Origin of the sequence: Limosilactobacillus secaliphilus (assembly GCF_001437055.1) — a bacterium.
GTDB classification, from domain to species: Bacteria; Bacillota; Bacilli; order Lactobacillales; family Lactobacillaceae; genus Limosilactobacillus; species Limosilactobacillus secaliphilus.
On record NZ_JQBW01000004.1, the window covers coordinates 173,015 to 230,685 of the forward strand.

The 57,671-nt window shown below is 49.3% G+C and carries 49 protein-coding genes, 1 other RNA gene and 1 other annotated feature (2 of these 51 running past the window's edge); of the genes, 11 read left to right on the top strand and 39 right to left on the bottom strand.

Features of this window, described 5'->3' with window-relative positions; all coding sequences use genetic code 11:
• From uvrB to IV45_RS00955, 13 genes are all read right to left on the bottom strand, one after another.
• Window positions 1-1,616, bottom strand: the 5' portion of a protein-coding gene (uvrB, locus tag IV45_RS00895) for an excinuclease ABC subunit UvrB (protein WP_057739722.1). It extends 439 nt beyond the left edge of the window; the window shows 1,616 of its 2,055 coding nt (coding positions 1-1,616); it begins with the start codon at window positions 1,614-1,616; the stop codon falls past the left edge of the window.
• 196 nt (window positions 1,617-1,812) lie between these two features.
• Window positions 1,813-3,531, bottom strand: a complete 1,719-nt coding sequence (locus IV45_RS00900; RefSeq protein ID WP_057739938.1) for a phospho-sugar mutase — start codon at window positions 3,529-3,531, stop codon at window positions 1,813-1,815.
• A 248-nt stretch (window positions 3,532-3,779) separates the two neighbouring features.
• Window positions 3,780-4,721 carry a thioredoxin-disulfide reductase gene (trxB, locus tag IV45_RS00905; RefSeq protein ID WP_057739724.1) on the bottom strand — a complete coding sequence of 314 codons (942 nt, stop codon included), beginning with the start codon at window positions 4,719-4,721 and terminating at the stop codon, window positions 3,780-3,782.
• Between the two features lie 121 nt (window positions 4,722-4,842).
• Window positions 4,843-5,748 carry a UTP--glucose-1-phosphate uridylyltransferase GalU gene (gene galU, locus IV45_RS00910; RefSeq protein ID WP_057739726.1) on the bottom strand — a complete coding sequence of 302 codons (906 nt, stop codon included), beginning with the start codon at window positions 5,746-5,748 and terminating at the stop codon, window positions 4,843-4,845.
• A 65-nt stretch (window positions 5,749-5,813) separates the two neighbouring features.
• Window positions 5,814-6,830, bottom strand: coding sequence for an NAD(P)H-dependent glycerol-3-phosphate dehydrogenase (locus tag IV45_RS00915; RefSeq protein WP_057739728.1), 1,017 nt, complete (start codon window positions 6,828-6,830; stop codon window positions 5,814-5,816).
• Window positions 6,820-7,656, bottom strand: a complete 837-nt coding sequence (lgt, locus tag IV45_RS00920; protein ID WP_057739730.1) for a prolipoprotein diacylglyceryl transferase — start codon at window positions 7,654-7,656, stop codon at window positions 6,820-6,822. The genes IV45_RS00915 and lgt overlap by 11 nt, the downstream gene beginning before the upstream one ends.
• Entirely contained in the window at window positions 7,646-8,623 is a 978-nt protein-coding gene (gene hprK, locus IV45_RS00925) for an HPr(Ser) kinase/phosphatase (RefSeq protein WP_057739732.1), read from the bottom strand. Before hprK ends, lgt begins: the two co-directional genes overlap by 11 nt.
• Before the next feature lie 31 nt (window positions 8,624-8,654).
• On the bottom strand, window positions 8,655-8,969 hold the full coding sequence (locus tag IV45_RS00930) for a PspC domain-containing protein (protein WP_057739734.1): 315 nt from the start codon (window positions 8,967-8,969) through the stop codon (window positions 8,655-8,657).
• Between the two features lie 61 nt (window positions 8,970-9,030).
• Window positions 9,031-10,147 (bottom strand): peptide chain release factor 2 gene (gene prfB / locus IV45_RS00935; RefSeq protein WP_235807641.1). Its coding sequence is split into 2 segments (ribosomal slippage): window positions 9,031-10,086 and window positions 10,088-10,147, totalling 1,116 coding nucleotides; the frame shifts between segments, so codons are not numbered across the junction.
• Between the two features lie 66 nt (window positions 10,148-10,213).
• A complete protein-coding gene (gene secA / locus IV45_RS00940; RefSeq protein WP_057739736.1) occupies window positions 10,214-12,577 on the bottom strand; it encodes a preprotein translocase subunit SecA in 2,364 nt (787 codons plus the stop codon).
• A gap of 297 nt (window positions 12,578-12,874) precedes the next feature.
• On the bottom strand, window positions 12,875-13,420 hold the full coding sequence (gene hpf / locus IV45_RS00945; RefSeq protein ID WP_057739738.1) for a ribosome hibernation-promoting factor, HPF/YfiA family: 546 nt from the start codon (window positions 13,418-13,420) through the stop codon (window positions 12,875-12,877).
• 136 nt (window positions 13,421-13,556) lie between these two features.
• A complete protein-coding gene (locus tag IV45_RS00950; protein WP_057739741.1) occupies window positions 13,557-14,228 on the bottom strand; it encodes a ComF family protein in 672 nt (223 codons plus the stop codon).
• Window positions 14,209-15,555 (bottom strand): ATP-dependent helicase ComFA, encoded by a 1,347-nt coding sequence (locus IV45_RS00955; RefSeq protein WP_057739743.1) that lies wholly within the window; start codon window positions 15,553-15,555, stop codon window positions 14,209-14,211. Before IV45_RS00955 ends, IV45_RS00950 begins: the two co-directional genes overlap by 20 nt.
• A 60-nt stretch (window positions 15,556-15,615) precedes the next feature.
• On the opposite strand from IV45_RS00955, the gene IV45_RS00960 reads away from it, so the two are divergent.
• Window positions 15,616-16,263 carry a YigZ family protein gene (locus IV45_RS00960; protein ID WP_057739745.1) on the top strand — a complete coding sequence of 216 codons (648 nt, stop codon included), beginning with the start codon at window positions 15,616-15,618 and terminating at the stop codon, window positions 16,261-16,263.
• Window positions 16,264-16,267: 4 nt separating this feature from the next.
• On the opposite strand, the gene IV45_RS00965 is transcribed toward IV45_RS00960, so the two are convergent.
• From IV45_RS00965 to IV45_RS00990, 6 genes are all read right to left on the bottom strand, one after another.
• The gene (locus IV45_RS00965; protein ID WP_235807643.1) at window positions 16,268-17,593 is read right to left on the bottom strand and encodes a chloride channel protein; all 1,326 of its coding nucleotides are present in this window, start codon (window positions 17,591-17,593) and stop codon (window positions 16,268-16,270) included.
• A gap of 16 nt (window positions 17,594-17,609) precedes the next feature.
• Window positions 17,610-17,870, bottom strand: a complete 261-nt coding sequence (locus tag IV45_RS00970; RefSeq protein ID WP_057739746.1) for a hypothetical protein — start codon at window positions 17,868-17,870, stop codon at window positions 17,610-17,612.
• A 9-nt stretch (window positions 17,871-17,879) separates the two neighbouring features.
• Window positions 17,880-19,718, bottom strand: a complete 1,839-nt coding sequence (locus IV45_RS00975) for an APC family permease (RefSeq protein ID WP_057739748.1) — start codon at window positions 19,716-19,718, stop codon at window positions 17,880-17,882.
• Between the two features lie 302 nt (window positions 19,719-20,020).
• On the bottom strand, window positions 20,021-21,658 hold the full coding sequence (groL, locus tag IV45_RS00980) for a chaperonin GroEL (protein WP_057739751.1): 1,638 nt from the start codon (window positions 21,656-21,658) through the stop codon (window positions 20,021-20,023).
• Window positions 21,659-21,691: 33 nt separating this feature from the next.
• A complete protein-coding gene (groES, locus tag IV45_RS00985) occupies window positions 21,692-21,976 on the bottom strand; it encodes a co-chaperone GroES (RefSeq protein WP_057739753.1) in 285 nt (94 codons plus the stop codon).
• Between the two features lie 245 nt (window positions 21,977-22,221).
• On the bottom strand, window positions 22,222-22,878 hold the full coding sequence (locus IV45_RS00990) for a redox-sensing transcriptional repressor Rex (protein ID WP_057739754.1): 657 nt from the start codon (window positions 22,876-22,878) through the stop codon (window positions 22,222-22,224).
• A gap of 145 nt (window positions 22,879-23,023) precedes the next feature.
• Here IV45_RS00990 and IV45_RS00995 point away from each other — a divergent pair, with 145 nt between their 5' ends.
• The gene (locus IV45_RS00995; RefSeq protein ID WP_057739756.1) at window positions 23,024-24,964 is read left to right on the top strand and encodes an ABC-F family ATP-binding cassette domain-containing protein; all 1,941 of its coding nucleotides are present in this window, start codon (window positions 23,024-23,026) and stop codon (window positions 24,962-24,964) included.
• A gap of 74 nt (window positions 24,965-25,038) precedes the next feature.
• On the opposite strand, the gene tsaD is transcribed toward IV45_RS00995, so the two are convergent.
• The 7 genes from tsaD to IV45_RS01030 form a co-directional block, all read right to left on the bottom strand.
• On the bottom strand, window positions 25,039-26,076 hold the full coding sequence (gene tsaD / locus IV45_RS01000) for a tRNA (adenosine(37)-N6)-threonylcarbamoyltransferase complex transferase subunit TsaD (RefSeq protein WP_057739758.1): 1,038 nt from the start codon (window positions 26,074-26,076) through the stop codon (window positions 25,039-25,041).
• Entirely contained in the window at window positions 26,063-26,623 is a 561-nt protein-coding gene (rimI, locus tag IV45_RS01005) for a ribosomal protein S18-alanine N-acetyltransferase (protein WP_057739761.1), read from the bottom strand. Before rimI ends, tsaD begins: the two co-directional genes overlap by 14 nt.
• Before the next feature lie 7 nt (window positions 26,624-26,630).
• Window positions 26,631-27,359 (bottom strand): tRNA (adenosine(37)-N6)-threonylcarbamoyltransferase complex dimerization subunit type 1 TsaB, encoded by a 729-nt coding sequence (tsaB, locus tag IV45_RS01010; protein ID WP_057739763.1) that lies wholly within the window; start codon window positions 27,357-27,359, stop codon window positions 26,631-26,633.
• A gap of 104 nt (window positions 27,360-27,463) precedes the next feature.
• Window positions 27,464-28,459: a UDP-glucose 4-epimerase GalE gene (gene galE / locus IV45_RS01015; RefSeq protein WP_057739765.1), complete on the bottom strand. Its 996-nt coding sequence runs from the start codon at window positions 28,457-28,459 to the stop codon at window positions 27,464-27,466.
• 63 nt (window positions 28,460-28,522) lie between these two features.
• On the bottom strand, window positions 28,523-29,473 hold the full coding sequence (locus IV45_RS01020; RefSeq protein ID WP_057739767.1) for a Ppx/GppA family phosphatase: 951 nt from the start codon (window positions 29,471-29,473) through the stop codon (window positions 28,523-28,525).
• Window positions 29,466-31,724 (bottom strand): RNA degradosome polyphosphate kinase, encoded by a 2,259-nt coding sequence (locus tag IV45_RS01025; protein ID WP_057739769.1) that lies wholly within the window; start codon window positions 31,722-31,724, stop codon window positions 29,466-29,468. Before IV45_RS01025 ends, IV45_RS01020 begins: the two co-directional genes overlap by 8 nt.
• Complete coding sequence (locus IV45_RS01030) at window positions 31,724-33,214, bottom strand: hypothetical protein (protein ID WP_057739770.1); 1,491 nt, start codon at window positions 33,212-33,214, stop codon at window positions 31,724-31,726. Before IV45_RS01030 ends, IV45_RS01025 begins: the two co-directional genes overlap by 1 nt.
• Window positions 33,215-33,408: 194 nt before the next feature.
• Window positions 33,409-33,652, top strand: a binding site (T-box leader).
• A gap of 80 nt (window positions 33,653-33,732) precedes the next feature.
• Here IV45_RS01030 and brnQ point away from each other — a divergent pair.
• Window positions 33,733-35,109 carry a branched-chain amino acid transport system II carrier protein gene (brnQ, locus tag IV45_RS01035; RefSeq protein WP_057739772.1) on the top strand — a complete coding sequence of 459 codons (1,377 nt, stop codon included), beginning with the start codon at window positions 33,733-33,735 and terminating at the stop codon, window positions 35,107-35,109.
• Window positions 35,110-35,185: 76 nt separating this feature from the next.
• Here the strand turns inward: brnQ and IV45_RS01040 are convergent, their stop codons facing one another.
• From IV45_RS01040 to tadA, 12 genes are all read right to left on the bottom strand, one after another.
• The gene (locus IV45_RS01040; RefSeq protein WP_057739774.1) at window positions 35,186-35,953 is read right to left on the bottom strand and encodes an acyl-[acyl-carrier-protein] thioesterase; all 768 of its coding nucleotides are present in this window, start codon (window positions 35,951-35,953) and stop codon (window positions 35,186-35,188) included.
• 8 nt (window positions 35,954-35,961) lie between these two features.
• Entirely contained in the window at window positions 35,962-36,822 is an 861-nt protein-coding gene (gene rsmI / locus IV45_RS01045; RefSeq protein ID WP_057739776.1) for a 16S rRNA (cytidine(1402)-2'-O)-methyltransferase, read from the bottom strand.
• Window positions 36,806-37,174: a DNA replication initiation control protein YabA gene (locus IV45_RS01050; RefSeq protein ID WP_057739778.1), complete on the bottom strand. Its 369-nt coding sequence runs from the start codon at window positions 37,172-37,174 to the stop codon at window positions 36,806-36,808. Before IV45_RS01050 ends, rsmI begins: the two co-directional genes overlap by 17 nt.
• A gap of 15 nt (window positions 37,175-37,189) precedes the next feature.
• Window positions 37,190-38,188 carry a DNA polymerase III subunit delta' gene (holB, locus tag IV45_RS01055; RefSeq protein WP_057739780.1) on the bottom strand — a complete coding sequence of 333 codons (999 nt, stop codon included), beginning with the start codon at window positions 38,186-38,188 and terminating at the stop codon, window positions 37,190-37,192.
• A gap of 16 nt (window positions 38,189-38,204) precedes the next feature.
• Window positions 38,205-38,525 (bottom strand): cyclic-di-AMP receptor, encoded by a 321-nt coding sequence (locus IV45_RS01060; RefSeq protein WP_057739944.1) that lies wholly within the window; start codon window positions 38,523-38,525, stop codon window positions 38,205-38,207.
• Between the two features lie 24 nt (window positions 38,526-38,549).
• Window positions 38,550-39,194 carry a dTMP kinase gene (gene tmk, locus IV45_RS01065; protein ID WP_057739781.1) on the bottom strand — a complete coding sequence of 215 codons (645 nt, stop codon included), beginning with the start codon at window positions 39,192-39,194 and terminating at the stop codon, window positions 38,550-38,552.
• Window positions 39,195-39,205: 11 nt separating this feature from the next.
• Window positions 39,206-39,454: a YaaL family protein gene (locus IV45_RS01070; RefSeq protein ID WP_057739783.1), complete on the bottom strand. Its 249-nt coding sequence runs from the start codon at window positions 39,452-39,454 to the stop codon at window positions 39,206-39,208.
• 3 nt (window positions 39,455-39,457) lie between these two features.
• Window positions 39,458-40,057 (bottom strand): recombination mediator RecR, encoded by a 600-nt coding sequence (recR, locus tag IV45_RS01075; protein ID WP_057739785.1) that lies wholly within the window; start codon window positions 40,055-40,057, stop codon window positions 39,458-39,460.
• Between the two features lie 15 nt (window positions 40,058-40,072).
• Entirely contained in the window at window positions 40,073-40,387 is a 315-nt protein-coding gene (locus IV45_RS01080; protein WP_057739787.1) for a YbaB/EbfC family nucleoid-associated protein, read from the bottom strand.
• A 27-nt stretch (window positions 40,388-40,414) separates the two neighbouring features.
• Window positions 40,415-42,151, bottom strand: coding sequence for a DNA polymerase III subunit gamma/tau (gene dnaX, locus IV45_RS01085; RefSeq protein WP_057739789.1), 1,737 nt, complete (start codon window positions 42,149-42,151; stop codon window positions 40,415-40,417).
• A gap of 80 nt (window positions 42,152-42,231) precedes the next feature.
• Window positions 42,232-42,318, bottom strand: an RNA gene (ffs, locus tag IV45_RS07725) — signal recognition particle sRNA small type.
• 41 nt (window positions 42,319-42,359) lie between these two features.
• A complete protein-coding gene (gene tadA, locus IV45_RS01090; protein ID WP_057739791.1) occupies window positions 42,360-42,881 on the bottom strand; it encodes a tRNA adenosine(34) deaminase TadA in 522 nt (173 codons plus the stop codon).
• Between the two features lie 225 nt (window positions 42,882-43,106).
• Between tadA and nrdH the strand changes: the two genes are divergently transcribed.
• From nrdH to IV45_RS01130, 8 genes are all read left to right on the top strand, one after another.
• Window positions 43,107-43,328, top strand: a complete 222-nt coding sequence (gene nrdH / locus IV45_RS01095; protein ID WP_057739793.1) for a glutaredoxin-like protein NrdH — start codon at window positions 43,107-43,109, stop codon at window positions 43,326-43,328.
• A 103-nt stretch (window positions 43,329-43,431) separates the two neighbouring features.
• Window positions 43,432-45,603 (top strand): class 1b ribonucleoside-diphosphate reductase subunit alpha, encoded by a 2,172-nt coding sequence (gene nrdE / locus IV45_RS01100; protein ID WP_057739795.1) that lies wholly within the window; start codon window positions 43,432-43,434, stop codon window positions 45,601-45,603.
• Between the two features lie 67 nt (window positions 45,604-45,670).
• Window positions 45,671-46,672, top strand: coding sequence for a class 1b ribonucleoside-diphosphate reductase subunit beta (gene nrdF / locus IV45_RS01105; RefSeq protein WP_057739797.1), 1,002 nt, complete (start codon window positions 45,671-45,673; stop codon window positions 46,670-46,672).
• 393 nt (window positions 46,673-47,065) lie between these two features.
• Window positions 47,066-49,696, top strand: coding sequence for a bifunctional acetaldehyde-CoA/alcohol dehydrogenase (gene adhE, locus IV45_RS01110; RefSeq protein WP_268872316.1), 2,631 nt, complete (start codon window positions 47,066-47,068; stop codon window positions 49,694-49,696).
• A 188-nt stretch (window positions 49,697-49,884) separates the two neighbouring features.
• A complete protein-coding gene (locus tag IV45_RS01115; protein ID WP_057739801.1) occupies window positions 49,885-51,189 on the top strand; it encodes a hypothetical protein in 1,305 nt (434 codons plus the stop codon).
• A 105-nt stretch (window positions 51,190-51,294) separates the two neighbouring features.
• The gene (locus IV45_RS01120) at window positions 51,295-51,867 is read left to right on the top strand and encodes a hypothetical protein (RefSeq protein ID WP_057739804.1); all 573 of its coding nucleotides are present in this window, start codon (window positions 51,295-51,297) and stop codon (window positions 51,865-51,867) included.
• 153 nt (window positions 51,868-52,020) lie between these two features.
• Window positions 52,021-54,813 (top strand): KxYKxGKxW signal peptide domain-containing protein, encoded by a 2,793-nt coding sequence (locus IV45_RS01125; RefSeq protein WP_057739806.1) that lies wholly within the window; start codon window positions 52,021-52,023, stop codon window positions 54,811-54,813.
• 123 nt (window positions 54,814-54,936) lie between these two features.
• Complete coding sequence (locus IV45_RS01130) at window positions 54,937-55,731, top strand: hypothetical protein (protein ID WP_157051181.1); 795 nt, start codon at window positions 54,937-54,939, stop codon at window positions 55,729-55,731.
• A 230-nt stretch (window positions 55,732-55,961) separates the two neighbouring features.
• Here IV45_RS01130 and IV45_RS07970 read toward each other — a convergent pair whose 3' ends face one another.
• Window positions 55,962-57,671 carry the 3' portion of a KxYKxGKxW signal peptide domain-containing protein gene (locus tag IV45_RS07970; RefSeq protein ID WP_057739810.1) on the bottom strand. 987 nt of this gene lie beyond the right edge of the window, so 1,710 of the gene's 2,697 nt are visible here — the last part of the coding sequence; its start codon lies beyond the right edge, outside the window; it ends in the stop codon at window positions 55,962-55,964.

The window sequence follows — 57,671 nt, forward strand, 5'->3', positions numbered from 1 at the left end:
AACGATCTGGTGTTACGCAAGAAGCCTTCCTTGTCCGCATCCAGGATCGCAACCAGGGAAACTTCTGGAATATCCAGCCCTTCACGCAACAGGTTGATCCCCACAAGCACATCAAACTTGCCCAAGCGAAGATCACGGATAATCTGCGTCCGTTCAAGGGTCTTGATGTCGCTGTGCAGGTACTTAACCCGCAAGCCCATGTCCTTTAAGTAATCGGTCAGGTCCTCGGCCATCTTCTTGGTCAAGGTCGTAACTAAGACCCGCTCATGGGCATCGATCCGCTTGTTAATCTCACCCACGAGGTCGTCAATCTGGCCCATCGATGGCCGGACTTCAATGGTTGGATCCAGCAAGCCGGTTGGCCGAATAATCTGTTGGACAACGTGGTCAGTCTGGGCCTCTTCATAAGGACCAGGAGTGGCTGACATGTAGACAACCTGGTTGACATGCTGTTCAAACTCTTGCAGGCTCAGCGGCCGGTTATCCAAAGCACTTGGCAAACGGAAACCATAATCGATCAATTGCTTCTTCCGGGCCCGGTCACCATTCAGCATCCCCCGAACTTGAGGCATGGTCTGGTGAGATTCATCGACCACGAGCAGGAAATCCTTCGGGAAGAAGTCCAGCAGGGTATAAGGCGGTTCACCCGGTTTGCGCCGGTCCATGTAACGCGAATAGTTTTCAATCCCGTTCACGTAACCCACTTCACGCATCATTTCGATGTCGTAGGTGGTCCGCTGCTGAATTCGTTCGGCCTCCAGCAACTTACCCTCTTTGGTGAACTTTTCCACCTGTTTCTTCATGTCCGCTTCGATTTCCGGAATGGCCACCTTCAGCGTTTCCTCACTCGTCAGGAAGTGGGTGGCTGGGAAGATGGAAATCCGTTGCAAATCACCGACAATTTCGCCGGTTAACGCGTCAACCTGACGGATCCGATCAATTTCATCACCGAAAAATTCGATCCGGATGGCGTTTTCGTCATGACTGGCCGGGAAGACTTCGACCACGTCTCCACGCACCCGGAAGCGGCCACGTTGGAAGTCGATATCGTTGCGGTCATATTGAATCGTCACCAGTTCCCGCAACAGTCGGTCACGCGGGATTTCCTGGCCCACATGGAGGCTGACAACGTGGTTCTGGTATTCGGCTGGAGAACCCAAACCAAAGATGCTGGAAACGGAGGCCACCACAATGACGTCGTTGCGTTCCAACAGTGAGGTCGTGGCGGAGTGCCGCAGCTGGTCGATTTCATCGTTAATCGAAGCGTCCTTTTCAATGTAGGTGTCACTCGACGGCACGTAGGCTTCTGGCTGGTAGTAGTCATAGTATGACACGAAGTATTCCACCGCGTTGTGGGGAAAGAACTTCTTCATTTCACCATACAGTTGGCCGGCCAAGGTTTTGTTGTGGGAAAGGATTAAGGTCGGCTTGTTAACGCGGGCAATGACGTTGGAAATCGTGAACGTTTTACCGGTCCCCGTTGCACCAAGCAGGATCTGCGCCTTTTCGCCCTTTTCAATACCTTGTGTCAGGTCACGGATGGCCTCTGGCTGATCACCGGTCGGCTCATAGTCCGAAACCAGTTCAAACATCTTATCTGGCTGTCGATAGATCATCCCAAATTCCTCTTTCTTTTTAAAGTTTTCATCCGATCTTACAGCATTTTAAGTTTATCACACGAACATGTATTCGTCTAAAAGGACGAACTCAGATCAAGCATTAGACAAAGAGAAATTCCCATCAAAAAATGAGTGGGTAAGAAGTCGTTAAACTCCCTACTCACTCATTTAACATTTTAACTTTTATTAACGATTATTCTTCGGCAAAGGCCTGCAGAGCGTCTTCATAAGCACTCAGCTTGTCTTCAGCGCCCTTGCTTGAATCAGCACTCGTGCCAATGTAGAATTTCAGCTTTGGTTCCGTGCCGGATGGCCGAATTGCAATCCAGGTTTCGTCATCCAAGACATACCGCAGCACGTTGGATTCAGGAATGCCAAGTTCACTCACCTTGCCTTGGGCGTCGGTCTTGGTCCCCTTGGAGAAGTCTTCAGTCAATACGACTTGGTGACCAGCAAACTGGCTTGGAGCTTCCTCTCTGAATTTCTTCATCAAGCCCTTGATCTTTGCCGGACCGTCGACACCAGCGTAAGTGTTGGCGATGGTCTTTTCTTTGAAGTAACCGTACTTCTTGAAGAGTTCCTGGACACCATCGTACATGGTCTTGCCCTGGCTCCGGTAGTAAGCGGCGATTTCGGCCAACAGGGTCAGTGACTGGATGGCATCCTTGTCACGAACGAATGGCTTGATCAGGTAGCCATAGCTCTCTTCAAAGCCAAACATAAAGGTGTGGTTGTGCTTGGTTTCGTATTGGTGAATCTGGTCAGCAATCCACTTGAAGCCAGTCAATACGTTGACCATCTTGACCCCATAATCGGCCGCGATCTTGGTGGCAAAGTTAGTGGAGACGATGGACTTAACTGCCGCTGCGTTGTCTGGCAGGGTACCCGCTTGTTTGTGGGCTTCCAGAATGTAGTGCAGCATGACGGAAGCAATCTGGTTACCAGTCAGCAATTGGTATTCACCATTTGGCTGACGAACGGCACAACCCAGCCGGTCAGCGTCCGGATCGGTAGCAATCAAAACGTCCGCATCAATCTGCTTACCCAACTTAATGGAGCGCACAAATGCTTCTGGGAATTCTGGGTTCGGGTGCTTCAAACCAGGGAAGTCACCATTTGGCATTGCTTCGGTTGGTTCAATCGTGAAGTTGGTAAAGCCAGCCTGCCGCAGCGCACGTTCACCAAGCATCCGTCCGGTACCACACAGAGGGGTGAAGACAAACTTCATGTCCTTGCCATACTTCTGGGCTAATTCATGGTTAATCGTGACCTGCTTGACGTTTTCCAGATAAGCGTGGTCAACATCTTCGCCCATGATGATTTCTAAGCCTTCATTCAACATGGTCTGCTCGTCAGCCAGCTTGATTTCAAAGGGGTCGACCTGACGAATGTAGGAAGTAATCATGTCGGATTCCTTCGGTGGCATTTGACCGCCATCTTCGCCATAAATCTTGTAGCCGTTGTATTCCATTGGGTTGTGGCTGGCAGTAATCATAATCCCAGCGTAGGCATGGTTGTAACGAACGGCAAAGGACAGTTCAGGTGTTGGACGAACGTTGTCATAAATCATGGCCTTGATCCCATGTGCACCCAGGACCCGAGCACAATCATGAGCAAATTCACGAGAATGATGACGCGAATCAAAGCTGATGGCCACCCCGCGTGACTTAACTTCGTCACCCAAAGAATCCATCAACGTTGCCAAACCAGCCGTTGCTTGACGAACCGTGTAAATGTTCATCCGGTTGATTCCGGCACCCATCAGGCCCCGCATCCCAGCGGTACCGAATGACAGCGGTGCGTAAAAGGCATCCTCCTTTTCCTCATCATTCATCTTTGCCATTTGGGCCTTCAAACCGGCGTCTAAGTCCGTTTGTTTAGCCCATACTTCATAATTATCTTTCCAACTCACAGGAAGCATCTCCATTCCGTTTGTTCTTCCTTACCATTTTAACAATTGTCGGCGGTATCCGCATCATTAATTATAATTAAAAGTTCATCCACCGCTGAATGCACAAAAAGGGAGCGTGACAGAAGCTATTAATGGCTTCGTGGTCACGCCCCCGCGAGCAACAATAGGCCCGCAGCGTTCAGAAATTCAGAACGTTGGGGCCATTGTTGTACCGCCTGTTAACTTTTGATGTATGCAAAAGGGATTATTTACTTTAAGCTGTCAACGTACTTGAAAACCTGCTGGCCGGCGATCGCACCGTCACCAACGGCGGTAGCAATCTGCCGCAGCAACGTTTCACGAACGTCACCGATAGCATACAAGCCCGGAACTTTTGTGGCCATCTTTTCGTCCGTCTTGACCCAGCCGGCATCATCCAAGACACCCAGCGGCTTCAGATAACCAGTCATTGGAACACTGCCGACATAGATGAAGACCCCGTCAGCCTGCATTTCACCAGTGGCACCGGTCACGTTGTTCTTCGTCTTGACGCTGACCACTTGGTTGCCATCGCCTTCGATTGCTGTCACGCTGGTATTGAAGACAAATTCGACCTTGGGGTTCTTCTCCGCTTTCTGCTGGATGACTGCGGAAGCCCGCAAAACATCACGCCGAACCACGATGGTCACCTTGTCAGCAAACTGAGTCAGGTAGTCGCCTTCTTCAACGGCCGAGTCACCGCCACCGACAACGATCAGGTGCTTTCCCTTAAAGAAGGCACCATCACAGACGGCACAGTAGGAAACACCGCGCCCACTGTATTCTTCTTCACCAGGCACACCCAGCTTCTTCTGTTCTGAGCCGGATGCGATCACTACGGCTTTAGCGGTGTAGGTTTTGTCCATATCGGTCTGCACCTTGAAACTGCCATCGTCGGCTTTTTCGATCTTCGTAACCGTCCCATAGGCATATTGAGCGCCAAATTGGGTGGCCCCTTCATACATCTGCTTAGCCAGGTCAGGTCCCTGAACCGACTTGAAGCCACTGTAGTTTTCAATTGTTGCCGTGTTGTTCAGATTACCGCCGTAGATACCACGATCTAACATCAAAACAGAGAGGTTGGCACGTGAGGCATACAGCGCGGTCGTCATTCCGGCAGGACCAGCACCCACGATTACCACATCATAATTAAGCTTTTCTTCTTCTGCCATTGATGACTGCCTCCTTGATTTATTCTAGACTCATTCTAAATTATTTTGGCAGCCTTGTCTAGCGGGTTGACTTACTTTTTGTAAACAAAAAAGACCGGCAACTAACCGGTCTCCTTAATCATTATTTCTTTTGCTTATCTTCAGCAGTCAGCTTAGCGCCCAATTCCTTGATGTAGTTGCGTAACTCATCCTTGGTTTGTGGGTGCTGCAAGCCATATTCAATGTTGGTCTTGATCCAGCCGAACTTGTTACCAACATCGTAACGGTCGCCCGTGTATTCATGGGCAAAGACCCGCTGCGTCTTGTTCAAGGTGTTGATGGCATCAGTCAGTTGAACTTCGCCACCCTTGCCTGGCTTAGTCTTAGCCAGCACATCAAAGATTTCAGGAGTGAAGACATAACGGCCGATGATGGCCAAATCACTTGGGGCGTCCTTTGGATCTGGCTTTTCAACAAAGCTGGCAACGTTGTACAAGCCCTTTTCGACTTCCTTGCTTGGGTTGATCACACCATACTTGGCAGTGTCCTTGTGTGGTACCCGCATAACAGCTAAGGTTGAAGCACCAGTTGCGTGGAAGCTGTCAATCAGTTCCTTGGTCAGCGGTGCACCATTGTTGTTGATGTTGTTCAAATCATCACCCAGCATAACCACAAATGGTTCGTCACCAATGAAGTCACGGGCGGTCAGAACGGCATCCCCTAAGCCACGTGGGTGGGATTGACGAATGAAGTAAATGTTAACATCCGTCGTTTCTTGAACCAGTTTGAGCATTTCATCCTTGTGCTTTTCGCGCAGGTTGTCTTCCAATTCTGGATTGGAGTCAAAGTGGTCTTCGATGGAACGCTTATTCTTTCCGTCAACAACAACAATATCTTCGATCCCTGATTTACGTGCTTCTTCAACGATAAATTGAATGGTCGGCTTGTCAACGATCGGCAGCATTTCCTTAGCTAAGGCCTTGGTAGCTGGTAAGAACCGGGTACCCAAACCTGCAGCAGGGATAATGGCTTTTCTAACTTGCTTCATAAATAATCTAAATCCTTCCGTTAATAAAATGAATACGCTGACATTTTACCACAGTTCCGAATTGATTACTCAAGTTCGGAGGTAACCTCACGACTCATCAGGTCGGTGATGGCTGCTTCAATATTTTCACCCTTGTACAGAACGTTGTACAAAGCGTTGGTAATCGGCATCTTAACCTGACGCTTCTGAGCTAATTCGTAAGCGGCCTTGGTGGTGTAAACCCCTTCGATGACCATCCCCATGTGGCTGATAACGTCTTCCAGCTGCCGGCCTTGGCCTAATTGGAAACCAGCACGCCAGTTCCGTGAGTTCTTACTGGTACAGGTAACAACTAAGTCACCAACGCCAGACAGGCCGATGAAGGTAAATGGGTTGGCACCGAAAGCAACTCCCAGCCGGCGGATTTCCGCCAAGCCACGGGTGATCAGGGCTGCGCGGGCATTGTCCTTGTAGCCCAAACCTTGCAGAGCGCCGGCACCAATAGCAATGATGTTCTTCAAAGCCGCACCAAATTCGGCACCGATCACGTCATCGTTGGTGTAAACCCGGAAGTAGCTGTTGCTGAAGAGCTTTTGGGCCTTCTGGGCATGGGCCATGTTTTCACAAGCAGCGGTAACGGCAGTCATGTCTTGTAAGGCAACGTCTTCGGCATGGCTAGGGCCAGACAGAACAACAATGTCTTCCCGATTTTCAGCGGGAATTTCTTCGGCGATCATCTGGGATGGCCGCTTATAAGTTTCTTGTTCCAAGCCCTTCGTAGCGTGGATGATCAGCGGCTTCATGTTCCGCTTCTTCAAAATCTTGGCCAGGTTATGGGACACTTCCCGAAGACCCTTCGTTGGAATCACAATCAGGATATACTTGGCATCCTTCACGGCCTCGTCCATGTCGTTAGTGGCCCGAAGCTGCTTGTTGTACTTGAAGTCCTTCATGTATTGCGGGTTGATGTGCCATTCGTTTAAGGCCTCGACTTGTTCAGGATCACGGGACCAAAGCAGGACATCGTGACCATTGCCGACCAACAGATTGGCTAAAATACTTCCCCAAGAACCAGCACCTAAAACTGCAACTTTATTGCTCATGATTATTCTCCTTTACTTGTTCATACCACTTCAGCTGAGGCGAGTGCTGACGACGCCAGAGCACCAAGGCAATGCTGACAACAAAAATCAGGACTGACAATAGTTGCGAAACCCGAATAGGACCCCACATCAAACTATCCGTCCGCATTCCTTCAATCCAAAAACGACCTAACGAATACCAAATAAGGTAAGCAAAGAAGACCTCACCTTCCTTAAACAAGTGACGCCGATGACGCAAACTAACCAACAAGACGAAGCCGAGCAGGTCCCACATGGATTCATAGAAAAAGGTCGGCACGCGGTAAGCGCCAGAAATGTCCATCTGCTTAATGATCCACATCGGTAAATGCTGGGCCATCAAGGCGGACTTAGTGGTGATTGTCCCAAAGGCTTCTTGATTCATGAAGTTGCCCCAGCGACCAATTGCCTGCGCCAAGATAACGGTCGGCGCAATGACGTCCAGCATTGTCCATACCGGCAACTGACGGACATGGCAAAGGATCAAGAGAGTCACAAAGCCACCAATAATTGCACCATAAATGGCAATGCCGCCGTCCCAGATGGCAATGATCTCACTCGGGTGCAAGCGGTAGTAAGGCCACTGGAAGACCACATAATATGTCCGGGCACAGATGATCGCGATTGGTAAGGCCCAGAGCAGGTAATCATAAAAGACGTCTTCGTTGATGCCTTGACGCTTGCCTTCCCTGATTGACAACCACAGGGCCAGAATTACTCCACTGGCAATGATGACTCCATACCAATGAATGGTGAACGGGCCCGCTTGCCAAGCAATGGGGTTCAAGGCCAAAGTTTTACTGATCATTTTTTGGCGTCTCCCGCCGTGCTTTATCACGGGCTGTGTTCTGCTTGATCAACCGGCTCAGGTTTTCGTCAAAGGTTTCGGTGGCATCGTAACCCATCGTGTTGGCACGGTAGTTCATTGCCGCCGATTCAATGATGATTGCCAGGTTCCGCCCAGTCCGCACTGGTACGGAAACCTTTGGCACCACGACGCCTTGGATGGTCTGGGTATCGCCACGGTCACCCAAACGATCAAACTGGGTATCCGGCGTCCACGTTTCCAAGTGCACGATAAAGTCAATCGTGTCTTCCGGCATGATGGCACCCGTTCCATACAGGGTCATGACGTTGATAATCCCAATTCCCCGAATTTCCATCAGGTGCTGCAGGATTGCCGGTGCACTGCCGACCAACGTCTGTTCATCACGAGCATATACCTCGACCCGGTCGTCAGCGACTAAGCGGTGGCCACGCCGGACCAATTCCAGGGCCGTTTCACTTTTCCCAATCCCGGAATCTCCGGTGATCAGGACCCCAACCCCGTTGATATCAACCAAGACACCATGAACCGACTTTCTTGGCGCCAACCGGCTAACCAAATAAGAAGTCATGTTGCCGAGAACCCGCGAAGATGTCAGGTGGGTGCCTAAAATTGGAATGTGGGCTTCCTTCGCCGCCTTTTGCAATTCCGTCATCACCGGCAAGTCTGTGGAAACCACGAAGCATGGCGTTTGTGGCTTGCACATCCGTTCCAGGTAAGTCTTTCGTTTTTCATGGGTCAATTCGTTGGCAAAGGCCGTTTCCGTAATTCCCAACAATTGAATTCGTTCGGCCGGATAGTGGGTAAAGTAACCCGCAAACTCCAAGGCCGGCCGACAAATATCACTCGTAATGATGGGACGGTCCAAGTAGTCTTTCCCTTGAATGACCTTTAGGCGGACGTTTTTGACCAAATCGCCAACCGTTACGCTACTGACACTCTGTACCATCAGTTTGCCTCCTCACAAGCATTGCGCCTGTTTATTTCTTAATATCATGTTCTTCTACGTCGTGCAGTTCTTTACGCTGGGGCTTAGATTCAGTTTTGCCCCCTAAGTGCCGCAAGATCGTGAGTAGATCAGTCCCTGGATTATCCGCGGGGATGGTGATTGCCAACATGATGTAAATCAAAATTCCCGGTACGATAGTGGTCAGCGCAGTCAGGATTAGATAAGCAACCCGTAAAAAGTTAGAGTTCACGTGCAGGTAGTGACCAAGACCACCGAACACACCTGCCAGCTTCCGGTCAGTTGACGACCGTTTCAAGCGCCGTTGATTGCGTCTTTCTTCTCGCAAATTCAGGACCCCCATTTCTATTCTTATTTTAGTGCACTTTGTTTCAATTCAGCAATCCACATTAATTTGGATTTTTCTTACTCAATTGCCATTGCAGGTAAGCATTGATGAACGGATCCAAGTCGCCGTCCATCACACTGTCGACATCGTGGGTTTCGTAGCCGGTCCGGTTATCCTTAACCAACGTGTACGGGCAGAATACGTAGGAACGAATCTGCGAACCCCAGCCGATGTCCTTCTGCTCGCCTTCGATTTCGGCCCGCTTCTTCTCCTGCTTTTCTTGTTCCAATTCGTACAGCTTGGACTTCAGCATGTTCATCGCGGTGACCCGGTTTTGCAGTTGCGAACGTTCCGCTTGCGAAGAAGCAACCAGGCCCGTTGGCAGGTGGGTGATCCGGACAGCTGATTCGGTCTTGTTAATGTGTTGACCACCAGCACCGCTTGACCGGAAAGTGTCCACCCGCAAATCGGACGGGTCGATGTCGACGTGAACACTGTCATCTAATTCCGGCATCACATCGACCGACGCAAACGAGGTGTGCCGCCGACCAGCCGCATCAAATGGGGAGATCCGCACTAGCCGGTGAACCCCCTTTTCGGGATGCAGGTAGCCAAACGCATTGTGGCCCTTAATCAAGAGGGTCACGCTCTTAATGCCGGCTTCTTCACCGGCTTCATATGAGGCTGTTTCCACCTGAAAATGGTGCTGGTCAGCCCAGCGGGTGTACATCCGCAACAGCATTGATCCCCAATCCTGGGCTTCGGTGCCACCTGCGCCCGGGTGGATTTCCAAAATGGCGTTCTTGGCATCATACTTACCGCTCAGCAATTGACTCAGGCGGTAGTCCTGCAATTCCTTCGCTACTTTAGGAAACTCATCATCCAGTTGCTGCTGCAGGTCCTTGTCGGGTCCCTCCTTCAGCAGTTCGATGGTCACATCCAAATCTTCCAAACTCTTCTTCAGGTGGGTGTAGGTATCACGCCGTTGCTTCAACTCGTTGGTCTCGTTAATCAACGACTGAGCTTTCTCACTATCATTCCAAAAGTCGGGAGCGGTCATCTGGTGCTCGTTATCGGCGATCTGCTCGTTCAACGCGTCCAGGTCAAAGAGACCTCCCGAAGCGTGCAACTTCTGCTTGCATTGCTTCTAATTTCTGACTTGCACTTACTAAATCCACAATAATTCTCCTTTTAACAAACAAAGGGGTTGCACACACAACCCCTTCATCTAATCTTTTACTCTATTAACGGGTAACGTTTTGCCGAATTTCGGACTTCATAAACAGACGGGTCGTTTCATACTCAATATCAGCAATCATTTGTTCAAACATGTGGTAACCAGCGGTCTGGTATTCAACCAGTGGGTTCAATTGACCATAACCACGCAGGCCAACTGATTGACGGAACTGGTCCATTTCATCGATGTGATCAGTCCAGTGGGCATCAACCACCCGCAAAATAACCACTTTTTCAAACTCAAGCATCTGTCCCGCATCATACAGCTGACGTTGCTTGTCTTTGTAAACACCTTCAGCCCGGCTCATCAGATAATCAACAATTTCGTCAGGGCTCTTGCCTTGCAGGTTCCGGACACTGATCGTATCAGGATTAACCAGCACTTCACCAGCAAAGTCAACGATCTTCTGTAATTCCCATTGATTCTGATTGCCTAAGGTATGCTGATCAACTTCCCGCTGAATGGTCCGTTTAACCATCGGCATCAGGACCCATTTCAGTGATTTCTTTTCTTCAATGACCTGCTGCCGTTCCTTGTAGATGATTTCACGCTGTTCACGCATTACGTCATCGTATTGCAGAACGTTCTTCCGTGAGTCGTAGTTGTTACCTTCAACCCGCTTTTGGGCGGATTCAACCTGTTTGGTCAGGAAACGACTCCGAATAACCGCGTCATCGCCTTCAACCTTCATCTTCTTCAAGAAGGCTTTGATCCGGTCACCACCAAAGCGCCGCATCAAGTCATCTTCCAGTGACAGGTAGAATTGTGACAGACCTGGGTCACCTTGCCGGCCGGAACGACCACGCAATTGGTTATCAATCCGCCGTGATTCGTGCCGTTCAGTCCCTAAGACAGCCAAACCACCAAGCTCTTTGACGCCGGGGCCCAACTTGATGTCAGTCCCCCGCCCGGCCATGTTAGTCGCAATCGTTACGGCACCTACTTGACCGGCGTTCTTGATGATGTCGGCTTCCTTCTTGTGGTTCTTCGCGTTCAAAACCACGTGCGGGATCCCGGCTTGGTCCAACAAGTGTGACAGGTATTCTGACGTTTCAACGGCCACCGTACCAACCAGGACTGGCTGACCCTTTTCGTGCAGCTTCTTGATCCGCTTAACAACCGCAGCAAATTTGCTTTGCAGGGTTGGGTAAAGCAGGTCCGGTTCGTCTTTCCGAATGACTGGCCGGTTGGTTGGAATGGTGATAACTTCCATGTTGTAAATTTCACGGAATTCTTCCATTTCCGTCCGGGCCGTCCCCGTCATCCCAGACAGCTTGCTGTACATCCGGAAGAGGTTTTGGTAGGTGATGTTGGCCATCGTCTTGTTCTCTTCTTGAATCTCAACGCCTTCCTTGGCTTCAATCGCCTGGTGGAGACCATCGGAAAAACGCCGGCCCTTCATGACACGACCGGTAAAGGAATCAACAATCAAGACTTCACCGTCACTAACAACATAATCCTTGTCCCGGATCATGATGTAGTTGGCCCGCAGCGCTTGATCCAAGTGGTGGGTCAAAGCGGTGTTGTCCGGATCATACAAGTTACGCAGGTTGAAGTACTTTTCAGCCTTTTCGATCCCCTGGTTAGTCAGAGAAACCGTCTTGGATTCCAGATCGATCTTGTAGTCTTCGTCCTTTACCAGCTGCTTAACAAAGCGGTCAGTCTGCTGGTAGAGCTTGGAAGTCCCCGTACCAGGACCGGAAATGATCAGCGGCGTCCGGGCTTCATCGATCAGGATGGAGTCCACTTCATCAACGATACAGTAGTTCAGTCCCCGTTGTACTTGGTCTTCCTTGTAAACGGCCATGTTGTCACGCAGGTAGTCGAAACCAATTTCACTGTTGGTTGAGTACATGATGTCACATTGGTAAGCTGCCCGCTTCTCTTCAGGGCTGGCCTCACTGCTGTTGACCCCAACGGTACAACCGAGCCACTTGTAGAGCTTACCCATTTCTTCCGCGTCACGGTGCGACAGGTATTCGTTAACCGTGATGACGTGAACACCCTTGCCAGTCAGGGCGTTCAGATAAACCGGCATGGTGGCCGTCAAAGTCTTACCTTCACCGGTCTTCATTTCAGCAATGTTACCTTCATGTAGCACAATTCCACCCATGATTTGGACGTGGAATGGGTAGAGCCCTAAGACCCGTTTAGCACCTTCACGAGCAACAGCGAAGGCTTCTGGTAGTAATTTGTCTAAGCTCTCACCGTTTTGAATGCGCTGCCGAAATTCAGGCGTCTTGGCCTGCAATTGCTCATCAGTCAACTGGCTCATTGGCTTCGCATAACGTTCCACCTTATTGGCAATCCGATTGATGCGCCGCAATTCACGACGATCACTTTCAATCCACTTTCTAAGTATGTTCGCCATAAAAGCGTCCTTTCCTTTAATTTGAATTTTTTACTAGCCTGCTGCTTAATCCTAACTGGTCGCAAACTAGTTCCATTTTAAGTTTCACATCAAAGATTTTACCATGAACCAACGTTGAATTAAACTAATCTGTTGTTTGTCTGCAATTAAGTTAGGACCAGCAGATTTCAGCGACAAAAATGCCCTCCGTTAACATTCAAGTCGACACAAAAAGTCCCCAGGATTCAGAAGAACCGAATACTGGAGACTTCTTGCACTTAGGAATGGCAACTGCCACTCTTTTAGTTAACGATTAAATTAGTTGATCTCAATCAGACCATAACGGCCATCATTACGACGGTAAACGACGCTGGTGCCGTTAGTTTCAGCATCCTGGAATACGAAAAAGTCGTGTCCCAACATGTCCATCTGTAAAACAGCTTCTTCTGAATCCATTGGCTTCAATGAGATCTGCTTAGTCCGGACAATCTTTAAGGAATCATCATTGTCGTTGGCGTTATCATCGCCTGGAACAAATTCGATGTTCTTGTAGCCCTTTTCACGGGACTTGCGGTTCACACGGGTCTTGTATTTACGGATCTGGCGCTCTAATTTGTCGGTTACTAAGTCAATGCTGGCATACATATCGTTGGATGTTTCTTCAGCTCTTAAAGTCAGGTATGGTAATGGAATGGTTACCTCGACTTTGAAGGTCTTGTTAGGGTAAACCTTCAAGTTAACATGAGCGGTTGCCTCAACATTATCTTCAAAGAACTTCTCCAGCTTACTAATCCGCTTAGTGACGTAATTACGAATAGCGTCAGTTAAGTCAACGTTTTCTCCACGAATATTGAATTTTAGCATTGTACTCTTCTCCTTTCAGTACAAGCGATTGGGCTTGCTCTGATATCAGAAGGACCACTCTTCTCATATCCTACCTTCATTATAAGGTAGTTTGGCTTAATAAACAATCATGACCAAGCTGTTCTTTGTGAACGTATTAACCCGACAATGTCAGGGAAGACACACTAGCCGCCCCGGCAGCTTTCAACAAAGTGGCGGCATGATAGAGGGTACGCCCCGTTGTGTAAATGTCATCAACGAGGAGAATGCGGCGATGATCCAGACTTACATCAGGTTGCAATTTAAACGGCTGTGGTGTCTGTAGGCGCTGTTCCCGGCTCTTAGCCGATTGGGGAACGCCTTTTTCTACCGCCCTTGTCAGCAACAAGTGGCCATCGTAACCATCAATCAGTCCGGCAGTTTGGTTAAAGCCCCTCGTAGCCATCGTCTCCTGGGTGACTGGAATGGGAACCAGGTAATCATACTGCTGGCGGTCAATAAAGCTTTGCATTTCGGCATGAAACACGGCCCGCAAGCGGTAATCGCCAACGAATTTATAACGGTGCATGAATTCCTTCATCGCCTGATTGTAATGATACAGGCAACGATTATGGAGCACCCAGCCGTACTGATCTTGCCAGCGTCGGCATTCTGCACACAGGCCATTACCACTGCTACGGCCGCAACAAGGGCAAAAGGGCCCCATATAATGCTGAAACTTTGCCCGGCACCGTTCACAAATCCGTGGTGGGGTCAGCGGCCCGAATAAAAACAGCTTGGCTATCGGTACCTGCCAATAGATGGGACGATTACAGAGCAGACATTTCACTGAGCAGCCGCCTCCCCTTAATATTCATCGTCCGAATTTCTTTTTGCGCCTGCCGAATGGAACGTGAATACTCATTGATCCAAAAATGCACCTGGCCATTGGGGCATTTTGCCGATCGTCCTACTCGACCCGCTATCTGGACCAAGGCCGATGAAGAAAAGACCGGTTCATCCGCTCCCAGAACCCCGACATCGATTCCCGGAAAGGTCACACCCCGCTCCAAAATGGTCGTGGTTACTAAAAACAGGTATTGATGGTCGCGCATCGCCTGCACTTTCGTCAAACGGTCTGGGTCATTGGAATAGACAGTGGCAAACTTAACTGAATGAGGCAAAACTCTTTGCAGAATGTCCTTCAATGGACCTAGATCACTAATCCGTGGCACAAACAGCAAAAAGCGTTGTTGTGAACGGCAACGGGTTTTTAACCAGAATAATAAATGGGCCGGCAAGCGTCCCTTATTAAGCATCGCCCGCCAGTGCCAGCACAAATGACAATGAATCTCCGGCAAGAGATGACCGTGGTAACGCAAGGGTAAGTAGCTGACCTGCAAATGCCCACGACGGACCGCTTCAAACAGTGTTTTTCCAGGTGTCGCCGTCATCAATAACAGGCCGCCAGTGGGTTTTAAAGCCTGCTTGGTCGCATAAAGCAGGGCTTTGTTGCTCGCATATGGGAAAGCATCCACCTCGTCCACAATGAGCAGATCAAAGGCATGGTAAAAGCGCAGCAACTGGTGGGTCGTGCAGATGGTTAACTGCTTGTAGGAATAAGACTCCTTGGCACGACCATGAAGCAATGCAATGGGAACCCGGAAAGCGGCCGTGAAGCGAGGATACAGCTCTAAGCAAACGTCCACCCGTGGTGAAGCAATCCCAACCCGTTCCTTTCTCTGCAGGGCCTGGGCCACCGTGGGAAAGATCATCTCCGTCTTGCCGGCACCGGTCACTGCCCATAACAACCGGTGCTCATGGTTAGCCATACTGTGCTTGACTTCGCTTGCCACCCTCGTCTGTAAACTGGATAAGTGCCCCTGCCAAGCTAAGACATCCGCAGGCGGGTAAAATTGATTTGGCTCGGGGACATGATAAAATCGAGCTAAAGTCGATACCCGTCCAAGGTTCAAACACTTGGGGCAGTAATATTGATCATTGGGCAACATTGCCTGTGCCCGACTAGTTCTTTGATCACAGCGCAAACAGTGCACCTGTGTCTTTTCAACGGTCATTGTCGGTGACACAACGACATTCGCAGGCTGTGCTTGATCTTGACCCCAACGATTGACCAGTTGCCTTCGCCCCGCTAATAATTTGGTGTCCACGTTCATCCCTCCTATAATTTAAGAACGGAATTAAACGTGATTGACACTTTTTTGAAAGGAAATATTATGGCTGCGGAAAATAATTTAACAATTCAAAAAAATTGCCAGTACGAATTAGTCATTAAAAAATCGCGTTTCATATGCTCGCTGTCCCGAATCAAGGACGAGGATGACGCCCAGCAATTCATCAGTCAGGTCCAAGCAGACAATCGCAAAGCCACCCATAACTGCTTCGCCTATCAGGTTGGAAAAGATGATCATATTCAACGTGAAAGTGATAACGGCGAACCCAGCGGCACTGCCGGCGTCCCCATCTTGCAAGCCCTGCAAATGGAAAAGCTGCACGACGTTTGTGCCGTCGTCACCCGTTACTTTGGCGGGATCAAATTAGGCGCCGGTGGTCTGATTCGTGCATACAGCAACGTCACCACTGACGCCATTCATCAGGCCGGCATTGTCAACCGTGTCCTGCAGCAGTTATTAACCATCACCGTCGATTATGCGGAACACGATGCTTTGACTTACTATCTCAAGCAGCATGACCTAGCAATCGATCATGAAGAATATGGGGTTAAGGTGGCCGTAACCATCTTTGTCGATCAGAACGAAAGCCAGGCCGTTCAAGATGCCTTAACCAATCGTTTTAACGGTCGCCTAACCATCAAGGCTGCCGGGCAGCACATCCGTGAAGTGCCTGTAACAAATGCCAACTAACAAACTAATGACGACGAGTTGGCAGCTTGCTCACTAGTTGATTAGTCAACAACGCCGCCACCAGGATTACAGGCGTCAACTCAACTGGAACTAACAAGATGATCAGCAAACTGGCCAAAAGTGGTTTGCCTAAAATGACCGTTAAGCTGGTTGTCAAAACGATCACTGCATTGATACGAACATCTCCAGGCAAGAGCAATGCACACGCTACCCCAATGGCTAAGCTCGAGAAGATTGCCGGAAAAATAGTTCCGCCTCGCCATCCCATAGCAAAGCCCAAATTAGTAATGATCGCCTTGATCACTGCAACCATAATGAGGAAGGGTACTGTTAGCTTTAATGCTTCATGAGTAAAAGGTACAATCCGGAATTCGCCAGAAAAGAGAATGTCCCCGCTCAACCATGAACTGGCCGCAATTATTAAGCCAAAAATGCCTCCCTGCCAGATTCGATTGAGTTTGACATCAATCATTAATGCGGACCAGTTTGCTAGCCAGATAAATACTTTGCCAAAAACTAAACCGACCAGAATCGCCGGAATTGCTGTCCATAAGTTGGTCCATTGCCAGCTGATCAGATGGTGATGAATACCAAATACCCCTTCTTCTGGGAACAATTTGAACACTAATGCCGCTCCACTGATTCCGATAATTACCAATAAAACAACGCTAAGCAACCGTTGACGCTTACTTTCAAACAGTTGACTGAAAGTGGGCGCCTTTTTTAACTGCTGCTGGTCCATTTTTCTTAGCCAAATCCGTTTTGCTTGACCAGATGACAAGCAAAAACGCGCCCAACGGAGACGATCGCCCAGCCAATTGATCATACTCCCCGTCAATACAGTCGTTGAAGCTTCAGGACCGATGCTGCCGCCAGCTGCAAGCACTAATAGTCCTAAAGCAAATGATTTCCACCAATGGTGATAATTAAGGCGACCGTGAAGACGGAACTGCGTCAAGACCTCCTCAATCGTCAACGGGTAGTCGCCCAAGTGTTGGCTTAGAAAACCAATTAAAAAGCCAGCTGGAATACAAATAATAAATGGGTACCAGCAATTAAGACCACGACTTGAGCGGAGGTACTCGTGCCACACAAGATTAATGACCCAGTTCACAAGATTAAGATAGGCCGCTGTTACCATACCAATGATGATGCTCCAGATTAATGCATAAATGATCATATTGATTTTACGAAAATAACAGTTTGTGCTCATTTGTGAACCCCTTTTCGCCACTTTAAGCCATTTTGATGTCTCTTTAACCATTGCAGCCGTTTTTGTTTGTAAGTGATCATAACAATTTCTGATAACGAAAAAAAGACCGCTCGGCATTTCCGAACGATTCTTTTTAACCTAAGATCCAACTGATAATGTTCAGTGTCAATAATAGTAAGCACAAACCCACTAATAACTTCACGGCGTGCCGCGTGCGAGCATCACCATCTTGATATTGTTGCCAATGCAAACCGACATAACCAGTCACCAATAGGCCACAGCCAATCAAGCCACATATGCCTGAGGTGAAGTGGTCATGTTGAATGCTAAAGGACGCTACAAACAGCCAACCTAAAACAAAGATTGACGACCAAAGAATTGTTTTTCGATCCATAGGCAGCCTTTATTCGTGCAGGTGGTAGTTATAACTAGAAACGACAATGTTCTGCCGTGAATTCAGCAACGACCGCAAACGCAGACTGGTCTGGTTGTGCAGAGCCAATTGCCATGGGTGCTTTGGAATAAACTGCGGTACTAAGACAGTCGTCGAGTAGTTGCGTGCCTCAGCCCGTTTAGCAATCACATCCACAAACCGCAACGTTGGGGTCGCAATGGACCGGTAAGACGAGTGGATATCAACAAAACGAACATCTGGATACTCAGCCTTAAATTCATTGGCTGTCTTGTGTTCCTTACCTGGGTTTTCATCAAAGGACACGTGCATGGCAATGACATAATCACCGATTGACCGGGCGTAATTAATGGCACCCTTAGTCACCCGGGTAACATTACCAACCAAGACAATCACCGTGGCCCCATCATAGTCGTGCAGCTGTACCTTCTGCTTTTGGGCAACCCGCAACTGCTGGCCAACCTTGATGTAGTGACTGTGAATCTTATAGAACATCCACAGCAAGCATGGCATGATGATCAAGTATGGCCAAACGTTGTTGAAGTGCTGCCAGAACAGTGACAAAACCAAAGCCAAAGAAATCAGGGCACCAGTCAGGTTGATAAATGACTTACCAACCCACCAGCCTTGCCGTTCACGGAACCAGTGAATGATCATTGCGGACTGGGACAAAGTAAATGGTACGAACACACCAACCGCATACAGTGGAATCAGCATGTTGGTCTGACCATGGAAGATCAGAATCAAAATGATGGCACCAATGGCCAGTGAGATGATCCCGTTGGAGTAACCCAAGCGGTCACCACGGTCCATAAAGGCATGCGGCAGGAACTTATCCTTGGCCATGTTGTAAGCCAAAATTGGAAAGGCAGAGAAACCGGTGTTAGCAGCAACTGCCAGGATCATGGCCGTTGATAATTGCAACAGGTAGAAGCCTAAGCCACGGCCACCAAAAATGGAAGAACCGATTTGTGACAGGATCGTCCGTTCAGGATTTGGCCGAACACCGAGATAAAAGCCAAAGAAGATAATGGCAATGAAGAAGAAGGCCAAAATCCCACTCATGATTGCCAGAGTGGTAGCGGCGTTCTTTTCCTTCGGTTCGTTAAAGTTTGGTACAGCGTTGCTGACCGCTTCAACCCCAGTCAGTGATGATGAACCAGCTGAGAATGCCCGAACAAACAGGACAAAGGTCATGCCCGTTACTGGCGTCCCATAATCTGCCGGTGCGGCATAGTGGACCCGGCCGGTAGCAACATTGAATGCACCAACGGCAATCATTACGGTCATCATGATGACGAAGAAGTAAACCGGAACGGTCAGGAAGTTGGCACTTTCACTCATGCCCCGCAAGTTCATAAACATGATCAACAGGACGATGATCACGGAAATCGGTACTGAATAGTGATACAGGGCCGGAATAGCAGATGTGATCGCTTCAGTCCCGGACGTCGTTGATACGGCCACCGTCAGCATGTAATCAACCAACAGTGAACCACCGGCGATCAAACCACCATTTTGCCCCCAGTTCTTAGTGGCAACAATGTAGGCACCACCACCACTTGGGTAAGCATGAATGATTTGTTGATACGATAAAGTGATGGCCAACAACAGTACCAACACAATACCGGCAATAGGAATTGAATACCACATTGCCAGGGCTGATAGAGTTACCAGCACACTGACGATTTGCTCTGGCCCGTATGCAACAGACGAAATAGCGTCTGATGACAGCATCGCCAGCGCTTTAAATTTTGTTAGATGAGTTTTGCCTTCATCCAGGGTCTTTAAAGGTTTCCCGATCAGGACCCGTTTAAGGTACCGCCACATCTATCTCCCCTCCCAACTCAATGTTTTGGTAAGTTTGTGTACTTTAATTGAGATAACTAACTCATATTATAATTAATCAAATGCTTTTGCAACAAACGAAAACCAACTTTCATCTCAATTATCGCTATGATGATCTCAACCTGTGGCAACATAGATTGACGGCTGTCACATAGGCAAACGTTAGTCAATTTTATCAAAATTATTTCCCAGGAAATTAAAAAGCGTGACCAAAACCATTCCAGGCTTTCGTCACGCTTTTCATGTGGCCTTTTACAGCCGATTTTTTACTTAATGATGGGAGATTACATCATGCCGCCCATGCCTGCGCCGGCACCACCGGCTGGAGCAGCAGGAGCAGCGTTCTTTGGTTCAGGCTTGTCAGCAACAACGGCTTCCGTAGTCAGCAGCAGAGCGGATACTGAAGCAGCGTTCTGTAATGCTGAACGGGTAACCTTGGTTGGGTCAACGATACCGGCGCTAACCATGTCTTCGAACTTGCCAGTGGCAGCGTTGTAGCCGACACCTGGCTTTTCGTTTTGCAGCTGGTTAACAATAACGGCGCCGTTAACACCAGCGTTTTCAGCGATCTGACGAACAGGTGCAGTCAAGGCAGCCTTGACGATCTTAACACCAGTTGCTTCGTCGTCGCCGGCAGTTTCAACGTTGTCCAGTTCGTTCATGACGTTAACCAGAGCAGTACCACCACCAGGAACAAAGCCTTCCTGAACGGCAGCACGGGTAGCGTTCAAAGCATCTTCAATCCGGTACTTCTTTTCCTTCAATTCAGTTTCGGTAGCAGCACCGACCTTAACAACGGCAACACCGCCAGATAACTTGGCTAAGCGTTCTTGCAGCTTCTCCTTGTCGAATTCGGAGTTAGTAGCTGCGATAGCTTGCTTGATCTGGTCAACCCGGTCAGCAATGGCACTCTTTTCACCAGCGCCATCAACGATCGTGGTTGCGTCCTTGGTAACCGTAACCTTGTTAGCTTGACCTAGTTGATCAATGGTTACGTCCTTCAATTGCATGCCTAAGTCGTCGGAAACAACGGTACCACCAGTCAGAACGGCGATATCTTGCAGTTGAGCCTTACGACGGTCACCGAAGCCAGGAGCCTTAACAGCACATACATTGAAGGTACCACGAATCTTGTTCAGAACTAAGGTTGGCAGTGCTTCACCGGTGATGTCATCGGCAATGATCAACAGAGCCCGGCCTTGCTGAACAACGGATTGCAGCAATGGCAAGATGTCTTGAATGTTGCTGATCTTCTTGTCAGTGATCAGGATGTAAGGGTTGTCCAAGTCAGCTTCCATCTTGTCGTTGTCGGTTACCATGTATTGAGACATGTAACCACGATCGAAGCTCATCCCTTCAACAACGTTAACGCTGGTGTCAACACCACGAGAATCTTCAATCGTGATTACACCATCGTGACCAACCTTTTCCATTGCGTCGGCGATCAGCTTACCAACTTCAGGGTTAGCAGCAGAAATCGAAGCAATCTGTGCAATGTCATCCTTGGTCTTAACGTCGTGGCTCATCTTGTGCAGACCTTCAACAGCAGCCTTCGTAGCCTTTTCAATCCCACGACGAATGCCAACTGGGTTAGCACCGGCAGTAACGTTCTTCATACCTTCGTTAACAATTGCCTGGGTCAGAACAGTAGCAGTGGTGGTACCATCACCGGCAATGTCGTTGGTCTTGGAAGCAACTTCGGATACCAACTTAGCACCCATGTTTTCAAAGTGGTCTTCCAGATCAATGGACTTAGCAATCGTTACACCGTCGTTAGTGATCGTAGGAGAACCGTAGCTTTGTTCCAAAACAACGTTACGACCCTTTGGACCAATAGTCGTCTTGACAGTGTCTGCTAACTTATCGACACCGCGCAGCATAGCTGAACGAGCATCTTCAGAGAATTTCAATTCCTTTGCCATAAATTTTCACCTCATCTAATTGGAAATATCGTTTTAGTCAAGCACAGCGACTAAATCTTTTTCGTGAACAACCAGGTACTTCTGCCCTTCGTATTCAACTTCATTGCCAGCGTACTTGTCAAAAAGAACCTTGTCGCCCTTCTTAACACTAACTGGAACCTTAGTGCCGTTGTCTAACATCCGGCCTTCACCGACAGCGACAACTTCACCAGTCGTTGGCTTGTCCTTGGCATTAGAAGCTAAAACAATACCACCAACGGTTTGTTCTTCATTTTCTTGCGCCTTCAGAACAACGCGATCTCCTAATGGTTTTAACACGTTAATCCCTCCATCATTGCTTAATTATTTTCATTAGCACTCACCTTAGTGAGGTGTTAGCACTCAGACATCCCAAGTGCTAATTACATTGTCTACTATACCATTATGCAGGAGAATTGCAACCAATTAGTTTGACTAATTTTGACTTTTACCAGTTATCCGCCGTGTCCTGCTCTTGGTCGTGATTAAAGAAAAACACGCGGTCGCACCAATCAGGGTCAACCACGTGTATTCTATTTATTCAACTATTTTTCCTGCTCGTCCTTGGCGTTTAACCGGTTGCTTTCGATGAAGTAAGTCAAGGTTTGCAGTTCATTCGTCATATCAATATTTTGCACTTGCACATCCTTTGGCACCGACAGCCGCACCGGTGAGAAGTTCAAAATACCATGTACGCCAGCGGAAATCAGCTGGTCCGTGACCTTCTGTGCTTGTGAAGCCGGCACCGTTAAGATGACAATGTCGATTTGCTGGTCCTTAATCTGTTCCACCAGTTCATCGGCTGGGTATACCGGAATGCCACTCTTGATGGTATTAGCCAGTTCCTTCTTTGGGTCAAAGGCGGCACTGATCCGCAGATTGGTGTTCTGGTGGAAGTTGTAGTTCATTAGGGCGCTGCCCAGACTCCCAACACCAACCAGTGCCACACTGGTCAGCTTGTCCTGGTTTAAGATTCCTCGGAAGAACTTCAGGAGGTTCTCGACGTCGTAGCCATAACCCCGCTTGCCGAGTTCACCAAAATAGGAAAAGTCCCGTCGGATAGTTGCCGAATCGACCTGTACGGCTTTAGACAATTCAGTAGATGAAACACGCTTTTTATTCGCATTGAGCAGAACGTTTAGGTAACGATAATATACCGGTAGCCGCCTAGCCGTTGCCCGCGGAATTTTTCGATTGGCCACAACCATTTCCTCCATTCGTCAATTAGCTTGTGAAATAATCCACTAATTATTTTAGCACTTTCACTAACTTTGTGAAGCACCAGTTTTACCTAAAATATGCTAAAATCAGTTTGTTACTACAAATAAAGGATTTTGATGAATAAAAATGCTCTTATTGCAAACCAATAACGTCCTCCGCCGCTTTGGTGCCGACGTTTTATTTCACAATATCAATTTGCAAATCAATGATCATGCACGGGTCGCATTAGTGGGTCGCAACGGTGCTGGCAAGACCACCCTTCTCAAAATGATCGCTGGGATCACGAGTCCAGATGAAGGGACAATCACTAAATCACAAGGCCTGACCATCGGATATTTGGCTCAAGACCAAGGATTGGACAGTGAAAATTCAATTTGGGCGGAGTTGGACACCGTTTTTACCAAATTGCACCAGCAAGAGTCACAACTACGCGAAATGGAAACTCAAATGGCAGATGGCCCTCATGATGATAGTTACGACCGCTTAATGAAGAAGTACGACCAGCTGCAAACCTTGTATAAAAAGGAAGGCGGTTTTTCTTATGCATCCCGCATGCGGGGTGTTTTACAGGGCTTTGGTTTCGATGAATCAATGTGGCAGCTGTCCGTCAACTCCCTGTCTGGCGGCCAGAAGACGAAACTGGCCTTGGCCAAAATTTTGTTGCAGCAGCCCCAATTATTAATGCTCGACGAACCGACCAACCACCTGGACATGAACGTCCTGAGTTGGCTGGAAGATTACCTGCGGGGTTATGATGGTGCCCTGTTGATCGTCACCCACGACCGTTATTTTTTGGACCGGGTTGTCAATGAGGTTTACGACCTTGCTAACGGCACCCTGACTCACTATACCGGCAACTATTCAGCTTTCGTCACCGAGAAGACTCACCGTTTGCAGACGGCGATGAAGCATTACGAACAGCAGCAGAAAAAGATTGCCAAGCTGGAAGATTATGTCAACCGTAACCTGGTGCGAGCATCGACGACCAAGCAGGCACAAGCCCGGCGCCGGCAACTGGAAAAGATGGACCGGCTTGAGAAGCCCGTCAATGACGATCAATCCATCCACTTCCAGTTCCACCAGGACCACGCCAGCGGCAACGAGGTTTTGGATGTCGATCAGTTGAAGATCGGTTACAACGAACACGTATTGGCTGGTCCCCTTTCATTTGCGGAGCGCAAGGGACAACGCTTTGGGATTATTGGTCCCAATGGGATTGGTAAATCAACCTTATTGAAAACCATCCTGCACCAGCTGCCGGCCATCAGCGGGACCATTCGACTGGGTGCCAACTTGGACATCGGTTACTACGACCAAGAGCAACAGCAGCTGCACCCGGAAAAGAATGTGTTAAACGAAGTCTGGGATGACCACCCTGAAATCAACGAAAGTCAGATCCGCTCTTTATTGGGTAGTTTCCTCTTCGTTGGCGACGACGTTTACAAGCAAGTCAGTGAACTTAGTGGTGGTCAGAAGGCCCGGCTGGAATTAACCAAACTTTCATTCAAGCCGATCAACTTCCTCATCCTTGATGAACCGACTAACCACTTAGACATTGACAGTCGTGAAGTGTTGGAAACGGCCATCAATGACTTCCCTGGTACGGTTCTCTTCATCTCCCACGACCGTTACTTCTTAAACAAGGTTGCAACCGACATCTTAGCCATGACTGCCACTGGCATCACGCGTTACCCTGGCAACTACGATGATTACGTTGCTGCCAAGGAGAAGCAGGCACAGGCAGCGGCAGATAAGACCAGTAACGACTCCGCTCCCGTCAGCAAGACCGCTTCGACTGGCCAGAAGGATTACCGTGCCAGCAAGCAGAAGCAGCGTGATCGCCGTAAACTGCAGCGGGCCGTTGACGACCTCGAAAAACAGATGGATGAGTGGCAGCAGAAACACGATGAGATCGAAAAGCAGATGAGTGTACCGGACGTGGCGACCGACATTGCCAAGTTGAGTGACCTGCAGAAGGACCTCGACAACAGCCAGCAGCACTTGGATGACCTCGAAGAGCAATGGACGACTGCCGCCGAAAAGCTAGAAGATTTTGATCAACAATAAGTTTGATCAACAATAATCGAAAAAATACGCCAACATCCGCTCTTGGGTGTTGGCGTAATTTTTTGTCTTTAACTTTATTCTTCGACTGGTGTTAGACGTGGGAATGACAAGCCCGGCACGGCATTCAAGTCCAGGCCAGCCCGATCGCCATGAAGATAATTGATATAACCGGCCGCACCTATCATCGCCGCGTTGTCACCACAATACTTGAGCGGTGCCTGCAGCATCTTCACTTGCGGATAGTAGCGGGCCATATCGTGGTTTAGCCGATCACGGAGACCATGGTTAGCCGCTACCCCACCGGCCAGGATCAGTTGCTTAACAGAGTATTGGTCCAGCGCCGTCATTGTCTTTTCGGCCAGTACATCAACGACACTCTGCTGGAAGCTGGCAGCCAGGTCGTTCTTGTTCAGCTTTTCACCACGCTGGTCGGCGTTGTGGCAGGTGTTGATGAAGGCGCTCTTTAAACCGCTAAAGCTGAAGTCCAGGTTGTCTTCATTTTCCATTGCCCGCGGGAAGTGGAAGGTATCCTTGCCTTGATGGGCCCACTCGTCAACGGTCTTGCCGGCAGGATAATTAACCCCCATCACCCGGCCAATCTTATCGTAAGCTTCACCGGCGGCATCATCACGGGTTTCACCGATGATCTGGTATTCGTGTTCCTTAGGCATGTAAACCAGTTCCGTGTGCCCGCCAGAAACCAAGAGGGCCATTTGTGGAAAAACAAAGTCACCTACAAAGCGAGCAGCATAGATGTGGCCGGCCATGTGGTTGACCGGAATCAACGGCAGATGGTGGGCCCAGGCAACAGTTTTGGCCGCCGTGACCCCGATCAACAATGACCCCACTAAGCCAGGACCATACGTAACCGCCACGCCGGCTAAGTCATCATAGCTAACCTGGGCTTCATCCAATGCTTCATGAATGCACCGGGTGACCCATTCGATGTGGTGACGGCTGGCCACTTCTGGAACCACTCCACCAAAACGCTGGTGGCTGGCGATTTGAGTGGCCACGATGTTTGATAGGATCTCGGTTCCATTTTTGATTACCGCCACACTGGTTTCATCACAACTCGATTCAAATGCCAGAATCAATTTATCTTCTGTCATGATTTTTCTGCTCTCCCTCTAAATTCAAGCTCATCTCGTAGGCGTCTTCACCATTGTCCACATAATATTTTCTACGGAGCTGCTGGGTCACGAAGCCTAGGCGTTCATATAGTCGTTGCGCATCATGGTTGGACCGGCGCACCTCCAAAGAGATCGTCTTCATCCCACACTCACGGCTGACCAGCATCAAGATCTTCAGCAAGCGACTGCCTAAGCCTCGTCGCTGCACATCTGGCGCCACCCCGATATTGGTGATATGGCTTTCGGCTTCGAAATCGTTAATCGACAAGCCGGCAAAGGCCAACACCGTCTTGGTTTCCGGATTTTCCGCAACCAAATAAAGGCGGCGTTTATGACTCAGTTCAGACTCAAAAGCAGCATTGTTCCACGGTGCAAATCCGTAAATCGCCTGCTCGACAGCCACCATAGCTGGAATATCGTCACGACTTGCCTGCTTGACGACAATCATTGTGTGGTCAACCTCAACTGTGCGCGGATTAAAGCGCAACGTCTCGCCACCAACACGGGACTCAAAAAGGTTTGTCAATTGATTTTTAAACTTCCTCAACATAATTTTGCGGTTTAGCCCCCGGATGTTGTTTTTGCCAATCGCGTTCAGCTTGTGTCAAACGCAGGTAATCGGGCACAAAGTTATCGATCTGCTTTACTGGTGCCAGTTTTTCGCCCATCAAGGCCAAACGGTAGGTGCTTGGGAAGGCGTAACTAGCCGGTAACAGTTCCACTTGGTCGGGCAGTGTCAGCCCTTGCCGCTGAATGCGTTTCGTCATTTTACCGACCAAAACAGCTGCCTTCCCCTGTTGCTCGATTAACTGCAGTAATTCGGCGAAGGCCAGGTGTTGATCCTTGACTACCGACTGGAGCTGTTGATCGCCGTCATATTGGTAAATGCCGGCAAAAACGTTACCGCGGCGTGCATCCATAAAGGGCACAATCAACTGATCTGCAACGGGTGGCAGGTTGCTGGCCAATACCTGCAGGCTTGAAACACCGACGAGTTCCTTCTTGAGCGTCATCGCCAGTGTCTTGGCCGTCGTCACCGCAATCCGAATCCCGGTGTAGGAACCAGGCCCCTTTGCCACAACGACCCGGTCTATGTCTTGGGGTTCCCAGCCAACCCGCTTGAATAAGTTGTCAATGGTTGGCAATACGTAAATACTATGATTCAGCACGGTATTCAGCGTCGTTGTCGCCTTCAGCGTGTCATCTTCAACTAAAGCGATGCTCATGGGTTGATTTGATGTGTCAATCGCCAATACTTTCATTGTTTTTCCGTCCTTTCAATCACAAGTAGTATCTTACCATAAGCAAGCGAAGGTTAAAAAGGGAGCGTAGCCAAGTGCCGCGCTCCCTTTATCTTTTCTACTTATTAATTACGATCATCATAGCCCTTTGGGTGGGTGGAGTGCCACTTCCAAGCAGTAGCAATGATGTCGTGCACATTATCATACTTTGGTTTCCAGCCTAAGACTTCCCGCGCCTTGTCGCTTGCCGCAACTAAAGCATCAGGGTCACCAGGACGCCGTGGGGCAATCTTTGCCGGAATTGGTTTACCCGTTACTTCCCGGGCAGCTTCGAGCATCTGCTTGTTGGAGAAGCCAGTGGATGAACCCAGGTTGAACTGGTTGGACTGGTTGTGCGCCTTCAAGTACTTCAATGCCAGAATGTGGGCATCCGCCAGGTCCATGACATGAACATAGTCACGAACGTTGGTGCCATCAGGCGTGTTGTAGTCGTCACCGAAAATGCTCAATTCCTTGCGCTTGCCCTGGGCAACTTGCAGGATGATTGGTACCAGGTGCGTTTCAGGACCGTGATCTTCACCAATCGTACCATCCGGAGCCGCACCAGCAACGTTGAAGTAACGCAGGGCAACGAACTTGATGCCGTATGCTTTATCAGCCCAAGCCATCATGTGTTCCATCATCAACTTGGACAGGCCATATGGGTTGATTGGCTTCTGCGGATCAGTTTCCTTGATTGGCATGTGTTCGGGCACACCGTAAGTAGCGGCCGTTGAACTGAAGACAATGTACTTAACGCCAAAGTCGTGCATGGCTTCCAAAAGTGTAATCATGCCGCCAGTGTTGTTATCAAAGTACTTTAATGGCTTCTCCATCGATTCAGGAACAATGGAAAAGGCCGCAAAGTGAACAACGGCTTCAATGTTTTCGTTGATAAAGATCCGGTCAAGGAAGGCCCGGTCGCGAATGTCACCCTGGTAAAACTTTGCCTGAGGATTGATCGCCTTCTTGTGTCCCGTTGACAAGTTATCGGCCACGACAACATCTTGGCCGTGTTCGATCAGATCTTTGACCATGTGTGAACCGATGTAACCGGCACCACCACAAACAAGAATTGACATACTACTGACTCCTCCAATTTTATTTGATTAGATTAATTATAGCATTTTTACTAAATATTTTACTTAAATTTCCTGCAAATCTTCCAAATCAACGTGGTGGTTCAGGTATTCAAAGAGCAAGCCTTCTCGCAAACCGTTGTTGCTGAAGGTCACTTCTGGCATGTTCAACTGCCGCAGGATGGCCATTAGAGGCAAGAGTCCGCCAATGATCACATCCGCCCGCGAACTGTTGATCCCACGAATCTCGGAGCGGCCGGCCCGGTCGGTACTGAGCAGCTCATACATCAGCTCATAGGCGTCGTTGGTTTGAATGGTCAAGCCGTGAACGGAGCGCACCTTGTTCGGATTGGAATTGAGCTTCCACCGGTACATCTTTGCCAGCGCCCGGTTGCTGCCACCCAAGGCCACAACCCGTGTATGCCGTGCCCGGTTGAGCCAGCGCTGGCCCGCCAAAACCTGATCCACCTTGATGATGGCGTCATACAAGTCGGCGGAGTCAACTTGGTCGTTTAAGTGGTAGTTTTGTGATAATAAGACCGATCCAATCGGCAGGCTGATCAATTCCTCAGCCTGGCCCTCATCAACTAGGATCAACTCCATACTGGCACCACCAGTATCCATGATCAAACCGTTCTCCAGCGGCAGAGTATTGGAAACCCCAACGTAATCAAGGTAGGCCTCCCGCTCACCAGAAATCACGTGAAAGGTCAGGCCAGTTTCTTTCTTCACCCGCTCCAGGAACAACTGCTGGTTTGTGGCTTGCCGAACTGCCGCCGTGGCCACGGCAATCAAGGTAACGTCCAGGCTTTGGCAAACCTCTTTATAGCGCTTCAGGGTGTCGATCGTCCGTTGCATGGGCCCCTCTTGCAGCATGTGTTCGGGACCCATGTTTTCTGACAAACGCACATACTCTTTTTCGTAGCGCAGTAACTTGGTTTGTCCGCCGCTAAAGATTTGGTTGATCCGCAAGCGGCACGAGTTTGATCCTAAGTCGATTACAGCTAAATTACTCATCAATGTCCTCCTCGTTGTGCTTCAGGTGCAGTAACGGAATATGTTTGCTCAACGTTTCGAAAACACCATTCGCACCCGATTTGTGGGCCTTTTCGTCACGCTTTTGCGCCTTTTCCTTGGCTAATGCTTCATCCATGAAGTGCTGCTGGCAATTGAAGGCTGGCGCACCGTCACGTTGGATGCGGACATAATCGTCACCAACCAGCCGCCGTGCCTTGACGTTGTCTTTCCACATATCCTTGAAAATCTGAATGGCCTTTGCTTTGGCATCAGCTTCTTGAACAGGGTACAGCTCTTCTACCCGCCGATTCAAGTTCCGGGTCATCATGTCGGCACTGGCCAGGTAAATCTCTTCGTGACCGTTGCCGATGAAGTAGTAAATCCGTGAGTGTTCCAGGAAGCGGCCGACAATGGAGTGGACCTCAATGTTATCGTGTAATTCCGGCAAGTCGTTGCGCAGGCAGGTGATGCCCCGCACGATCAAGTGCACTTTGACCCCCGCATTGGCTGCTTCGTACAAATGAGCAATGATCTGTTTATCCGACAACGAATTCATCTTCATGCAGATCATGGCTGGGTTGCCATCTTCGGCAATCGCAATCTGCGCATCAATCTTCTTGTTGATGAAGGCCCGAATGCCATCCGGCGAAACATGCAGCTTGTGGAAGTAACGCGGCCGCGCGAAACCAGACAGCATGTTAAACAGGTTGGTCATGTCCTGGCCCAGTTCATAGTCACAGGTAAGCAAACCCATGTCGGTGTAGAAGTTAGCAGTGACATCGTTGTAGTTACCAGTGCCCAGGTGCATGTAACGACGGATACCATCTTTGTCCCGCCGAATAACCAAGGCTAACTTACAGTGGGTCTTCAAACCAGCCAGACCATAGATAACGTGACAGCCCATCTGTTCCAGGCGCCGGGCCCAGCGGACATTGTTCTTTTCATCGAACCGTGCCTTGACTTCAACTAGGACCGTTACCTGCTTACCGCGTTGTGCTGCCATGCCTAAATATTTAATGATTGGCGAATTTCCGGAAACCCGGTACAAAGTCATCTTGATCGCCAAAGTTTCCTTGTCAATGGCCGCTTGATGAATGAAGTGGACCACGGACTGGAAGCTCTCATAAGGGTGCTGGAGCAAGTGGTCCTTCTCCCGAATAGCGGCAAAAATATCGTGATCCATATCCAAGACCGGATCTTGGTATGGGGTGAATGGTTTGTAGCGCAGTTCATTATGGCCAGTAACCTTACCAGACAGTTTCTTCAAGAAGGTCAGGTCCACTGGTCCATCGACCCGGTAAACCGCCTTTTCCGAAACGTTCAGATTTTCGGTCAGGTGTTTCTCCAACCAGGAGTCAAAGTCGCGTTCAATTTCCAAACGCATGACCTGGCCGTGTTCCCGAGCCCGCAGCTGGTGTTGAACCGCCCGCAGCAAGTCGGAGGTATCTTCTTCGGCCACATCTAAGTCCATGTCCCGCATAACCCGGAAAGTGCCGCTAGCCAGAATGGTGAAACCCGGGAACAGGGCCGCCATGAAGTTCTTGATGATGTCATCGATCAGCACGAAATGGTTCTTGCCGGGCAGCTTGACCAGCCGTTGGTAGTTGCTTGGGACCCGGATGGTGGCAAAGTCCATGTTGTCGGGATCATTCTTCATTTCGTGGGGCTCTTGGATTGTCCCCTTCACTTCTTGGTCCCCTTCCAAGATTTCCTGCTTGGAGACTTCCTTTGCATGGGCATCCCGCATCAATTTAACGGCCACGTTCAAGGAGCCGTTGTTAATGAATGGGAACGGCCGGGAAACATCATCCGCTAACGGTGTCAACACCGGCATCAGTTGGTCATCGAAGAAACGCTGGGCAAATTCATGGTCGTGCTCGTCCAAACTGCTGACCGGCAGAATCTTGATGTCCTCTTTGTTCAGATCCGGCAGTAGATGTTCATTGTAGACTTGGTAACGCTTTTCGACCATCCGGTGTTCCTTTGCGTTGACCGCATCCAATTGTTCTTGGGGTGTCATTCCGGAAGCATCCGTTGTGGTCACATGAGCCGCACTCAGTTTATGCAAGGAAGCAACCCGGACCATGAAGAATTCATCCACGTTGCTCTGCGTAATGCCCAAGAAATTGGCCCGTTCCAATAACGGGTTGCTCGGGTCCATGGCTTCTTCCAAGACCCGACCATTGAAATCAATCCATGATAATTCACGGTTAACATAGTTTTGTGGTTGATAGAAGTCTTGATACTCCATTATTTCTCCCCCTCAACAATCAATTGCGGATGCAGTCCGTAGACTTCGGTGAACAGACGGTTCTTCCGCTGGAACGCCCATCCTTCAAGTACCAGGTCGTCCGTCGTGATTACCCGGATCTGCAAGTCGTTGCCAACCAATTTCAGACGAACATGAATGATCTTTTGCAACCGCGAGTCGTCCAGTGAATCGGCCACCCGCAAAATGGCAGCCAGCTGGGCAACCTGCAATTGAATGGCACTATCCAACTGCATGTAGTGTGGTTGGTCAACTTCTGGTGTTTCGGCACTGTGATAACGCGAAACTTCGGCCACCACTTGATTTTCACGATCCGACAGGCCAATCAACGGCCGCGCTTCCAAGATATAGGCTGAATGCCGGTAGTGCCCCTGTGGATTGATGAAGTTCCCAATATCGTCAACCTTGCAGGCAATCTCCAAAAGCAGCCGGTAATGGTCGTCCAAGCGGTGAATCGGCTTTAAAGCATCGAATAATTGCAAAGCAACCTTGGTAACGAAGCGCTTGTGGTCGGAATCGGCCCCATAACGTACGGCCAGGTTGTCGGCTTCGGTCTTGACCATCCGGGTTAGCTGTTCCGGATCGTGTACGATTTCGTCCAAGCCGTTAATTTCGTCAACCCCGGTTAAGTAGAGTTGATTCGTGTTCAGCAAACGCATCGTCTGGCGCAAGATCAAGTAGCCGGGCAGAACCCATTGCACGCTTTGTTCATCAGCTTGGTACTCTGCCGCTTGCTCTTGCAAAGAAGAATCCAGCAAGTGGTGGTAACGATTCATGAAGTCGTTTTGGTCGTACTCCACCACCTGATCGAGCTTTGACTGGCTAGTTTTCAGCCGAGACAATCCCTGGACATACAAAGTTGACGCCTCGCCGTGACCCAATTCGGGCACCAGATATTCCAGCTTGGAACTGATGTAGTCGGTAATGATTTCACTTGGTGTGACAGTCGTCTGCCGCAGGTTATCGGCCAGTTGACTCAGACGTGCCTTTCCCAGGTCGATTTCATATGAGGTGACGTAATTGCCATCCTTGAAGTAGGCCAGATCACTGATACTCAGTCCTAAACAGAGGACATAGCCGGTCAATGGCTTGTGCAAGGATTGCTTGACGTTATTGTTAATGGCACTGAGCAGCCCCGCCAAACGTTGATTCTTATTGATCCAATCAATGTGCAGACCGGTACGGACCTTGATCTGACTGGCAACATACTCACCGGTCATTGAATTCATGTCGATTAACGATCCGAATAAGCGGTAGTTGGTCACCGCGTAATCCTTCATAATCCGCTTGAAGCCTAACAAGTTGCTTTCGATCGTATCGATATTTTCCGGATAGTTACCGATCCGATTGGTACCCACGTGAAGTGAACCAGAATCGGCTTGGGTAATCAATTGATGACGGTCATTATCAACAATCCGCAAGCTTAAACGGTCTGGTTGTAGATACATGTATCCAACTAAGCCTTTTTCCATTATCTCCACTTCCTGTTATTCGTTAGTTTTAGAATACCACGTTAGGCTTTCTCATTGAACTTAAGAAAATATTTTGGTTGACTTAACTTTGCCCATTAGATTTATCTTAGAAAAAAGATTAGATTTTTCTCATAATTCTCTTGACTTCGCCATCTGCTCGGTTTATGGTATTAACAATTTCAAATCACGGTACAAGAAACACGATGAAGGGGAAAGTAATCTTCCTGGTCAGTGCAAAGCGAGCCTATGTCAGTGTGAGTTAGGCCACGGTCAGAAAGATGAAAGTAGCCCCGGAGTGACTAGAACGACCATCCTGGAAGTTTTAGGCGGGTACGCCCGTTATAGCGCCACCGTATCTGATTTTTTCACGTACGGATTGAGGCACTACCAGTGATGGTGGTGTAAATGAAGGTGGTAACACGCCCACGCGTCCTTTCTGAGCAATTAGCTCGGGAAGGACTTTTTTTGTACCGTCGATGAGAATCAATTTTGAGCATTTATCAAAGGGGTTGACAATTATGACTAACGAAAAATTGAACTTTAAGCGCACAATTATCATTGCTTCACTGATTTTCGGCATGCTGTTTGGTGCCGGCAACCTGATTTTCCCCGTTCACCTAGGTCAGATGGCTGGCGGTCACTGGCTAACCGCGAGTAGTGGCTTCCTGATTTCCGGAGTTTTAATTCCCTTAATGGCCCTGCTGGCAATTTGTATTACCCGGTCCAACGGTATTTATGACCTGGCCAAGCCAATTGGTCACTGGTACGCCTTGGCCTTCTTAATTTTAATCCACGCCACTCTGGGTCCACTCTTTGCGACCCCACGGACGGCCACTGTTCCTTACACTATTGGTATTGCACCACACTTGTCGGCCGCTCACAACACCATGGGACTTTTGATCTACTCAGCGCTGTTCTTTGCCATCACTTATTACTTTGCTGCCCGGCAAAACAAAATCACCAGCCTGATCGGTAAGTTGCTGAACCCAGCCTTTCTCTTGCTATTGTTCTGTTTATTCCTGATGGCTTTTTACCGGCCGCTAGGAGCTGCCAACGCAACTAACATCACCACTCCTTACCTGCACAATGCCTTTACCAACGGTTTCCTGCAGGGATACAACACTATGGACGGCCTGGCCTCACTGGCTTTTGGGATCACCGTTATCACTGCCATCCGCGCTTTCGGCCTGAAGAAGCCCAGCCATGTTGCCCTTGCCGCTGCTAAGAGTAGCTGCTTTGGTTTGGCCGGAATCGCTTTAATCTATCTCGGCCTGACCTGGTTAGGTGCTACCAGCCTTCACCACTACAGCCTCGCCGCAAACGGTGGCATCACCCTGGCGCAACTGGCCCACTACTACCTTGGAACGATAGGTGACGCACTTCTCGCCACTCTAGCGACCATCACTTGCATGACTTCGGCAATGGGCTTAGTAATTGCCTTCTCCCAAGACTTTCACCGCCGTTTCCCCCGTATTTCCTACAAGACATTTCTTCGCTTCAACTGCTTATTGTCCTTCTTGGTTGCCAACTGCGGGCTGAACCAGATCATTGCCTGGTCAACGCCAGTATTGATGTTCCTCTACCCCTTAGCCATCACCTTGATCATCTTGGGGATCACTTCGCCACTCTTCAACAACGATCCGTTGGTTTACCGGATCACCACTGGGCTGACCCTGATCCCGGCCTTCTTCGACATGCTGAACGCTGCACCAGCGCCATTGAAGCAATTATCATTGATCCAAAGCCTGATCTCTTTTGCCCAGCACTACTTCCCATTCTTCAACAATGGCTTCGGCTGGCTGAGTTTTGGTATCTGCGGCATGTTGATCGGCTTCTCCTGTCACCTTTTTCAGCAACGGTCAACCGCTAACCGCTTAATCGAACGTGACAACTAACTATCAATGTACAAAAAAATAGCTGCCAATATCTGGATACCCAGTATTGGCAGCTGTTTTGTTCTCTAATAATTGATTAAATCTTTTGCCAATCAAAGCTGGCCGACGCATGCGTCTGACCGGCCACCTGAATGACGTGTTGACTGGTCATTTCATCAGCATCCGCATCAAACGGCGCAACCATGCTCGTGACCAAGGAATGTGGCCGCACCTCATGCCGGTAGTTCAGCCGAAAACCAGTCAGCCGGTGATCAGCGAGAAAGCCGGCCGGCAAAGCATCTAACAGCCATTCAACATAGCGGGCGTTATTTACGTGACCATTGCTATCAATGTCGGCATAACGGGTTTGATAGTCCTTGCTCTGCCAACGGTCATCTACTTCCACCTTGTCGGGCGACTTAGGCCGCGGCAAACGAATCGTCGCTTTTTGCTCATAAGGGGCCATGATTGCTTCCGGAATTGGCGTCATCTTCCGCTTCTTCAAGTCCATGAAGGTAAACATGCCACGGACGGTTGCCACTTGCTTGCCCGCCGCATTTTCCAGCCAGAAATCACGGACAACGAAAAAGCGGTTATAAGCGGCAATCTTGCAACCAACGGTAATATTCTCGCCATCCCGCGGCAATTCTCCGTTCAAGTGACCTTCATAGTCGAGGATCACCCAGCCAGCGCCAAACTTTTGCGTGGCCTTCATGCCGGTGCCCAATGAATCATTTTGTTTTTCCGACGCTAAAATCATCAGCATCAGCATCATTTCAAGACTTAAGTGGCCAGTATAGTCACAGTCAAAATAGGCGAGCTGATAATTCATCCGGTATTCTTTGAGGGTTTCTTTCTCTTCCATGTCTACTCCTAAAACTGATGGTATTGCTGATAGAGGACCTGCCGCTTGATCCCCAGGCGCTTGGCCACTACCTTGATGGCCTCATTCGTCGATAGGCCGTTCACAATTTCCTTTTCAATCTGCTCCCGTGGCGTGCCACTGGTTTCTGCAGCCGCCTTCTCTGGATGGTCGTTGCCGGCTACCAAGATCACGAATTCGCCCCGTGGTGCCTGTTGACTAACATGTTCCAGCAGTTCGCCAAGACTGCCGCGCGAAAACTCTTCGTAGCGCTTGGTCAATTCCCGTGCCAGGACGGCCGGCCGATCGCTACCAAACACTTCCACCATGCTCTGCAGGGTCTTCTTCAACCGGTGCGGTGCCTCATAGAAGATCAACGTCTCGGGATGGTTCTTCAGTTGATTCAACTCGGTCAACTGCTGCTGGTGCTTCCGGTCTAAAAAGCCATAGAAGTAAAAAGGCTGTGGTGCCAGGCCCGAAGCAATCAGTGCCGTTAAACCAGCATTGGCGCCTGGCAGCGGAATGACTGGAATCCCAGCTTTGACGGCGGCTGCAACCAGTTCCTTGCCGGGGTCCGAAATGGATGGCATCCCCGCATCGCTGCACTGAGCCATCACGGTGCCGGCTTGCAACTTTTCCAGCAGCTGCGGTACCCGCTGTGCTTTATTGTGTTCATGCAGTGAGATTGATTTGGTCTCAATACCAAAATGGTTCAGCAGCATCTGCGTATGACGGGTGTCTTCGGCGGCAATCAGGTCCACAGTTTTCAATACTTTGATTGCCCGCATCGTCATATCGTCCAGGTTGCCAATCGGTGTCGGCACCAGGTAGAGCTTGCCGCCTTTGGATTGGAAACTAGAGACTGTTTGCATGTGAATGCCCCTTTTCCTTTGGTTCGTGCCGGCCATAGATGGTTTCTAGGCAGAAAGTACAAGATTCGTTCTTGCCCAACCGTTTGCCGTACATGTCGTTGCACACATGGAAGCCTTCTTGGTACAGCTTCTTTAAGATCTTTCGCGAATTAGACAGGCCCTCGTCGTTGTCCTTCTTCCCGGTTAATTGGGAGCGCAAATGCTCGTTTTCCATCGATAGTTTAACGTTTTCGGCCAACAGCTGACTGACTTGGTCGGACAGGGCATTGATGCTTTCCAAGAGGTCCTTGGTTTGCTTCGTGACGGTGCTAAACCGATCATAAATGCTTTCTTGATCACTTTTTTGAACCATGTGGAACTCCTTTCATCACAAATGCGCAGTTTCTTTCAAGATCCGCAGTGTTTCCTGCTCAGCAACATTTTGGAAACTGATATTCTGATCCAACAACTTGCGGCTGGTCAACGCGATGTGGCTGGCCGCCAATACTTGATCCACCGACAACTGACGCAAAGCCGCCTGCAGAGTGGATTGATAGTGTTGATAATAAAGACGGCCATCCGCGTGTGACGCAATGACCAGCGCATCCCGCCAGATTAAAGACATCAGGTCCAGGCACGTGGCTTCGCGGTCATGACCGGATACTAAGGGGACAAAACTCTCCTGGATATCCACAAAACTTTCCAGGTTACCCGTTGCCGTCTCCTTAAACCAACGGACAATATTGGCCACCACCTGTTTCAACCAGTCATCCTGCATCCAGGATTGTGCTTCCGTGACCGAGTCAGTTAGGCCAGTGACGATCGGCTGCAACTCCTGGGGAACGCCAGCTGTCGTCAATTGCTGGGCCAGCGAATCCGGACTCAGTGGCTGCATTTCCACAATCTGGGTTCGTGACTGAATGGTCGGCAACACCGCATTCTTGTTATTCGAGAGCATGAAAATATAGATGCCCGGCCCTGGTTCTTCAATAAACTTCAACAGGCTGTTCGCCGCCCCGGTGGTCAGCTTGTCGGCATCTTCAATGATGAAGACCTTGCGCTGGCCTTCCATGCCGGACTTGGTGAACTCAGCCTTCAAGTGACGAACTTGATCCACCTTGATCTGCCGACCCTCTGCTTTGGCCACCACCACGTCGGGATGGTTGCCGCTCAAGACCCGCTGACACTCGGGACAAGTCAGGTCCGGGCGACCATCAGTGACGTGGCGACAGAACAGCATCAAAGTCAGCCATTGTGCCAACTCCTGCTTACCCGCACCATCGGGCCCCACCAGCAGATAGGCGTGCGCCAGTTCATGATGAGCAATCACCTGCTGGAAACGGTGCAGAATGGTTGGTTGTAATTTTTCTGCCTTCAATTCCGGCAAGGCTGGTCACTCCTAACTAGAAATGGAACATTGAATCAACGGGTAGGACAAAGACGGTTGCACCGCCAACTTGCACATTAACGGGCATGGAGTTGGCAGCATTATCAATGTATGCCGACGGGGTCATGAACTGCTCACGCGTCTTGGCATGCTTCTTGATCACCGCCAACACATCATCGACCTGCTCGTCTTTGACCACAATCATGAAAGTTGAGTTCTTTGACTGCAGAAAGCTCCCCGTGGTGGATAGTTGGGTCGCCCCGAAATGCGCCTTCGCGAGGGCAATCCGCAAATGGTTACTGTCCTTGTTCTGCACAACTGCGATAATCATTTTCATCATTCATAACCTCCAGTTATTTGCCTAAGCTAAGAGCGATGGGAAACGAGAGTGGATCAGCTGCTTGACCTCTTGGATAACCGTGGCCAGATCCACATCGGCGTCCACGACCACAATCCGGTGGGGATGGCGTTTAGCCAGGGTCAGAAAGGCCTGACGCACCCGGCGATGAAAGGCCAGCTTTTCCCGATCCAAACGGTTAACCTGGTCGGACCGGTGCTGGGCAATCCGCTTCAGCCCCACTTCAGACGGCACATCCAGATAGACCGTCAGTTCAGGCAGCAGGTCATGGATGGCAAACTCGTTCAACTCCCAGATGTCGTCAATACCCAAGTGACGGCCGCCACCCTGGTAAGCGACGGAACTGTCCACATAACGGTCGCTCAAAACCACCTTGCCCGCACGTAAAGCCGGTTCAATGTCTTCAACCACATGCTGACGACGGGCTGCTGCGAAAAGCAACGCCTCCGTTCGCGGATCCATGTTCGTGTTTTGATCATCAAACAATACATCGCGGATCTGTTCAGCAATCCGGTCACCACCGGGCTCCCGGGTTAAGAGCACCTGGTCCTCGCCCAACTGCTCGCTCAAAGCTTGATTGACTGCCTTGAGGACGCTGGTTTTGCCTGCGCCATCTGGTCCTTCAAACGAAATAAAAATTCCCTTCATCCTGCTCATCCTTACTGTTGAATCACGAGGTCGCTCAGATAACCATGCAGCTTACGGGCCCGCGCCTTCTTGTAGAGATAGAGATACTTCTTCTCTTGTAGCTTGGTGCGGTCCGCCAGCTCGGTGTTGACGTGGCTTTCATAGACGGCCTTCTCGGTTTCTTTAGCATGGTCCCAACTGTGCTTGGTTTCATAGATCAACTGCAGCAGGTTGTGGTTGCCAATCTTGGCCATCCGGTGCTGATCACGTTTGAATAACATTTGCTACATCTCCGTTCGTCCTTCAACCGCCTTAAACAGGGTCACTTCATCCGTATAGTCGATGTCGGCGCCTGCAGACAAACCGTGAGCCAACCGAGTGACTTTGATCCCGGCCGGCTTGATCAGTTTTGCCAAATACTGGGCGGTCGTTTCACCATCAACAGAAGCGTTAGTGGCAATGATGACTTCCTTGACCTCGTCATGCTTCTTCAGCCGCTCTAACAGGCTGGGAACGTTGATATCCATCGGCCCGGTTCCGGCACTGGGTGAGATGGTGCCATGCAAAACATGGTAGAGACCGTGGTACTCGTTCATCCGCTCCATCGCCATCACATCGCGGGAGTGTTCCACCACAATGATCTTGCTCTGGTCACGCGACTTGTCTTGGCAGATCGGACATGGATCATCTTCCGTGATGTTGCCACAAATACTGCAATAGTGCAGGTCCGATTTAACCGCGGTGAGCGCACTGGCGAAGTCCTTAACATCGTCTTCATCCATTCCCAGGGTATAGAAAGCCAGGCGGGTAGCGGTCTTTTCACCGATCCCCGGCAGCTTCATGTAGCTGGCAATTAATTTTGCAATCGGTTCTGGATATTGCATGGCGTCACCTGCCGATTAGAGGCCCAAGCCCTTGGTGTACTTGCCCATCTTCTGCTTCGTGGCGTCATCGACCTGCTTCATGCCGTCGTTAACAGCCGTTAAGATCAGATCTGTCAGCATGTCGATGTCGTCAGGGTCAACTGCTTCCTTCTTGATTTGCAGGTCCAATAACTTCTTTTCCCCGTTCATCTTGACGGTGACCATGTCATCAGGCGCCTTGCCAACAAACTCCTGCTGGGCCAGATCCTGTTGCTCAGCCATCATTTGCTTCTGCATCTTCTGTGCCTGTTTCATCATTTGTTGCATGTTCATGCCGTTCATTCCACGCATTGTTTGTTCATCCTTTCAATCTTCAACTTAATCGTCTTTAATCTCTACCTGACTGGTGCCAAATAGCTTTTTGGCCGTTTGCGAAATCTTCGTCTTTTCCGGATCGGCCGCTTTAGGTGCAGCTTCGGGGGCTTTTGCTTGCCCGGCCTTCTTTGCGCCCTTTTGATAATAACCTCGTTTGGCCAAAAAATCATGCCGAATCTGGGGCCATTTTGCTGTTGGGACAAATGACACTTTCCGTTCATCGCCGGCTACCTGCTGGATCGCCTGCTGGACATTTTCCGCCAAGCTGCCGAATGTCGCCCGTTTGAGCAGGAAGTTGTTATCAAAGGCCACTACAACACCTTCTGGACTGGCTGCAACCGGTGAGGACAAGGTGATCAATGACTTGTGTGCCGGGTCCATCACATTGAGGATGTCGGTCCACATGTTTTTCAAGTTCACCAAATCCTGCTTAGTAGCATTGTCTAATACCTGGTAAATTTTTTCCAGGTTAATGCGCACATGCTGATGGGCTGGCGCAGTGGCGGTCCGCTTAACGGTAGCTTTCGTCTTTTGTACCGGTTGACTGGCTTGATTCTTGAGGTCGGCCAACTGTTTTTGCAAGGACTGGATCTCCGTTTGCAATTGCTTAACTTCTGCACTCGTGGCTCCATCGGCTGCTGCTTCATTACCTGCATCCTGAATCTGACACAGGCGAATGGTCATGACTTCCAGGTAAACATCCGGGTGGGTGGTAAACCGCATCTCGTCCTGAATTTCGTTCAACGTGTCAATCATCTGGTAAAGGGTCTTCGTCGATGCGGCTTGGGCCAACTGCTTAAAGTCATCCTCTGACAAGCCGGTCGCCAGCACGTTAATCAACTTAGGCGACTCTTGGTAGAGCAGGACGTCACGGATGAAGGAAATCAGGTCTTCGATGAAGCGCTGACCATCCTTACCCTCGTCCAGGATCTGGTCCATCGTGTGCAAAGCGCTCGCTGCGTCATGACCTGCTACTTGCAGGAAGTACGATTTCTGCAGCTGCTTGGTCACACTGCCGGTCACCAGCAGAGCATCCTCAAGTTTGACGTGGTCGCTGCTGAATGACAACACCTGGTCCAGGATACTCAAGGCATCACGCATCCCACCTTCTGCGGCGTTGGCAATCACCCAGAGGGCCTTCTCTTCGTACTGATCCTTTTCGGCATCCAAAATGTACTTCATCCGGTCAACCATGTCCTGGGCGGTAATCCGCCGAAAGTCGAAGCGCTGAACCCGGCTAATGATCGTCAATGGGATCTTGTGCGGCTCAGTGGTGGCCAAAATGAAGATGACATTTGCCGGTGGCTCTTCCAGTGTCTTCAGCAAGGCGTTAAACGCACCCGTCGACAACATGTGAACTTCGTCGATGATGTAAACCTTGTAGTCAGCCTGGGTCGGCGCATACTTTGCCTTGTCGCGGATGTCTCTGATTTCTTCGACCCCGTTGTTGGAGGCGGCATCGATTTCAATCACGTCATTTAACTGGCCATTGGTGATCGCCTTGCAGGTTTCACATTTATTGCAGGGCTCACCGTCCTCTCTATGGTGACAGTTGACCGCCTTGGCAAAGATCTTGGCCGCCGACGTCTTACCAGTCCCCCGCGGACCGGCAAACAGGTAAGCGTGACTGATCTGTTGATTCACGATGGCATTCTTCAGTGTCTTCACGATCACTTGCTGGCCGACCACTTCGTCAAAACGCTGCGGCCGCCAAACCCGGTATAATGCTTGATAGCTCACTTTTGGCCCTCCTGAATCATTTTTAGTAAATAAGGCTGGTGAAATAACAATGTATTCACCAGCCTTACGGTTAATTTCTCTCAAACTTAGGACACAAGATGCATCAGACTTAGTGCTGCTTCCTTCCGGACCTGACACGGTTCGTGAGCGCACCCTTGTCCTAAGGGCTTTCGCCGAAAATTATTCTACACTATTTAAGTCCAGAAAGCTAGTTTTTACTTTGACCCTTTTGTTTCTCTAACTTACGACGCCGGCGAATGTTGCGGAAAAAGTCTTTTAGCATCTGACTGCACTCGTCGCCCAACAGGCCAGCCGTCACTTCCACCTGATGATTTAAACGCGAATCTTCCATTAAATGATACAAACTGTTTACTGCCCCGCCTTTGGGGTCACTGGCGCCATAGTAGAGGTGACGGATCCGCGCGTTGATGATGGCACCGCTACACATGATGCACGGTTCCAAGGTGACATAGAGATCGCAATCTTCCAATCGCCAGCTGTGTAAGGCATCACAGGCCTCCATAATTGCCAGCATCTCGGCATGGTAGGGTGTCTGCTGAAACTCTTCGCGCATGTTGTGACCGGCGCCGATCACAATTCCGTCGTGCACCACTACCGCCCCAATCGGCACTTCGTCGATCGTTGCGGCAGCGCGGGCTTCGTCAATGGCTAAGCGCATATATTTTTCTGTCACAGAGTTGTCTAAAGTCAACGGATTGTTTCCTTTCATATTGCCTAATTGCAAATTATGTTAGCTGTTTAAAGTCATCATTTTCAAGTCATAAAGTTTTTTGTTGACCATCAACGGATTTCTTGATTTATCACTGTCGACCACAACATATTGTATTGACTACGAAATTTTAACACGATATCTTGTAGTTGAACGATTGATTTTTACCCAGAATCGTCTATACTTATAAGCATTCAAAACAAAAAAACGAAAGGAGGAATCAACATGGTAACGGTATTCTCCAAAAATAATTGCATCCAATGCAAAATGACCAAAATGTTCTTAAAGCAACATAACGTGAGCTTTGTGGAACACAACATTGATGAACAGCCAGAGTTCATCGAACAGCTTAAAAAAGACGGTTTCAAGGCTACTCCTGTAGTTAAGCTGCCTAATGGTAAAGCTTTCAGTGGCTTCCGCCCAGACGTATTAAAGCAGCTTGCTTAATGAGAGCAGCATTTTAAGAGCAGGTCGATTGACTTTTGTCGTCCTGTTTTTTTATTGTAAATTTACCGACGAATCAATCATAACAAGAGAGTAGGATCAAAACATGGCTTTATCGGATATTGATTTAACCCAAGCAAAATACTTTGACCTGAATAACGAGGTCAACATCCCTAAAAATGGTCAGATCCAATTGGATAAGGATCAAGAAGCACTAGCTGATTTCATCGAGCAAAACGTCAAGCCGAATACCAAGCGCTTCCCTTCAGTGATGGCACGGATCAACTGGCTGATTGATAATGACTACATTGAAGCCGGCTTCATCCACCAGTACAGTGAAGACTTCATTGAAAAGCTGTATGACTACTTGAAAAAGGAAAACTTCCACTTCCATTCCTTCATGGCCGCTTACAAATTCTATGCCCAATATGCTCTGCGGACCAATGACAAGGAATACTATCTGGAAAACTACATTGACCGGGTAGCGATGAACGCACTGTTCTTAGCCAACGGTGATCCTGACTTGGCAATGGACCTGGCCCATGAATTAATCCACCAGCGTTACCAGCCAGCCACGCCAACCTTCCTGAACGCTGGCCGTAAGCGGCGGGGTGAATTTGTTTCTTGCTTTGAAATTCAAACGACCGACGACATGAACACCATCGGCCGCACCATCAACTCCGCTTTGCAGCTGTCCAAGATCGGCGGCGGGGTTGGGATCAACCTGAGCAACTTGCGTGAAGCCGGTGCCCCAATCAAGAAGATCGCCAATGCGGCTTCTGGCGTGGTTCCCGTCATGAAACTGCTCGAAGACGCCTTCTCCTACTCCAACCAGTTAGGCCAGCGGCAAGGGGCCGGGGTTGTCTACCTGTCCGTTTTCCATCCCGACATCATCGAATTCCTTGGTGCCAAGAAGGAAAACGCGGATGAAAAGGTCCGGGTTAAGACCCTTTCGCTGGGTGTGACCGTCCCTGATAAATTCTACCAACTGGTTGAGCAGGACGCCGATATGTACCTATTCAGTCCGTATGACGTTGAACGCATCTACCACAAGCCGTTCTCCTACGTCGATATCACGAAGGAATACGACAACATGGTCGCAAACGACGAAATCCACAAGAAGAAGATCAACGCCCGTGACTTGGAAGACGAAATTTCCAAGCTCCAGCAGGAATCCGGCTACCCTTACATCGTCAACATCGACACTGAAAATCGTGCCAACCCGATCGCCGGCAAGATCGTGATGTCCAACCTCTGTTCCGAAATTGCCCAAGTGCAAGTGCCATCCCGAGTTAACAACGACCAGAGTTACGCCAAGCTCGGTACCGACGTTTCCTGCAACCTGGGTTCCACAAACATCGACCACATGATGGAATCGCCTGACTTTGGCAAGTCCATCCGCGCCATGATGCGGGGCTTAACCCATATCTCTGATTTGGAACACTTAGATGTTGTGCCTTCCATTGAAAACGGCAATGCCCGTTCACACTCTGTGGGTCTTGGTGCCATGGGCCTGCACGGCTTCCTGGCCAAGCACCATATCCAGTACGGTTCTCCAGTAGCACTGGAATTCACTTCCGTCTACTTCATGCTGCTCAACTACTGGTCCTTGGTTGCTTCCAACGAAATTGCCAAGGAACGGCAGGAAACCTTTGCCGACTTTGACAAATCCAAGTATGCTGACGGGTCTTACTTCGATAAGTACACCGAAAAAGACTGGGGACCACAGTCTGACATGGTGAAGAAGTTGTTCGACGGGATCTTCATTCCAGGCATCGATGATTGGAAGGCTTTGAAGGCCAAGGTCATGAAGGATGGCTTGTACAACGCCTACCGCCTTGCCGTCGCTCCCAATGGGTCCACTGCCTACATCGGCGATTCGACCGCCAGCCTGCAGCCAATCATCAACCGGATTGAGGAACGGCAGGAAAAGATGATCGGTAAGATTTACTATCCTGCCCCATACCTGTCCAACGACACCATGCCTTACTACCAATCCGCCTACGACATTGACCAGCGTTCCGTCATCGACACATACGCTGCCGCCCAGCAGCACGTTGACCAGTCGCTGTCCATGACCTTATTCATGCGCTCAACCATTCCAGAGGGCATGTATGAATGGAAGAAAGGACGGACTAACAAGATGACGACGCGTGACTTAAACATTCTTCGTCACTACGCTTATCAAAAAGGGATTAAGTCGATTTACTACATCCGGACCTTCACTGACGACAATAGTGAAATCGGCGCCAACCAATGCGAGTCCTGCGTCATTTAACTTGCGTTATCAAGGATCCAGATTATAATTATGTAGTATTTGTACGCACTAAATAAGGAGCTGTAAAATGCCAATTAAGAGTTATAAAGCCATTAACTGGAATGAAGTCTCTGACATGATCGACAAGGCCACCTGGGAAAAGCTGACTGAACAATTCTGGCTGGACACCCGGATCCCCGTTTCCAACGATCTGGATGACTGGCGGGAACTGGACACCGACCACCAATGGACAGTTGGTCACGTCTTTGGTGGTCTGACCCTGTTGGACACTTTGCAATCACAGGCTGGTTTGACCGCCCTGAAGGAAGATGTCCAGACGCCACACGAAACGGCCGTCCTGAACAACATTCAGTTCATGGAATCCGTTCATGCCAAGTCTTATTCCACCATCTTCTCCACGTTGAACACGCCAGATGAAATCAAGGAAATCTTCGACTGGTCCGACAGTGAAGAATTCCTGCAGAACAAGGCCGTTAAGATCGGTAACATCTACCTGGATGAATCCGTTGATCCGCTGAAGAAGAAGATTGCCAACGTCTTCTTGGAAACCTTCCTCTTCTATTCAGGTTTCTACACCCCACTCTATTACCTGGGCCACAACAAACTGAACAACGTGGCCGAAATCATCAAACTGATCCTGCGTGACGAATCCGTCCACGGCACTTACATCGGCTACAAGTTCCAAGTGGGCTTAAAGCAGCGCAGTGAAAAGCAGCAACAGGACCTAGTTGACTGGCTGTACAACTTCTTGTACGAACTTTACGACAACGAAGAGAAGTACACCCACCTGCTGTACGATCAGATCGGTTGGACTGATGATGTCTTAACCTTCATCCGTTACAATGCCAACAAGGCGCTGATGAACTTGGGTCAGGATCCGCTCTTCCCTGACACTTCTAGTGACGTTAACCCAGTGGTCATGAATGGTATTTCCACCACCACTTCCAACCACGACTTCTTCAGTCAAGTCGGCAATGGTTACCGGTTGGGGGCCGTTGAAGCCATGAGCGACAGCGACTACCACGTCAAGGACCCGAACGCCGGCAAGAGCAAGAACGATAAAGAATAAACAACGAACGGACTGACAATGTTCAGCCCGTTTTTTGTTGCCAAATTTCATATATTAACCTGGCGAAACGCTCTAGACAAAGGCTGTCATTATGTGCAGCCTTTTTTATTTGATGTTGATATGATTAGTTCATCATATTAGTTTGTGAAATAATGATCATTCTCCAATAAAGATTGATAATAGTTTCACAAAGTACCATTATTTACCGAAAACGATTTCATGTTGATAATCATCTGCTCCAGCCCCTTATGCCATTTGTTCCATTCACAAACCCGTGTCAGTCAGCAGCTCTATTTATCCTTGTGCAGTTCCTTTTTTTCTTTACCCTCCTTGCACTTAGGATAAACTGTAGTTGTTCAATAATTAACAATATATCAAAAAGGAGTCTTTATGATGGCGACTGAGAAGCACAACAAACCAACTCAACCAGCAGCTCATCCCGAAGGCGCAGAAGCCCAAGCGATGATTGATGACTTGATGGATAAAAGTGAAGTGGCATTCAACCAGCTGCGGACCTTTACCCAGGAACAAGTCGATCATATTTGTCAGGCACTGGCCCTGGCTGCCGAAGAGCACCACATGGACCTCGCCATGGAAGCCGCTGAAGAAACTGGCCGTGGTGTTGCCGAAGATAAGGCAATCAAGAACATTTACGCCAGCGAATACATTTGGAACAACATCCGTCATGACAAGACGGTCGGAATCATTAAGGATGACGATCAAAACCAGACTGTGACGATCGCTGACCCACTGGGTATCATCGCCGGTGTGGTTCCGGTAACCAACCCAACGTCAACCGTTATTTTCAAATCAATCATTTGTTTGAAGACGCGGAACACCATTGTCTTCTCCATGCACCCGCAAGCTATGAAGGCATCCATTCACACCGCCCAGATTCTGGAAAAGGCCGCTGAAGAAGCCGGTGCCCCAAAGAACGTCATTCAATGGATACCTCGCCCATCTCGTGACGCAACCGTTGACCTGCTCCAGCACAAGAAGACCGCTACGATTCTGGCAACTGGTGGCCCTGGCCTGGTTAAGGCAGCCTACAGTTCTGGTAACCCGGCATTAGGTGTTGGTCCTGGTAACGGTCCAGCCTACATCGAACACACCGCTAACATTCCACGGTCCATCTACGACATCGTTTTGTCCAAGACCTTTGATAACGGTATGATTTGTGCCTCCGAAAACTCCATTGTCGTTGACGACGAGATTTACGACCAGGTCAAGGACGAACTGCGCAAGTGGAACTGCTACTTCCTGAAGAAATCCGAAATTCCAACCTTCACTAAGGGCTTCATTGATCCAAAGCGTCACCAAGTTGCCGGCCCAATCGCTGGTAAGTCTGCCAAGGCAATCGCTGATATGTGTGGTCTGAAGAATGTTCCTGCCAACACCAAAGTCCTGATCGCCGAATACGAAGGTGTTGGTCCTGACTACCCACTGTCTGCTGAAAAGCTGTCACCAGTCTTGACGATGTACCGTGCTCACTCACACAAAGAAGCCTTTGACATCTGTAAGCAATTGCTGCACTTCGGTGGTGAAGGCCACACGGCAGCCATTCACACGACCGATAACGACTTGGCTACTAAGTACGGTCTGGAAATGCGGGCATCACGGATTATCGTCAACTCTCCTTCTGCTTTAGGTGGGATTGGTAACATCTACAACAACATGACCCCATCCTTAACGCTGGGGACCGGTTCTTACGGTAAGAACTCCGTATCACACAACGTTACCGACTACGACCTGTTGAACTACAAGGTCATCGCCAAGCGGCGGGAAAATCGTCAATGGGTGAAAATCCCCCCAAAAGTATACTTTCAGCGGAACTCGCTAAAAGAATTGCAAGATATTCCAAACATTGATCGGGCATTCATCGTCAGCGGTCCTGGTACGGTGCGGCGTGGTTACGTTCAACGTGTCATTGACCAACTGCGGCTTCGTCCTCACGAAACCCACTTCCAAGTCTTTGATGAAGTTGAACCAGACCCATCAACCGCAACCGTTGAAAAGGGTGTCTCCTTAATGAACGACTTCAAGCCGGACACCATCATTGCCATCGGTGGTGGTTCACCAATGGACGCTGCCAAGGCAATGTGGATGTTCTATGAGCACCCGGACACTTCCTGGAACGGTGTCAAGCAGAAGTACCTGGACATTCGTAAGCGGGCCTACCAGATTGGCAAACCGCACAAGGCACAATACATTGGGATTCCAACCACGTCTGGGACCGGGAGTGAAATCACCTGCTTCAGTGTCATCACCGACTCCAAGACGCACGTTAAGTACCCACTGGCCGACTACGCACTGACCCCAGACATCGCCATCGTCGACTCACAATTCGTGGAAACCATTCCACCTAAGACGATTGCTCACGACGGCCTGGATGTTCTCTGCCACGCCATCGAATCTTACGTCTCCGTCATGGCTACCGACTACACCCGTGGCTGGTCGCTGCAAGCCATCAAAGGGGTTATGGAAACGCTGGTTGACAGTGTTCATGGCGACCAAGATGCACGGCGGCGGATGCACAACTACTCCACCATTGCCGGGATGGCATTCGGTCAAGCATTCCTGGGAATCAACCACTCCTTGGCCCACAAGATGGGTGGTGCCTTCGACCTGCCACACGGTCTGTGTATCGCCATCGCATTGCCACAGGTCATCCGCTTCAACGCCAAGCGCCCCGAAAAACTGGCAATGTGGCCACACTACGCTACCTACCACGCAACTAAGGACTACGCCGACATCGCTCGCTTCCTGCACCTGCCAGGCAAGACCGATGAAGAATTGGTTGAAAACCTCGTTCAACGGATCATCAAGCTGGCTCACGATTGTGGCTTAACCCTGAGTCTGAAGGCTAACGGCGTAAAGAAGGCCGACTTCGACAAGCAGGTTGATCACTTAGCTGTTCTGGCTTACGAAGATCAATGTACGACCACGAACCCGGTTGAACCATTAGTTAGTCAACTGAAGACTTTGCTGCAGCGCTGCTACGATGGTACCGGTGTGGAAGACTAAATAATCAATCAGACATCAAAACACAATCTCCGAACAAGGCATTTCTTGTTCGGAGATTTTTTTGCTTAATTAAGAAAATTCTGTAACCGATTCCATCGCTTTGAGATAAGGTGGTTAGGCAACGTTTAAAAAGAGTACAATTGTCTTAACGTATTATCGCTAATGGTTGTGTTAAAGGAGTTACAAATATGTTTACTTATTACACCAAACAGGTCGGCCAAGAAGGCTTTTCACCACTTCCTACCCAGCAGCAGTTAGATGTGCAGGAAAAAGTGGTCGACGGTGACGGATCCATTGACCACCCCTATCAAGTCAACATTCACATCAAGAACACCAGCGATTCTGAGGCGTGGCAGGGAATTGTCAAGGTCAATTATTCTTTCAAGGCAGACCATCCTAATTTCTACTTGCCGGGTTTCATGTATGGTACCAACCAGGGCCAAGAACCGATCGATGTCGTCAACAACTATCCCAGAATTCGACAGCAGTCAGTTCAACAGCCTGCCTCTTCTTGGTGGATGACTCGGTCAGACCGCCTGTCGCACCCGGTCATTATTGGGACCAGTGATTCCCATGTCTACGGCATCATTGCTAGTCCCTACATCGTGGAGGAAAATGGACAACTAATTCCTTTCACACCTAGCCATTCATCCCGTCATTTCGTCCAATACAATGGCTTTGCCTGTGAAACGGCCACCGATTCCAACAGTATCAGCTATACCCTGGGCTACCAGAATGCCCCTTACTTTTTCAAGCGCGCTGACATTGTTAAGCCATGCCCGCCCCTGCAAAGTGACCAATGCATTACCCTTCCTGCAGGCGCTGATTACTCCTTCACCATGACTGTTTACGATGTGGCTTCATCGTCGCGGTTAACCGTTCACCACATCATCAAGGCCTGCTACTACGCCTTCCATCAAGCACCCCGCGACATTTCTTCCATTGAGGAATGCGTCACTAAGATTAGCCAGGCAATCGCTAATGATGCCTATATCCCTAGTCAATGCCAATATTCCGGCATGGTCCACGATGATGGCAGTCTGAATACGATTTTCTCTTTCAGCTGGACCAATGGATTAGCGGTGGCAGTGCCAATGCTGATTGCCGCACTAAGAACACATAGTGAAGCAATCTACCAGCAGGCGATGGGCGTCATTAACAAGATCATTCACACCCCATTCAACGCTAACAACGGGTTGCCTTACACCAGCTTCGACGATCACGGCAATGGTACCAATGCCGGCTGGTGGTTAGATCAAACTATTAATCGTGGCCACGCTGGTTACATTTTGGGTCAAGGGATCTTCTACCTCTTGAAAGCCTACCATTATGAACAAAAACTACATGACGTCGATCATCCTGACTGGATCCACATCGCCAATTCTGTTTGTGCCCAACTGGTCAAGGGCCTTAATAGCGACAACGAGTTCCCATATGTCTATTCCGAAAAGTCGGCGGCCGGGATTGAATATAACTCCTTTGGTTCATGCTAGTGTGCCACTGCGATTGCATACTGCAGCTACCTGCTCCATACAGAAAAGTGGTTATCACTACTCGAAAAAAGTGAAGATCACTACTTCCACACGTATGTTGAGAAAATGGAGTGTTATGGTGGCCCACTTGATACCAGTAAATCACCGGACAACGAGGGCATTTTGGCCTTTATTCGACTGGATCATTTGATGTACCTATTGACTCAAAAGCCACAGTATTTGAAACACATGCAATTTGCCCTGTATCAAGAATTTAGTTACAAATACTGCTACAATTCCCCAATCAAATACAATCCGCTGAAAAAGCTTCATTGGTGCAGTTGTGGTGGCAGCATCACCTCGGTCTGCAATCCGCACATCCATCCGATGTCATCATCAATCTTGGACGAACTGATCTTCTGCTACCAACAAACCGGTGACCAATACATCCTGGACCGCTATCACGATACTTTGAATTGGGGCAAGCAATCATATAATCGTCAACCACGGGAATTTGATTTCGGTAAGACCGGCTGGATGTCAGAGCGTTTCTGCTACTCACAAGGCTTATTAACACAGTATTATCCAGATCATACTCCTGCTAGCACCTGGTTCAATCTGCTTCCGTGGGCCGCTGCCAGTGTTATCGATGGCTATACCGGCTTAGTTTGGGACCAAGAAGTGCAGAAGAGCAAATAATTGCCCGCTTAAAAAGAAATTAATGAGCCATTCAGTAACAAGATAACTTTTAAAGTTTGATAATATTCAGAACGGCCGTTTGCGGTGTATGTTGAAATAATTTGTGAATTTGAAATTTTTGTGGTTTTTACTACAAGGAGGATCATTTTACTTATGAATATGAAAAAGCATTATAAACTCTATAAGAGCGGCAAGTTGTGGGTTACTGCAGCCATTGCGACCTTAGCTCTGACCACTGGAATGGCAGTTGCTACAACCAACGCCGCCGCTGCTACTGGTGATCAACCACAGTCGCAGCCGCAAGCACAGGGTACGAACAACAACAGTTCTGCAGGTACCCCTAGCTCTTCAGCTAACTCCTCTTCCAGCAGCAAGGCCGATAGTGGCGCCTCAAGCGACCCTGCTCAGCCTGCTAAACCAGCAGACACTGGTAAAAAGGTTATAAATACGGTAACCGTCACCCGGACCATCAACTATGTCACCGAAACACAGGATGGTAAGACAACTACCTCTTCTAGTCCACAAACGGCAACCTTCACCCGGACCGACATGGTTTACAATGACAAGAACAAGAATGAATATGGCAAATGGGTTGCTGCATCTGGTAACTCCCAATTGTCAATCCCGGTACTGCATGTCCAGGCTAAGAAGGGCTACGTCATCCAAGTCGACAAGAAGTTCACCGACGAAGTGCCTGCTTTGGCATTGACTGCCGATGAACTGGATAAGGCTTTAAAGAATAATGCTCACAATGGCACCATCACCGAGAAGCCGGTCACCGTTACCTACGTCCTGGCTACTAAGTCCCAGTCCATTACGCCAACGTCTGACAACCAAAAGACCAATGTTTATGACAACAGTAAGAAAGCCGATGATAAGGCTAACCAACAGGCCGTTTGGAAAGCCGTCACCCGAACCATCCAAATGGTCAGCATTCAAGGTGGCGCTGCGCATACCGTTACCCAGACTGTTTGGTACAACCGGAATGTGAAGATCTCAACCACCATCGATGCCGAGGGTAAGCAAACGCAAAAGTACGAAGCCACCGCTTGGCAACTGGCTAAGGGACAAAAGGCAGTTTGGCCAGAATACCAGATCGCTCAAATCACTGGTTTCCACTCCCTGGTTGACGGAAAACAACAAATCATCATCCCAGCCCAAGATGTAAAGTCCGATACAGCCGATGCCACTATTAATGTCACCTTCGATAATGAAGCTAACGACCCTGTCAACTCTGATGTCGACCTTAGCCTTCATGGTAACTGGGGCTACTTGGACAGCCAGCCAACCGTTAATGGTTCTGAAGGCACGATCCACGTCAATGGCTGGAACGCTACTAATGATAGTCGGAAGCGTAATTACCACTACATCTTCATCCTGGATTACGGTCAAAATGCTAACCCATGGGGCGACACTCGTTACATGCCATTCCGTGAAGTTGGCCGGGTATTAGTTCAAAACGAAATCTCCCGTCCTGACGTTAAGGCAGTGCACAACGTTTGGAACGCTGGCCGTTCTGGCTTCGATGTTAACGTTCCGATCAATTTTGCTGGCGTCAACCCTGGCGACAAACTGGCGGTCATGATGCGGTGGACTTCTGACCCTGCCGGTAACCCATCTAACATCCAAAATGACAACAGTGAGAAGGGCTCAGCCGACCTCTTCAGTAATCTGTTCTCGATTGATTATGGTACCAACGTCGGTAACTTAGACACCATGGGCATCGAGAATAATCAGCTGCATGTTTCCGGCTGGCACGCTTCAAACAGTGCTTTAGGCAACCGTTCTCACCACTTCCTGATTCTCTGGGACCAAACCCTGGGTCATGAAGTTAAGCGGATCGAAGTTAACGATTCCGTTGATCGTCCAGACGTTGCTAAGGTCTTCCCTGGCCTGCTGAACGCCGGAAAGTCTGGTTACTCAGCTGACTTCAGCCTGCAAGGCCTTGACTTGAGCCATAACTTTATCGTCATCAGCCGTTACAGCGATTCAGCAACTGGTGAAGGCAGCAACCTTGATTACTGGTCCGAACCAAAGTCCTTATTGAACGGTATGAGTGCCGCTAACCAGGCTAACTTAGACAGCGTTAACCTTGGACAAGCAGGTTCTGTTCATGTTGCCGGCTGGCACGCTACCAACGTTGCCAACTCACTGGAATCTCACCAATACCTGATCCTGTGGGACGCCACCGCTGGTAAGCAAGCTGCTTCCATGGCCGTTGACAGCAATTCTCGTCCTGACGTTGAAAAGGTCTTCCCATACTTCACCGGCAAGGATGCTAAATATGGCTTTGACGCAACCTTCGCTAATGTTCAATTGATTGCCGGCCACCATTACGACCTCGTTAGTCGTTTCTCCACCAGCAACAACGCCAAGAGCAACGGTGACGATGGTACGAGTGCCTTCACTGACTACTGGTTCAACAACGTCATTGTGATGGACAAAAATCAACAAGCCTACCACATCGACAACGTTCAAAAAGACGATCAGGGTAATCTGATCATCAATGGTTGGATGGCTGCTGACTACTCACAAGCCTACCCGAACGCTTACATCCTGCTGATGAGCAACGCAACTGGCCGTGAAGTTAAACGGCAGAAGGTTGAATTGAGTCCTCGTTCTGACGTCCCTGCTAACGGCATGAACCGGCTGTACAACAGTAGTCAGAGTGGCATTTCCAACTTCAACTTTACCTTGAACGCTGATCAACAGAAGCTGCTCCAGCAAGGCTCCTTCTACTTCATCTTACGGTTCTCCGACAACGACCAAAGCGGTGAAGGTCAATATGTCCAGCAATCAACTGGTTCCTTCAACTACAACGCTTTAGCTGTCAAGAAGGATGAAAGTGCTAAGACGGATGATGGCAAAGGTCAGCAAAGCAACCAGAGCAATCATCAGGCACAACAGCCGGCTAACAAGGACAGCAAGGCTGGTCAAAACAAGTAAACGATTTGTCACTTGTAAATTAAAAAAGAAGGGTGTGGATTAACACACCGCTTCTTTTTTGTTCCCGTTATTCATGCTACAATATGTGGCATACGTAATTTGAACAACAATTTGGGGAAAGTTATGGATTTAAAAACTATTCTATTGTATGTCGGGATCGGCGCAACGGTCCTCTTCGTAGTGCAATATATCGTTCAAATCCACCGTGTACGAACCGGAAGAAACTATGTCAGCATGGGTCGAGTCTTCTTGAATTGGATGCTGATCTTCCTAATCGTCGCCGGGTTTGGCGGTAGCGTTTATGCATCACATCATGCCAACGATCAACAGCAGGCGGTTTCAGATGACCACTCCGTTCGCAAATCCGCGGAAGCAGACCAGGTCTATATCCGCTGGAGCAAGAAGAAGGCTCATCTGAACAGCAATGGCGAATGCAAGCTCAAGATCGTCGTTTCGCCAGACACCAAGGTGGTCATTCGGGGTCACAACACGCACAACGTGTTCAAGACCTTCGACCCGAAAGATGCTGACGGGCCAGTTACTTTACACTACACCTTCACCGAGGATGCTCCTTATGACATCATCGCCACACGTGGTAAGAAGAAGCTGACCAAGAAGATTACGATCAAGCCATACACGCCTGAAAGTCAATCGTCGAGTTCAACAACCAAGTCATCATCGAGTTCGAGCTCCAAGTCTAACAGCTCATCATCACGTTCATCGAACAGCAACCAAAGCAATAACGGCGGCGGTTCCTCGAACGCTGGTGGCGGCACCTCCTACTCTGGTGGTGGCGGTGGCGGCAGCTACACGCCTTCCTACTCCGGTGGCGGTGGCGGCGGTGGCTACTCCGCTCCATCTGTTCCGGCAGCACCGGCACGTCCAGCTGCACCATCATGGAACGGTGCAATGCACTAGTCTAATCGCATAAATTAGGGAGCGTGACAGAAGCTATTAATGGCTTCGTAATCACGCCCCCGCGAGCAACAATAGGCCCCCAGCGTTCCCAGAACGTTGGGGGCCATTGTTGTACCGCCTGTTAACTTTCGATTTATGTAAAAGGGATCATGTCACACTGCCTTTTTGTATACAACAAAGCCCTCCAACTATTCACAGCTGGAGGGCTTATTTAATGTTCAAGCAACAAATTACAGTTGCATGTATTCGTACTTAACCAGTTCGAAGAAGTCGCTCATGGTGTAGTTGGTACCGAAGTAAGAACCAGCACGGTTAGACCAGTAAGCGTCAGGATCAACGTGGTCAGTGCCGCCTAAGAACAGTGAAACCATGTGGTGGGACAGCAGGGTACCATCCGCATTGCCAGTGAAGGTCGGCAGCATGCCGTACTTCTTCATGTTGTAAGCAGCGTAGTAAGCACCGTTGACTAATTCACGGGCGAAGTTGTCGCGACCGTAAACTTCAACTTGTTCAAACTGAACACCAACAGCGTTACCATCTGGGCCAGAACCCCAGCAAGGACGATCAGTTGGGGCAATTTCCACAATCCGGTTGCCATCCACGAAAGCGTGAACGAAGGCCCGTTCGTAATCCTGACTTTCGTAGTTGATTTCCCCTTCAATGGAGTCGTTCGGGTTAGCCGTTTCGTGAACGATCACCTTAACTGGCTTGCCGTAAGTGTAGTTGATTTCGTCAGTGCCTGGGCCGGTCAGCACACCACTGCGTGAACCAGGTTCGTTCAAGATGTGACGGAACTCGATGTTGGCGTGGCCAATGTGGTTGTTGGCGATGAAGGCGTTAATTGCATTGGCGTACATGTTGGCGTGAACAAATGAAATGACGTTTGAATTGTAGTCAACGTAATTGCCGTTACCATTCTTATCATCCGTGTAACGGTGAATGAAGTAGACACCAGAGTGCGAATTCAGCTTGATGCCATTTACATCCAAGCTAAAGCCGGATTCCTGGCTGTCATCGATCCAAGGGTTGGCCTTCTGTACATCCGGACGCAGCTTTCTGGAGCTGTCAGTGACGTTCCAACGAGCGATTTCGCTGTGGTTGATGGCGTCCATGGCGATAATGTATGCGTAAGGCTTGTCACTGATGTTAGCAGCTGCGTGCCAGCCGGAAACATGGAATGAGTTGTCCTGAATGTCAATGGTATCAAAGAAACCAGCATTAGTTGCGAACTTGCCAGTCCAGATGTCCGCCGTCTGACTACCATTACCATCAGGATCATTGGTGAAGCGCAGTACCACTTGCAGGTGGTCGTCATTGCTCAATGCGTGGCTGTAAGGAATCGTAACGTTGAAGCCAGAGTCATCACTTTCGTAAATGCCAGGGTAAACACTAGCAACATCATCACGTTCGGTGAAGTTGATCCGTTGCCGGCCTAATTCGCCCTGGTCGTCTAACAGGATGACGTAACCGTACTTGTAGTCTTCAGCCTGGTCGTTGGCAACCCAACCAGTAATCTGCATCGAATTGTTGCCCGGCTTCCAGGTATCAATGTTGTATGCAGACTGGTCCAGGGTTACTGCTGGGTACCAGTAGTCGGTGTAGCTACCAGCGCCACCGTTACCCGTAGTGGAATCGGAGTAACGACTAACCAGTGAGTAACTGTGGTTGGCTTGTAGGTGAATGTTATCAAAGGTGTAGTTGAAACGTGCCTGATCAGCCGTCTTCGTGTCAGGGTAAACCTTGGCTACATCAGGCGAAGCGATCGTATCAACTTGTGCGGATGCCACTTGCCGATGAGCAGTGTTGTCGTAAACGATCAGGAAGTGGTTTGGTTCGAAAATGGAGGCATCATTAGCGTGCCAGCCAGCAACCGTTAAGCTCCCCTTGCTCAGGTTAAATGAGTCCATGTAACCGTTGTTTTGCTTAACGATTGGGTTGAA

Bases quoted from the DNA above. Each gene is read 5' to 3' on its own strand.
- IV45_RS01080 (WP_057739787.1), bottom strand. From the start codon at position 40,387: ATGCGTGGAATGAACGGCATGAACATGCAACAAATGATGAAACAGGCA.
- IV45_RS01020 (WP_057739767.1), bottom strand. From the start codon at position 29,473: ATGAGTAATTTAGCTGTAATCGACTTAGGATCAAACTCGTGCCGCTTG.
- recR (WP_057739785.1), bottom strand. From the start codon at position 40,057: ATGCAATATCCAGAACCGATTGCAAAATTAATTGCCAGCTACATGAAG.
- IV45_RS00965 (WP_235807643.1), bottom strand. From the start codon at position 17,593: ATGCCGAGCGGTCTTTTTTTCGTTATCAGAAATTGTTATGATCACTTA.
- tsaB (WP_057739763.1), bottom strand. From the start codon at position 27,359: ATGAAAGTATTGGCGATTGACACATCAAATCAACCCATGAGCATCGCT.
- nrdF (WP_057739797.1), top strand. From the start codon at position 45,671: ATGCCAATTAAGAGTTATAAAGCCATTAACTGGAATGAAGTCTCTGAC.
- IV45_RS01125 (WP_057739806.1), top strand. From the start codon at position 52,021: ATGAATATGAAAAAGCATTATAAACTCTATAAGAGCGGCAAGTTGTGG.
- IV45_RS01060 (WP_057739944.1), bottom strand. From the start codon at position 38,525: ATGAAAATGATTATCGCAGTTGTGCAGAACAAGGACAGTAACCATTTG.
- tmk (WP_057739781.1), bottom strand. From the start codon at position 39,194: ATGAAGGGAATTTTTATTTCGTTTGAAGGACCAGATGGCGCAGGCAAA.
- lgt (WP_057739730.1), bottom strand. From the start codon at position 7,656: ATGATCAGTAAAACTTTGGCCTTGAACCCCATTGCTTGGCAAGCGGGC.
- IV45_RS00955 (WP_057739743.1), bottom strand. From the start codon at position 15,555: ATGAACGTGGACACCAAATTATTAGCGGGGCGAAGGCAACTGGTCAAT.
- brnQ (WP_057739772.1), top strand. From the start codon at position 33,733: ATGACTAACGAAAAATTGAACTTTAAGCGCACAATTATCATTGCTTCA.
- trxB (WP_057739724.1), bottom strand. From the start codon at position 4,721: ATGGCAGAAGAAGAAAAGCTTAATTATGATGTGGTAATCGTGGGTGCT.
- galE (WP_057739765.1), bottom strand. From the start codon at position 28,459: ATGTCAATTCTTGTTTGTGGTGGTGCCGGTTACATCGGTTCACACATG.
- IV45_RS01030 (WP_057739770.1), bottom strand. From the start codon at position 33,214: ATGGAAAAAGGCTTAGTTGGATACATGTATCTACAACCAGACCGTTTA.
- nrdE (WP_057739795.1), top strand. From the start codon at position 43,432: ATGGCTTTATCGGATATTGATTTAACCCAAGCAAAATACTTTGACCTG.
- IV45_RS01040 (WP_057739774.1), bottom strand. From the start codon at position 35,953: ATGGAAGAGAAAGAAACCCTCAAAGAATACCGGATGAATTATCAGCTC.
- IV45_RS00970 (WP_057739746.1), bottom strand. From the start codon at position 17,870: ATGGATCGAAAAACAATTCTTTGGTCGTCAATCTTTGTTTTAGGTTGG.
- IV45_RS01115 (WP_057739801.1), top strand. From the start codon at position 49,885: ATGTTTACTTATTACACCAAACAGGTCGGCCAAGAAGGCTTTTCACCA.
- hpf (WP_057739738.1), bottom strand. From the start codon at position 13,420: ATGCTAAAATTCAATATTCGTGGAGAAAACGTTGACTTAACTGACGCT.
- groL (WP_057739751.1), bottom strand. From the start codon at position 21,658: ATGGCAAAGGAATTGAAATTCTCTGAAGATGCTCGTTCAGCTATGCTG.
- IV45_RS00915 (WP_057739728.1), bottom strand. From the start codon at position 6,830: ATGAGCAATAAAGTTGCAGTTTTAGGTGCTGGTTCTTGGGGAAGTATT.
- IV45_RS01070 (WP_057739783.1), bottom strand. From the start codon at position 39,454: ATGTTATTCAAACGTGATCAGCACCGGATGGCCAAGATTGGCAACCAC.
- tadA (WP_057739791.1), bottom strand. From the start codon at position 42,881: ATGAAAGGAAACAATCCGTTGACTTTAGACAACTCTGTGACAGAAAAA.
- galU (WP_057739726.1), bottom strand. From the start codon at position 5,748: ATGAAGCAAGTTAGAAAAGCCATTATCCCTGCTGCAGGTTTGGGTACC.
- IV45_RS00975 (WP_057739748.1), bottom strand. From the start codon at position 19,718: ATGTGGCGGTACCTTAAACGGGTCCTGATCGGGAAACCTTTAAAGACC.
- IV45_RS00995 (WP_057739756.1), top strand. From the start codon at position 23,024: ATGCTCTTATTGCAAACCAATAACGTCCTCCGCCGCTTTGGTGCCGAC.
- hprK (WP_057739732.1), bottom strand. From the start codon at position 8,623: ATGGTACAGAGTGTCAGTAGCGTAACGGTTGGCGATTTGGTCAAAAAC.
- tsaD (WP_057739758.1), bottom strand. From the start codon at position 26,076: ATGACAGAAGATAAATTGATTCTGGCATTTGAATCGAGTTGTGATGAA.
- IV45_RS01025 (WP_057739769.1), bottom strand. From the start codon at position 31,724: ATGGAGTATCAAGACTTCTATCAACCACAAAACTATGTTAACCGTGAA.
- IV45_RS01120 (WP_057739804.1), top strand. From the start codon at position 51,295: ATGGAGTGTTATGGTGGCCCACTTGATACCAGTAAATCACCGGACAAC.
- IV45_RS01050 (WP_057739778.1), bottom strand. From the start codon at position 37,174: ATGGTTCAAAAAAGTGATCAAGAAAGCATTTATGATCGGTTTAGCACC.
- IV45_RS01130 (WP_157051181.1), top strand. From the start codon at position 54,937: ATGGATTTAAAAACTATTCTATTGTATGTCGGGATCGGCGCAACGGTC.
- nrdH (WP_057739793.1), top strand. From the start codon at position 43,107: ATGGTAACGGTATTCTCCAAAAATAATTGCATCCAATGCAAAATGACC.
- adhE (WP_268872316.1), top strand. From the start codon at position 47,066: ATGGCGACTGAGAAGCACAACAAACCAACTCAACCAGCAGCTCATCCC.
- secA (WP_057739736.1), bottom strand. From the start codon at position 12,577: ATGGCGAACATACTTAGAAAGTGGATTGAAAGTGATCGTCGTGAATTG.
- IV45_RS00960 (WP_057739745.1), top strand. From the start codon at position 15,616: ATGGCTGCGGAAAATAATTTAACAATTCAAAAAAATTGCCAGTACGAA.
- rsmI (WP_057739776.1), bottom strand. From the start codon at position 36,822: ATGCAAACAGTCTCTAGTTTCCAATCCAAAGGCGGCAAGCTCTACCTG.